Annotated in this window: 50 protein-coding genes (2 of these 50 running past the window's edge); 39 read left to right on the forward strand and 11 right to left on the reverse strand. The window is 71.8% G+C overall.

The annotated features are described in order from the left end of the window. The 7 genes from AB0D94_RS02970 to AB0D94_RS03000 all read left to right on the forward strand — a co-directional run. Positions 1-725: the 3' portion of a LysR family transcriptional regulator gene (locus tag AB0D94_RS02970; RefSeq protein ID WP_362044674.1), read on the forward strand. 163 nt of this gene lie to the left of the window's left edge; the window shows 725 of its 888 coding nt (coding positions 164-888); its start codon lies beyond the left edge, outside the window; the stop codon is at positions 723-725. Positions 726-1,166: 441 nt separating this feature from the next. Continuing rightward, entirely contained in the window at positions 1,167-2,075 is a 909-nt protein-coding gene (locus AB0D94_RS02975; RefSeq protein WP_362044676.1) for a LysR family transcriptional regulator, read from the forward strand. A gap of 454 nt (positions 2,076-2,529) precedes the next feature. Next, positions 2,530-2,886 carry a hypothetical protein gene (locus tag AB0D94_RS02980; protein ID WP_362044678.1) on the forward strand — a complete coding sequence of 119 codons (357 nt, stop codon included), beginning with the start codon at positions 2,530-2,532 and terminating at the stop codon, positions 2,884-2,886. After that, the gene (locus tag AB0D94_RS02985) at positions 2,883-3,314 is read left to right on the forward strand and encodes a hypothetical protein (protein WP_362044680.1); all 432 of its coding nucleotides are present in this window, start codon (positions 2,883-2,885) and stop codon (positions 3,312-3,314) included. Before AB0D94_RS02980 ends, AB0D94_RS02985 begins: the two co-directional genes overlap by 4 nt. Positions 3,315-3,531: 217 nt before the next feature. Continuing rightward, positions 3,532-4,944, forward strand: coding sequence for a family 2B encapsulin nanocompartment shell protein (locus AB0D94_RS02990; protein WP_362044682.1), 1,413 nt, complete (start codon positions 3,532-3,534; stop codon positions 4,942-4,944). 265 nt (positions 4,945-5,209) lie between these two features. Then, positions 5,210-6,568 (forward strand): family 2 encapsulin nanocompartment cargo protein terpene cyclase, encoded by a 1,359-nt coding sequence (locus tag AB0D94_RS02995; RefSeq protein ID WP_362044684.1) that lies wholly within the window; start codon positions 5,210-5,212, stop codon positions 6,566-6,568. Between the two features lie 15 nt (positions 6,569-6,583). After that, positions 6,584-7,486, forward strand: a complete 903-nt coding sequence (locus AB0D94_RS03000; RefSeq protein WP_362044686.1) for a geranyl diphosphate 2-C-methyltransferase — start codon at positions 6,584-6,586, stop codon at positions 7,484-7,486. A gap of 98 nt (positions 7,487-7,584) precedes the next feature. Here AB0D94_RS03000 and AB0D94_RS03005 read toward each other — a convergent pair whose 3' ends face one another. The 3 genes from AB0D94_RS03005 to AB0D94_RS03015 all read right to left on the reverse strand — a co-directional run bounded on the left by AB0D94_RS03005 (position 7,585) and on the right by AB0D94_RS03015 (position 12,761). After that, positions 7,585-9,120 carry a fused MFS/spermidine synthase gene (locus tag AB0D94_RS03005; RefSeq protein ID WP_362044688.1) on the reverse strand — a complete coding sequence of 512 codons (1,536 nt, stop codon included), beginning with the start codon at positions 9,118-9,120 and terminating at the stop codon, positions 7,585-7,587. A gap of 75 nt (positions 9,121-9,195) precedes the next feature. Beyond that, positions 9,196-10,932 (reverse strand): ABC transporter ATP-binding protein, encoded by a 1,737-nt coding sequence (locus tag AB0D94_RS03010; protein WP_362044690.1) that lies wholly within the window; start codon positions 10,930-10,932, stop codon positions 9,196-9,198. Next, positions 10,929-12,761, reverse strand: coding sequence for an ABC transporter ATP-binding protein (locus AB0D94_RS03015; RefSeq protein WP_362044692.1), 1,833 nt, complete (start codon positions 12,759-12,761; stop codon positions 10,929-10,931). The genes AB0D94_RS03010 and AB0D94_RS03015 overlap by 4 nt, the downstream gene beginning before the upstream one ends. Positions 12,762-12,857: 96 nt before the next feature. Here AB0D94_RS03015 and AB0D94_RS03020 point away from each other — a divergent pair, with 96 nt between their 5' ends. From AB0D94_RS03020 to AB0D94_RS03065, 10 genes are all read left to right on the forward strand, one after another. After that, positions 12,858-13,538 carry a TetR/AcrR family transcriptional regulator gene (locus tag AB0D94_RS03020; RefSeq protein WP_362044694.1) on the forward strand — a complete coding sequence of 227 codons (681 nt, stop codon included), beginning with the start codon at positions 12,858-12,860 and terminating at the stop codon, positions 13,536-13,538. Between the two features lie 473 nt (positions 13,539-14,011). Beyond that, positions 14,012-15,469, forward strand: coding sequence for a cytochrome P450 (locus AB0D94_RS03025; protein ID WP_362044696.1), 1,458 nt, complete (start codon positions 14,012-14,014; stop codon positions 15,467-15,469). Positions 15,470-15,549: 80 nt separating this feature from the next. After that, positions 15,550-16,050, forward strand: a complete 501-nt coding sequence (locus AB0D94_RS03030) for a quercetin 2,3-dioxygenase (RefSeq protein WP_362044698.1) — start codon at positions 15,550-15,552, stop codon at positions 16,048-16,050. Then, positions 16,047-17,267 carry a 4-nitrotryptophan synthase gene (gene txtE, locus AB0D94_RS03035; protein ID WP_362044700.1) on the forward strand — a complete coding sequence of 407 codons (1,221 nt, stop codon included), beginning with the start codon at positions 16,047-16,049 and terminating at the stop codon, positions 17,265-17,267. Before AB0D94_RS03030 ends, txtE begins: the two co-directional genes overlap by 4 nt. A 38-nt stretch (positions 17,268-17,305) precedes the next feature. Continuing rightward, the gene (locus AB0D94_RS03040; RefSeq protein ID WP_362044702.1) at positions 17,306-18,532 is read left to right on the forward strand and encodes a nitric oxide synthase oxygenase; all 1,227 of its coding nucleotides are present in this window, start codon (positions 17,306-17,308) and stop codon (positions 18,530-18,532) included. A 153-nt stretch (positions 18,533-18,685) separates the two neighbouring features. Beyond that, positions 18,686-20,188 carry a cellulase family glycosylhydrolase gene (locus tag AB0D94_RS03045; RefSeq protein WP_362044704.1) on the forward strand — a complete coding sequence of 501 codons (1,503 nt, stop codon included), beginning with the start codon at positions 18,686-18,688 and terminating at the stop codon, positions 20,186-20,188. 94 nt (positions 20,189-20,282) lie between these two features. Next, entirely contained in the window at positions 20,283-21,860 is a 1,578-nt protein-coding gene (locus AB0D94_RS03050) for a phospholipase D family protein (RefSeq protein WP_362044706.1), read from the forward strand. 243 nt (positions 21,861-22,103) lie between these two features. After that, positions 22,104-22,904 carry a peptidoglycan recognition family protein gene (locus AB0D94_RS03055; RefSeq protein ID WP_362044708.1) on the forward strand — a complete coding sequence of 267 codons (801 nt, stop codon included), beginning with the start codon at positions 22,104-22,106 and terminating at the stop codon, positions 22,902-22,904. Positions 22,905-23,092: 188 nt separating this feature from the next. Continuing rightward, the gene (locus tag AB0D94_RS03060; protein ID WP_362044710.1) at positions 23,093-23,470 is read left to right on the forward strand and encodes an STAS domain-containing protein; all 378 of its coding nucleotides are present in this window, start codon (positions 23,093-23,095) and stop codon (positions 23,468-23,470) included. Positions 23,471-23,572: 102 nt separating this feature from the next. Then, positions 23,573-24,031 carry an ATP-binding protein gene (locus AB0D94_RS03065; protein WP_362044712.1) on the forward strand — a complete coding sequence of 153 codons (459 nt, stop codon included), beginning with the start codon at positions 23,573-23,575 and terminating at the stop codon, positions 24,029-24,031. A 46-nt stretch (positions 24,032-24,077) separates the two neighbouring features. On the opposite strand, the gene AB0D94_RS03070 is transcribed toward AB0D94_RS03065, so the two are convergent. Then, complete coding sequence (locus AB0D94_RS03070) at positions 24,078-24,638, reverse strand: dihydrofolate reductase family protein (RefSeq protein WP_362044714.1); 561 nt, start codon at positions 24,636-24,638, stop codon at positions 24,078-24,080. Between the two features lie 36 nt (positions 24,639-24,674). Here AB0D94_RS03070 and AB0D94_RS03075 point away from each other — a divergent pair, with 36 nt between their 5' ends. Continuing rightward, the gene (locus tag AB0D94_RS03075; protein WP_362044716.1) at positions 24,675-25,751 is read left to right on the forward strand and encodes an enoyl-CoA hydratase/isomerase family protein; all 1,077 of its coding nucleotides are present in this window, start codon (positions 24,675-24,677) and stop codon (positions 25,749-25,751) included. 113 nt (positions 25,752-25,864) lie between these two features. Here AB0D94_RS03075 and AB0D94_RS03080 read toward each other — a convergent pair whose 3' ends face one another. Further along, on the reverse strand, positions 25,865-28,132 hold the full coding sequence (locus tag AB0D94_RS03080) for an excinuclease ABC subunit UvrA (protein ID WP_362044718.1): 2,268 nt from the start codon (positions 28,130-28,132) through the stop codon (positions 25,865-25,867). Beyond that, positions 28,129-28,557, reverse strand: coding sequence for a VOC family protein (locus AB0D94_RS03085; RefSeq protein WP_362044720.1), 429 nt, complete (start codon positions 28,555-28,557; stop codon positions 28,129-28,131). The genes AB0D94_RS03080 and AB0D94_RS03085 overlap by 4 nt, the downstream gene beginning before the upstream one ends. Positions 28,558-28,651: 94 nt before the next feature. Between AB0D94_RS03085 and AB0D94_RS03090 the strand changes: the two genes are divergently transcribed. Together AB0D94_RS03090 and AB0D94_RS03095 are read left to right on the forward strand one after the other, a co-directional pair. Continuing rightward, positions 28,652-29,422, forward strand: coding sequence for a TetR/AcrR family transcriptional regulator (locus tag AB0D94_RS03090; protein ID WP_362044722.1), 771 nt, complete (start codon positions 28,652-28,654; stop codon positions 29,420-29,422). 222 nt (positions 29,423-29,644) lie between these two features. Beyond that, a complete protein-coding gene (locus tag AB0D94_RS03095; RefSeq protein WP_362044724.1) occupies positions 29,645-30,388 on the forward strand; it encodes a class I SAM-dependent methyltransferase in 744 nt (247 codons plus the stop codon). Here the strand turns inward: AB0D94_RS03095 and AB0D94_RS03100 are convergent. From AB0D94_RS03100 to AB0D94_RS03110, 3 genes are all read right to left on the reverse strand, one after another. Next, positions 30,379-31,302 carry an SDR family oxidoreductase gene (locus tag AB0D94_RS03100; RefSeq protein ID WP_362044727.1) on the reverse strand — a complete coding sequence of 308 codons (924 nt, stop codon included), beginning with the start codon at positions 31,300-31,302 and terminating at the stop codon, positions 30,379-30,381. The genes AB0D94_RS03095 and AB0D94_RS03100 overlap by 10 nt on opposite strands. Before the next feature lie 184 nt (positions 31,303-31,486). Continuing rightward, positions 31,487-31,993 carry an SRPBCC family protein gene (locus AB0D94_RS03105; RefSeq protein WP_362044729.1) on the reverse strand — a complete coding sequence of 169 codons (507 nt, stop codon included), beginning with the start codon at positions 31,991-31,993 and terminating at the stop codon, positions 31,487-31,489. After that, positions 31,990-32,556 carry a sigma-70 family RNA polymerase sigma factor gene (locus tag AB0D94_RS03110; RefSeq protein ID WP_362044731.1) on the reverse strand — a complete coding sequence of 189 codons (567 nt, stop codon included), beginning with the start codon at positions 32,554-32,556 and terminating at the stop codon, positions 31,990-31,992. Before AB0D94_RS03110 ends, AB0D94_RS03105 begins: the two co-directional genes overlap by 4 nt. A 220-nt stretch (positions 32,557-32,776) precedes the next feature. Between AB0D94_RS03110 and AB0D94_RS03115 the strand changes: the two genes are divergently transcribed. Both AB0D94_RS03115 and AB0D94_RS03120 read left to right on the forward strand, forming a co-directional pair. Further along, entirely contained in the window at positions 32,777-34,288 is a 1,512-nt protein-coding gene (locus AB0D94_RS03115; RefSeq protein ID WP_362044733.1) for a carboxylesterase family protein, read from the forward strand. Positions 34,289-34,622: 334 nt separating this feature from the next. Continuing rightward, positions 34,623-35,159, forward strand: coding sequence for an RNA polymerase sigma factor (locus tag AB0D94_RS03120; RefSeq protein ID WP_362044735.1), 537 nt, complete (start codon positions 34,623-34,625; stop codon positions 35,157-35,159). On the opposite strand, the gene AB0D94_RS03125 is transcribed toward AB0D94_RS03120, so the two are convergent. Beyond that, positions 35,136-35,639 (reverse strand): hypothetical protein, encoded by a 504-nt coding sequence (locus tag AB0D94_RS03125; RefSeq protein ID WP_362044737.1) that lies wholly within the window; start codon positions 35,637-35,639, stop codon positions 35,136-35,138. The two genes, AB0D94_RS03120 and AB0D94_RS03125, sit on opposite strands and share 24 nt — an antisense overlap. A 208-nt stretch (positions 35,640-35,847) precedes the next feature. Between AB0D94_RS03125 and AB0D94_RS03130 the strand changes: the two genes are divergently transcribed. The 17 genes from AB0D94_RS03130 to AB0D94_RS03210 all read left to right on the forward strand — a co-directional run bounded on the left by AB0D94_RS03130 (position 35,848) and on the right by AB0D94_RS03210 (position 57,278). Next, positions 35,848-37,347 carry an AMP-binding protein gene (locus tag AB0D94_RS03130; RefSeq protein WP_362044739.1) on the forward strand — a complete coding sequence of 500 codons (1,500 nt, stop codon included), beginning with the start codon at positions 35,848-35,850 and terminating at the stop codon, positions 37,345-37,347. A gap of 215 nt (positions 37,348-37,562) precedes the next feature. After that, positions 37,563-38,219: a 4'-phosphopantetheinyl transferase superfamily protein gene (locus AB0D94_RS03135; RefSeq protein ID WP_362044741.1), complete on the forward strand. Its 657-nt coding sequence runs from the start codon at positions 37,563-37,565 to the stop codon at positions 38,217-38,219. A gap of 65 nt (positions 38,220-38,284) precedes the next feature. Further along, positions 38,285-39,535, forward strand: a complete 1,251-nt coding sequence (locus tag AB0D94_RS03140) for a 3-deoxy-7-phosphoheptulonate synthase (RefSeq protein ID WP_362044743.1) — start codon at positions 38,285-38,287, stop codon at positions 39,533-39,535. 122 nt (positions 39,536-39,657) lie between these two features. Continuing rightward, positions 39,658-40,545 (forward strand): alpha/beta hydrolase, encoded by an 888-nt coding sequence (locus tag AB0D94_RS03145; protein WP_362044745.1) that lies wholly within the window; start codon positions 39,658-39,660, stop codon positions 40,543-40,545. A gap of 314 nt (positions 40,546-40,859) precedes the next feature. Continuing rightward, positions 40,860-42,464, forward strand: coding sequence for a class I adenylate-forming enzyme family protein (locus tag AB0D94_RS03150; protein ID WP_362044747.1), 1,605 nt, complete (start codon positions 40,860-40,862; stop codon positions 42,462-42,464). Between the two features lie 5 nt (positions 42,465-42,469). After that, on the forward strand, positions 42,470-44,143 hold the full coding sequence (locus tag AB0D94_RS03155; protein WP_362044750.1) for an AMP-binding protein: 1,674 nt from the start codon (positions 42,470-42,472) through the stop codon (positions 44,141-44,143). Further along, entirely contained in the window at positions 44,140-44,397 is a 258-nt protein-coding gene (locus AB0D94_RS03160; RefSeq protein WP_362044752.1) for an acyl carrier protein, read from the forward strand. Before AB0D94_RS03155 ends, AB0D94_RS03160 begins: the two co-directional genes overlap by 4 nt. Next, positions 44,394-45,416, forward strand: coding sequence for a hypothetical protein (locus AB0D94_RS03165; protein ID WP_362044754.1), 1,023 nt, complete (start codon positions 44,394-44,396; stop codon positions 45,414-45,416). Before AB0D94_RS03160 ends, AB0D94_RS03165 begins: the two co-directional genes overlap by 4 nt. Beyond that, the gene (locus AB0D94_RS03170) at positions 45,413-45,640 is read left to right on the forward strand and encodes a phosphopantetheine-binding protein (protein WP_362044756.1); all 228 of its coding nucleotides are present in this window, start codon (positions 45,413-45,415) and stop codon (positions 45,638-45,640) included. Before AB0D94_RS03165 ends, AB0D94_RS03170 begins: the two co-directional genes overlap by 4 nt. Before the next feature lies 1 nt (position 45,641). Continuing rightward, positions 45,642-47,156, forward strand: a complete 1,515-nt coding sequence (locus AB0D94_RS03175; protein ID WP_362044758.1) for an AMP-binding protein — start codon at positions 45,642-45,644, stop codon at positions 47,154-47,156. Then, complete coding sequence (locus tag AB0D94_RS03180) at positions 47,153-48,280, forward strand: ferritin-like domain-containing protein (protein ID WP_362044760.1); 1,128 nt, start codon at positions 47,153-47,155, stop codon at positions 48,278-48,280. The genes AB0D94_RS03175 and AB0D94_RS03180 overlap by 4 nt, the downstream gene beginning before the upstream one ends. 197 nt (positions 48,281-48,477) lie before the next feature. Further along, entirely contained in the window at positions 48,478-48,978 is a 501-nt protein-coding gene (locus AB0D94_RS03185; protein WP_362044762.1) for a PaaI family thioesterase, read from the forward strand. Beyond that, the gene (locus tag AB0D94_RS03190; RefSeq protein ID WP_362044764.1) at positions 48,971-50,113 is read left to right on the forward strand and encodes an acyl-CoA dehydrogenase family protein; all 1,143 of its coding nucleotides are present in this window, start codon (positions 48,971-48,973) and stop codon (positions 50,111-50,113) included. Before AB0D94_RS03185 ends, AB0D94_RS03190 begins: the two co-directional genes overlap by 8 nt. Before the next feature lie 69 nt (positions 50,114-50,182). Then, complete coding sequence (locus AB0D94_RS03195; protein WP_362044768.1) at positions 50,183-52,174, forward strand: FAD/NAD(P)-binding protein; 1,992 nt, start codon at positions 50,183-50,185, stop codon at positions 52,172-52,174. Further along, positions 52,171-53,625, forward strand: coding sequence for a 3-carboxy-cis,cis-muconate cycloisomerase (gene pcaB / locus AB0D94_RS03200; RefSeq protein ID WP_362044770.1), 1,455 nt, complete (start codon positions 52,171-52,173; stop codon positions 53,623-53,625). The genes AB0D94_RS03195 and pcaB overlap by 4 nt, the downstream gene beginning before the upstream one ends. Positions 53,626-53,661: 36 nt before the next feature. Next, on the forward strand, positions 53,662-55,905 hold the full coding sequence (locus AB0D94_RS03205) for an anthranilate synthase component I (RefSeq protein ID WP_362044773.1): 2,244 nt from the start codon (positions 53,662-53,664) through the stop codon (positions 55,903-55,905). Next, entirely contained in the window at positions 55,905-57,278 is a 1,374-nt protein-coding gene (locus tag AB0D94_RS03210) for an AarF/ABC1/UbiB kinase family protein (protein ID WP_362044775.1), read from the forward strand. The genes AB0D94_RS03205 and AB0D94_RS03210 overlap by 1 nt, the downstream gene beginning before the upstream one ends. A gap of 17 nt (positions 57,279-57,295) precedes the next feature. On the opposite strand, the gene AB0D94_RS03215 is transcribed toward AB0D94_RS03210, so the two are convergent. Continuing rightward, positions 57,296-57,671: the final stretch of a molybdopterin-dependent oxidoreductase gene (locus tag AB0D94_RS03215; RefSeq protein ID WP_362044777.1), read on the reverse strand. It continues 1,289 nt past the right edge of the window; the window shows 376 of its 1,665 coding nt (coding positions 1,290-1,665); its start codon lies beyond the right edge, outside the window — the gene reads right to left on this strand; it ends in the stop codon at positions 57,296-57,298.

The raw sequence follows: 57,671 nt of genomic DNA on the forward strand, positions 1-57,671 counted from the left end.
TGCGCCTGACCGAGGTCGGCCGGCAGTTCCGCGACGACCTGCAGCCGGTCTACGCCGGACTGCATGAATCCCTGGAGCGGGCCCAACTGGCGGCGCGCGGTATCACCGCACGGCTCCGTGTCAGCCTGATGCCCTTCAACATGGTTGACCTGCACCCCTACTGGAAGGCGTTCCGTGCGCGGCACCCGCACTGGGGACTCCAGATCCGCCAGGCAACCTTCACCGACCTGTTCGGCCAGCTCCGCAGTGGTGCCATGGATGTCGCTGTCCTCTGGCTGCCTGTGGAAGAGCCAGACCTCACCGTCGGACCGATCCTGTGCACCGACTCCCGGGTCCTTGCGGTGGCCGACGACCACCGGCTCGCGGCACGGGACTCCGTCCCACTGGAGCTGCTCGCCGAGTTCCCGCACAGCACCGCCCTCGACCTGCCGGACTACTGGGAGGACGGCTACCTGCCTTTCTACACCCCACGGGGCCGGCAGATTGAGCGCACCGTGCTCGCGGACAACTCTGATGAGCTGATCAGCCTGGTCGGTATGGGCGACATCATCAATACCTTTCCCGGTCATGTCACCAGGTACTGGGGCATGTCGAACATCCGATTTCTTCCCGTCCCGGACATCGCCACCTTGAACTTCGCCTTGGTCTGGCGGACCGACGCCGAGAACGACCTCATCCGCGCACTGGCCGACACGGTGCGCGACCTGGGTGTATTCCGCTTCTGACGCAACCTGCTGGCTCCATCGCGTCGAGGCGCCGCAGCCTTGTGGATCGTTCACCAGGCCCGCGACCTCTTTACCGAGGGCGAGCCGGACTGCGGCGTCCGTATCAGACCCCGCAGCATCGTTGCGTGGAGCTCGGCGGTACCAGTCTGTGTGTCGGCCGAGGTTGCCGCGCGCATGCTGGTGCACCTGCCCGTGCCTGCGCCGGCCCGGAGCATGCCACAGCCGGAAGCCGGAAGCCGGAAGCCGACAGCAGGTAAGCGCGTCAGCTCTTCGGGGACCTCCCACTCCCGGTCGCTCCGGTCGCTGGCCAAAGCCCAGCTGTGCGAATGCGGCGTTCCTCACGGTTCTTCATGCGTGCGCGCACGCCTCAACAGGTTTTGGATCCATGCATATGATCAAGCCATAGTTTCACGCGGCTCCACAGCCGCTGGGTTATCGAGCATGGGGGCGTGGCCAGTGGAGCTGCGGGACATCGAGATCTTCCTCGTACTTGCGGAAGAGCTGCATTTCGGCCGGGCCGCAGAGCGGCTGCACGTCTCCCAGGCCCGCGTCAGCCAGGCCATCAAGAAGCAGGAGCGGCGCATCGGGGCGGAGCTGTTCGCCCGCACCAGCCGTACGGTGCGCCTGACCGAGGTCGGCCGGCAGTTCCGCGACGACCTGCAACCGGTCTACGCGGGCCTGCACGAATCCCTGGAGCGCGCCCAGCTGGCCGCCCGCGGCATCACCGCACAGCTCCGCGTCAGCCTGATGCCCTTCAACGTCGCCGATCTCCACCCCTACTGGAAAGCGTTCCGCGCACGCCACACGCGCTGGGGACTCCAGATCCGCCAAGCAACCTTCACCGATCCGTTCGGCCAGCTCCGCAGTGGTGCCATGGACGTCCTGGTCGCCTGGCTGCCCGTGGAAGAGCCCGACTTCACCGTAGGGCCGGCCCTGTGCACCGACCCGCGAGTCCTTGCCGTGGCTGCCGACCACCGGCTCGCGGTACGGGACTCCGTCCCTCTGGAACTGCTCGCCGAATTCCCGCACGCCACCGCCCTCGGCCTGCCGGACTACTGGGAGGACAGCTACCTGCCCTTCTCCACCCCACGCGGCCGGACTCTCGAACGCATCACGGCCGCAGCCTCGGACAACGCCGATCAGCTGATCAGCCACGTCGGCATGGGCGACATCATCCACACCTTCCCCGGACATGTCGCCAGATACTGGGGCATGTCGAACATACGATTCCTCCCCGTCCCCGAGATGGCCACCCTGACCTTCGCCCTGGTCTGGCGGACCGAAGCCGAGAACGACCTCATCCGCGCCCTGGCCGACACAGTGCGCGACCTGGGGGTAGTCCGCTTCTGACGCAGCTTGCCGACCCCGCCACGTCGTCCGCGCTGCAGGTTGGGCGCATCGTTCACCAAGCCCGCGATCTCTATACCGAGGGCGAGCGGGACTGCGGCGTCCGTGGCAGGCCACGGCGACGCGGGGGCGGTCGACACGCCTGACGAGGCCCGCTACGGCCCCCTCCGAGACGGCGCGTCCGTCCATGCGCGCCTCCTACCCGCCGGTGACGGTGATCAGCTCTGTCGTTGATTGGCACGGTCCTTTCTTCTCGGGCGGCCCAGGTAGGACTTGGCGGGGTGGAGAGGAACAACGTTCTTGAGCAGCGCCAGACGCACGGGTGGCAAGGCTCGTTCCTTCCCGGTCCGCGATGTCCTGCAGGGACAGATGGTCCTGTTCGTACCAGGTCCGCCACCGATCGAGACGGGTGGCGATGTGCTGGGTACGTCGGTTCAGGGTGCGTGCGAGGCGGGCGATGGGAGAAGTCGCCGCCGGGCACGGCCTGATGGAGCTGGGCGACGGTGATGCTGCTCGGGTCAGGCCCGGGAAGACCCAGGTCGCGCAGTGCGCCGTCAGGGAGCCCGGGCGTCCACTGGAGTGGCTCGTCGACGCCGTGCTCGTCGAGGATGGCTCGCGCGGTGTGGGTGAGCAGGTCTGCTTCGGCGGGCAGGATCCGCCAGCGGAAGCGCTGGTACTGCTGACGTTGTGCTCCGGCACCCGGTGCGAGGTCCGGGTGCGCGAGGTGCGGCGGCGAGCCGGTCAGCTCGGCCCCGCGAAGACGGCGGCGCGCGTAGTCGATGGGGGCGCCGTGGCTGGGTGCCGGCGTCCGTGACGGCGCCGCAACGGGACGGGGCGCGGCGCTGCTGGCCCGCCAGGCCGGCTCCCGGCCGGTTCGGCACAGCCGATCTCCAGGGCCGCCTCTCCACCTTCAGCCGCATCGTCTACACCATCGGCCAGGAGGCCGACTACCCCGGCGGCGCAGCCGCCTTGCTGGACCCCGGCATCCGGCTGGTCGCGGTGCTCGTACCGGACGGCACGGAGGTCAACGGCCTCAGCGACGCGCCGGGCACGCTGCGGGTTTTGGGCGCGGCCAGTGTCACTCGCGGCGTTCTGCGGCTTACCGTCGCGGACCAGCCCGTACTGACCGACAAGATCAAGGCACAGGCGGACGCCCTGCCGCCGGACGCCCGCACCATCGACCCCAGCATCCGCTACCACGCCGGGCGGATCGCGGAGATGGACCGGACTTTCCGGCGATGAGGGACAGGGATGCCCGTCGGCCTCCCCGGTCAACCCCGTGCGGGGCAAGATCGCTGCATCGAGGTAATACGGCGGCTCATCAGAGGCAGTTGGTCACATCGGCCGATACTGTTCCACCGGATCTGGACGGATTCCCGGATATTCGCCCTCTTTTTATCTGTTTTCCGGTGATGTGCATGTACGCGGATCGCCGCCCTTGCGAAGGAGAGCTCGCCCGATGACCGTTGACACCAGCCCGGAAGCGCAGCTGGAGCCGCCCCAGCAGTCCAGCCTGAGCACGGCAGCCGCCCGCAACCTTGCCAGCACGACCAAGTCCGCCCCGCAGATGCAGGAGATCACCTCCCGGTGGCTGCTGCGGATGCTCCCGTGGGTGGAGACGAAGGGCGGCACGTACCGGGTCAACCGCCGGCTCAGCTACGCCGTCGGCGACGGGCGCATCGACTTCGTCCAGGACGGTGCCACCGTCCGGGTGATCCCCCGCGAGCTCGGCGAACTGGCCCTGCTGCGCGGCTTCGACGACGAGGAAGTGCTGACCGCGCTCGCCGGCCGGTGCGTCCAGCGAGACTTCCGTCCCGGCGAGGTGCTGGTCGAGCGCGGTACCCCGTCCGAGCACATCCACCTGATCGCGCACGGCCGGATCAGCCAGACTTCCGCCGGCAAGTACGGTGACGAAGTCGCCATCGCCGTGCTCGCCGGCGGCGACCGGTTCGGTGAGAACGCCCTGCTGGACGGGGCCGCCGGGTGGGACTACACCGCCACCGCCGAGACCGCCGGCACCCTGCTCACCCTGTCCCGCGCCGACTTCGCCGCCGTGCTTTCCTCGGCGCCGAGCCTCCAGGCCCACGTCCGGGAGTTCAGCGCGCTGCCCCACCAGCGGCAGAACAAGCACGGCGAGGCCGAGATCGCGATGTCGGCCGGCCACACCGGCGAGGCCGAACTGCCCGGAGCCTTCGTCGACTACGAACTCAAGCCCCGCGAGTACGAACTCTCCATCGCGCAGACCGTGCTGCGGATCCACACGAGGGTCGCCGACCTCTACAACGGGCCGCACAACCAGACCGAGGAGCAGCTCAGGCTCACCATCGAGGCGCTGCGCGAGCGGCAGGAGCACGAACTCGTCAACAACCGGGAGTTCGGTCTGCTCCACAACGCCGACTTCAAGCAGCGGCTCCAGACCCACTCCGGCCCGCCCACCCCGGACGACCTCGACGAGCTGCTCTGCCGCCGCCGTGGCACCAAGTTCTTCTTCGCCCACCCCAAGGCGATCGCGGCGATCGGACGTGAGTTCAACGCCCGCGGGCTCTACCCGGACCACGTCGACGTCGGCGGGCAGTCGGTTCCGGCCTGGCGCGGGGTCCCGATCCTGCCCTGCAACAAGATCCCCATCAGCAAGGAGAACACCAGCTCGATCCTCGCGATGCGAACCGGCGAGGACAACCAGGGCGTCATCGGTCTGCGCCAGACCGGTCTGCCGGAGGAGTACGAGCCCGGCCTGTCGGTGCGCTTCATGGGTATCGACGAACGGTCGATCATCTCCTACCTGGTTTCCACCTATTACTCCGCCGCAGTCCTGGTGCCCGACGCGCTCGGCGTGCTGGAGAACGTGCAGATCGCCCGCAGGCGCGACTAGGCCCTGTCCGGGCGATCTCCGCGGGCCCGCGCTGCCTGGTACGGCGCCTCGCCGCGTTGTCGGACCGCGCGAGTACGGCCGAGTGCGAGCTGCGCTCCTCCGCCTTGCGATGCACCGCACCAGACGACGCGGGCTGATCCACGAAGATCACCCGGACATTACCTGGAGGACCTGACCCCCCGGTCACGACAGCCCGGACCCTCCCGGGCCGACCGGGCATGCCCGGGATCCGGGACAGCCCACCCACCTCACCAAGGAGCTACGGATGCCCGATCCTGGGCTTTCCCCTCTGCAGTCGAGCCTGCCTGCCACCGCCGCCCGCTTCGGGGCCCATGTCCTCGCCCACGCGCACGCCTCCGGAACGGAGGCCACCGTCGGTGACGCCCGGCCCGCCCTGCCTTCCGGGCCCGCCCTGCCCTTCGTTCCCGTCGTCGCCGCAGGGGCCGTGCCCGCGACGGTGCCCGCATCCGACGACCTGGTCGCCCCGGTCGCTGAGCACGTGGGGGAGGGCGCGGCGGCGGTGAGGCGGCAGAGCTCTGCCCTGGAACGGATCCTGCGCGGTCCCAGTGGTCTGGGCACGGCGAGCCTGCACCCGGCCCGGCGCGCGGAGCCGTCGGAGACCCCGGCGTCCGAGGCGCCGGTGGCGGGCCGTCCGATCCCGGGCCTCTACTACCACCCGATCCCGGAGCCCGATCCCGCGAGGGTGGAGGAGGTCAGCCGCAGGATCAAGGCATGGGCGCTGGACGAGGTCGAGCTCTACCCCGAGGACTGGGAGGACCAGTTCGACGGTTTCTCCGTCGGGCGCTACATGGTCGCCTGCCATCCGGACGCTCCGACCATCGAGCACCTGATGCTCGCCACGCGGCTGATGGTCGCGGAGAACGCGGTCGACGACTGCTACTGCGAGGACCACGGCGGCTCGCCCATCGGCCTCGGCGGACGCCTGCTGCTGGCGCACACCGCTCTCGACTCCCTGCACACGACGAAGGAGTACCAGCCGCAGTGGGCGCTGTCGCTCCATGCGGACGCCCCGCGGCGCGCCTACCGCTCCGCCATGGAGTACTTCGTCCAGCAGTCCACCCCCTCCCAGGCCGACCGGTACCGGCACGACATGGCCCGTCTGCACATGGGGTACCTCGCCGAGGCCGCCTGGGCCCAGACGGAGTACGTCCCCGAGGTGTGGGAGTACCTGGCGATGCGGCAGTTCAACAACTTCCGCCCCTGCCCCACCCTCACCGACTCCGTCGGCGGCTACGAACTGCCGGCGGACCTCCATGCACAGCCCGCCATGCAGCGGGTCATCGCGCTCGCCGGCAACGCCACCACCATCGTCAACGACCTGTACTCGTACACCAAAGAACTCGCCAGCCCCGGCCGGCACCTGAACCTGCCCGTGGTGATCGCGGAACGTGAGGGCCTCTCCGACCGGGAGGCCTACCTGAAGGCGGTCGGGGTCCACAACGACCTCATGCGCGACTTCGAGGCAGCGGCCACCGACCTGGCCGTCACCTGCCCCGTCCCGAGCGTGCTGCGCTTCCTGCGGGGAGTGGCCGTGTGGGTCGACGGCAACCACTACTGGCACCAGACCAACACCTATCGCTACAGCCTGCCCGATTTCTGGTAAAGATGGGATGTATCCATGACTAGCACCGATCTCAACACCTCCTCTGCCACCGCCACTTCGGCCGGTACCTCTGCGATCATCCCCGCCCCGGCGACGCCCTATCAGGGCGACATCGCCCGTTACTGGAACAACGAGGCCAGGCCCGTCAACCTGCGTCTCGGCGACGTGGACGGCCTTTACCACCACCACTACGGCATCGGCGACGTGGACCACGCCGCCCTCGGTGACGCCGAGGACGGCGCATACGAGAAGAACCTGATCGCCGAGCTGCACCGCCTGGAGTCGGCGCAGGCCGAACTCCTCTTGGAGCACCTCGGCCCCATCGGGCGGGACGACACGCTCGTGGACGCCGGCTGCGGCCGCGGCGGCTCGATGGTCATGGCCCACCAGCGCTTCGGGTGCAAGGTCGAGGGCGTCACCCTGTCGGCCAAGCAGGCCGACTTCGCCAACCAGCGCGCCCGCGAACTCGGCATCGAGGACCACGTCCACGCCCGCGTCTGCAACATGCTCAGCACGCCCTTCGAGACCGGGCAGGCCGCGGCCTCGTGGAACAACGAGTCGAGCATGTACGTCGACCTGCACGACCTCTTCGCCGAGCACTCCCGCATCCTCGCGGTCGGCGGCCGCTACGTGACCATCACCGGCTGCTGGAACCCGCGTTACGGCCAGCCCTCGAAGTGGGTCTCCCAGATCAACGCGCACTTCGAGTGCAACATCCACTCCCGCCGGGAGTACATGCGCGCCATGGCCGACAACCGTCTCGTACCGCAGGCCGTCATCGACCTCACGCCCGCGACCCTGCCCTACTGGGAGCTGCGGGCCACGTCCCGCCTGGTCACCGGCATCGAAGAGGCGTTCACCAACTCCTACCGGGACGGCTCCTTCCAGTACCTCCTGATCGCCGCCGACCGCATCTGACCGACCGCCCACCGCAAGGGGCCGGACCCGTCACCCGACGGACCCGGCCCATTCGGGTCGAGAACAAGTGCAACCGGCGCCGTACCGCCCTGGGCATGTCACTGGCTGCTCCGTGGGCCGTAGGGCTGGAGGAGCTGGTCGACGGGTGCGTAGTCGTCGGTGAGCAGTCGGGCATCGCTGATCCAGGACGTGAGGTCGTCGCCGGTGACGATCTTCCAGCCGGGTTGCCGGGCGTCCAGTGCTTCCTGGGTCGCGCGGACGTCGACCGGCCGGTTCGAGGCGAGCACCACCAGATTGCCGCCCTCGGGGGTGGCGGTCGGGTCGAGGCCGATTTCGGTGGGTTCGCCGACGAGGGCGACGTGCTCGAAGGTTCCGCTGAGGGTGGCCACTTCGGCACGTGCGAAGGCCAGATCACCGTGATCGATGAGGTTGGCAACGTACAGGCCGTCTTCGTCGAGCACCCGCCGTACGTCGGTCATCGCTTCCACCGTAGTGAGGTGCCACGGCACGCTCACGCCCCCGAAGGCGTCGCCGACGACGAGGTCACGACTGCCGGCGTCCAGTCGCCGCAGGCCGATCCTGCCGTCCTCGACGCGTACGTCGATACCCCCTTCTGCTCCCAGACCCAGTTGGTCGCGGTCGATGCGGACGACCCCGGCGTCGATCTCGGACACCAGGCTGCGCGTCCCGGGCCGCGTGGCCGCGAGGTATCGGGGGAAGGTGAGCCCGCCGCCGCCCAGGTGGTGGGCGGCAAGTGGCTCACCTGCGGGAAAGGCGGTATCGACCACCGACGCGATGGCGCGCACGTACGCGAACTTGAGGGAGGCCGGGTCGTCGATGTCGACGTAGGAGTGCCGCACGCCGTCCAGAACGAGCGTGCGGCCGCTGTCCCGGTCGGGGTCTGCGACGACCCGTGCGCAGTGGTACCTGGTCTCCGTGTCGCAGGCACCGGGCGCGACCATGGTGGCGAGGCCGCCGGCGACGACTACGAGTGTGAGGGCAGATGTGCTTCTCCACCCGCGCGTTCGCCACTCGATCAGCGCGGAGCCGACCACCAGCAGCGTTCCGAGGCCGATCAGGATGCCGCTGACCGGCAACCGCGCGATGAGGACGAAGCCGGTGAGGACAGTGCCGACGATGGCGCCGACGGTGCCGACGCCGGACAGTCGGCCGACGACCGTTCCGGTCTCGGCGAGGCTGGTGAGACGCAACTTGGTCACGATCGGCGTCACCGCGGAGAGCAGCGCGCCCGGCACGAGGATGGTCAGCGACGCGATCAACAGGAGCATCGCCGGTGCCCACTCCGCGGTGGTGCGCAGCACGGCAGGGGTGAGCGCCACGACGGCTCCCGACACCCCGAGCGAGGGGCCCAGGAGCCGGCGTGGGCTGACCTGGTCGGCGATGCGCCCACCCAGCCAGGATCCGACGGCGATCGCGGTGAGGGCGATGCCGATCACCATGGTGCTGGTCTCGAGGGTGAGGCCGAGGTAGGGAGCCAGCAGCCGCAGAGCGACGATCTCCACCACCAGGACCGCGGCCGACGACCCGAACACAAGCATGGCTGCGGTACGGGGACCCAGGCCGTTGTTGCGAGGCGTGTCCTCGGCGACAGGCGAGGAGGACGATCTGGTCACGGGCGACATCCTTGCATGCGACTCATCGGCAGCATGGCGAAAGTCCTCATTCCTCCAGCTGCCTGCCCAGGTGAGTCACCGCGCAGCAGGTCCACGCCCAGCCGCTGCTGCCGGAGTCAGGGAAAGATTCCAGAAATCGGCGTAGCGGCCGCCGAGGCGCAGCAGTGCATCGTGGCTGCCTTCCTCCACGATCCGGCCGCCGTCCAGGAAGAGGACGCGATCGGCGCGTCGGACGGTCCGCATCCGGTGCGTGACCATCACCACCGTGCGGCCGGCCATCAGGCGCTCGATGCCCTCGTGGACGGCTGCCTCGTTCACCGGGTCCAGTGCGGAGGTCACCTCGTCCAGCAGCACGACGGGCGCGTTCTTCAGCAGTGCGCGCGCGATCGAGACGCGCTGGCGTTCACCTCCCGACAGCAGTGCGCCGCCCTCGCCGACATTGGCCGTCCATCCGCCGGGCAGCCGCTCGATCACCTCGTCCAGCCGCGCCGCGGTGGCTGCCGCCCGCACCTCCGCTTCGTCGGCGTCGGGACGGCCGAGGCGTACGTTCTCCTCGATCGTGCCGTCGAAGAGATGGACGTCCTGGAAGACGATGGCGATCTGCGCCATCAACACCTCCGTGTCGATCGCCCGCACGTCCACCCCTCCTACGCGCACCGCGCCCGCGTCCACGTCGTAGAACCGCGCGAGCAACTGCAGCAGCGTGCTCTTGCCGGAACCCGACGGTCCGACAACGGCGAGCCGTTGCCCTTGCGGCAGGGACAGCGACAGGTCGTCGATCACCGTGCGGTCGCCGTGCCGGAAGGCGACGGACTCGAACTCCAGGTCGTGGCGCACCGGCTGGACCGGTTCGGCCGGTTCCGGCAGCGGCTCGGTGCGCAACACCGTGTCGAGCCGCGCCAGTTCGTAACGTGCGCCGCGGAGTTGGCCGCTGATGTCCGACAGCGACAGCAGTGGATCCGCGCAGCGGGCGGCCAGCACCAGGATCGCCAGGACCTCCGCCGCACCGATGTTCCCGCCGAGCGCGAGGTGGGCGCCCAGGGCCAGCACGACGGTGAACATCGTCTGCACCGCGAGTGCCAGACCCACCACGCCGGGCAGCGCCGACAGCGCGGTCCGGCGGGAGGCGCGCTGGACTTCCTGCAACGAGTCGTCGAGCATCCGGAAGCGTTCGACGGTCCGGCCCCCGGCGCGCAGCACCGGCTGGGCCTGGAGGTATTCGATGACTCGCCCGGTGGCGTCGTGGTCGCGTGCGTGGCGCTCCGTGTCCGTGGCGGCCATCGAGCGTCCCGTCCGGATCTGGATCGCCGCCACGATCGGTACGGCGGCCAACGCGGCCAGACCCATCTGCCAGTTGAAGGCCAGCATGACGGCGACGATCGTCAGGGGGGTCACGCAGGCGGAGATGAACGGTGCCAGCAGATGCGCGATCACGCCCATCGCCTGGAGGACGCCGCGGCTGGCCAGCACGGACACCTCCCCGAGGCGTCCTGCGTCGTACCAGCCGATGGGCAGTCGGGCCAGATGGTCGCCGAGACGGTGGTAGGTGCCGCGCAACAGCGTGGTCCCGGCCAGGAAACCGGACCGATCGCTGACATACCGCAGCACCGCGTAGACGGCGACCGCGGCCCCGAACGCGATCAGCCAGGGCCAGGCGTCTTCGGGTGTGCTCCCGAACACTGCCCGCAGCACGGGAATCAGCAGTGCGTAGGACAGACCCTCGACGAGTGCGGTCGTCGTCATCAGGGCCACGGTGCGACGCACCGGCCGGGCGTACTCGTGCCCCAGCACGCGCAGCAGCATTCGAATCATCGGGGCTCGCCTCCTCCTTGCAGTGCGCCACCTCGGGCTTCGGTCCGGTCGGCGACCGCCGACCGCTGGGCTTGCCAGAACGCGGCGAACTCTCCGTTGCGTGCCAGCAGTTCGGCGGGCCTGCCGCGCTCGACGATCGACCCGTTGGCCAGCATCACGACGGTGTCGGCGTCGGCGATCGTCTCCAGGCGATGGGCGATGACCATGATCGTCCGGGTACCCTCCAGCGTCGCCAGTGCGTGGCGCACCGCCTGTTCGGTCTGCGGGTCGGCGAAGGCGGTCGCCTCGTCCAGCACGAGAACGGGCGCGTCGGCGAGCAGTGCGCGTGCGAGGGAGATCCGCTGTGCCTCGCCACCCGACAGTCCGGCATCCTCACCTATCACCGACTCGTATCCGCGGGGCAGCTTGAGGATCCGATCGTGAATGTGCGCCAGCCGGGCGGCGCGCACCACGTCGTCGAGGCCGGCGTGCGGTACCGCCAGCGCGATGTTGTCCGCGACCGACGCGCGCAGGAGCCGGACGTCCTGGAAGACGAAGGAGACCTTCCGGTAGAGCTCCCGGCTGCCGAGCTCGCGCAGATCGACGCCGCCGAGGGTGACCGAACCGTGGGTCGGGTCGAAGAACCGCGGCAACAGCTGCACCAGCGTGGACTTCCCGCTTCCCGAGGGCCCGACGATCGCGGTGACCGTCCCCGGTTCGAGCACCAGGTCGATCCCGCGCAGCACCTCGTGACCGGCCTCGTAGCCGAACCGGACGCCACGCAGTTCCACCCGGTGCCCCTGGGGCGTGGCCGGACGCGTGGGCTCCGGCAGCGGCTGCACCGCAAGCACATCCCGGATCCGGCCGACGGCGCGCCGGGCGGCCTGCATGTCGTCGAAGCCGTGGCCCAGGGCCGCCACGGGAGCGGTCAGGCCCCACCCGAGCAGCAGGAAGGGCAGCAGGTCGGCCGCGGCCATGCCACCGGTGGTGATGAGAGCCGTACCGCCGATCAGCACGATCAGCAGTACGAACGGCGGCGACAGCGCCACCTGCATCCCGGCGGCGATCCCGGCGAGCCCGCGCACCATCCGGAAGAAGCTGCCGACGAAATCGTCGACGGCCGTGAGGAACGTACGGTGGGCGCGCTCGCTTCCGCCGAACGCCTTGACCACCGAGATGCCCTGGACGAACTCGACGACGGAACTCGCGATCCGCCCCATGCCGGCATCGAAGTCCTCCTGTTCGCGCAGCCGGGTCGGGGTCATCATCAGGGGGACCAGCGCCACGGCCAGCGCGACCGGTATCAGCGTGATCAGTGTGAGCCGCCAGTCGACGGTGAACAGGTAGACCAGCGACACCAGCGGCACCACGAAGGCGGAGACGAGCTCACCGGGGGTGTGGGCGATGAACGGGTGCACGGCGCTGACGTCGTCCCCCACCACCTTCGCCAGCTCGCCGGTCCCTCGCCGGGAGAACCAGCCGATCGGTACGCGCCCCAGCTGCGCGGCCAGTTGCCGGCGGAACGTCAGTTGCACCTGACCGTCGACGACGTGCCCGATTCCTGACGACGCGGCCGTGAACAGCAGCCGGATGAACAAGCCGGCCGCACCCGCGACCACGACGATCCAGACATGACCGTGATCGATCGGGCCGGGCGCCAGCAGAGTGCGCCCCAGTTCGACGACCGCCAGCAGCGGCATCAGACCCGCGAGGGCACCTATGACCTGCAGGGTCACAAGGGCCGCGAAGCTCAAGTAGTAGGGGCGCAGCAGTCCCGCCATGCTCCGTGCCGCCGTGGAACCGGCATCGGGTGGTGGCGTCCCAGTGATGTCCTTTGAGTTTTCGAACATGTTCCGAAAGTAACATGAGGCAGGGCGCCCGTGAACACGAAAGCTGGAACCGCACCCGTTTCGAGGCGGAGGACGGCAGGGCGGCATGATGGGACGATGTCCCGAGCGCCCGCACCGCACGGCCGCACCGGCCGGCCACCCGTGACCTCCCGCGCGCAGATCCTGGTGGCCGCCCGTCGGCTCATCGACCAGGACGGCTGGGAGAAGCTGACCGTCCGTCGCCTGGCCGCCGAGATCGGCATCGGGGCGACGACCCTGTACCACCACATCCGGAACAAGGACGACCTGCTGCTCCTGCTGGTCAATCACCACATCGAACAGATCGAACGTCCCCAACTGCCCAGTGACCCACGGGAGCGCATCGTCGCGGCCGCCACCGCGATGCGCGACGCCCTCACGGCCTGGCCATGGGCCGCGGAGGTCCTCTCGGCCGACGGTTTCGTCGGACTGCTCGACGAATCGGCGATGTGGATGGTCGAGGCCATCGTGGCCGGAGCCGCCGACCACGGATGCACACCCGAGCAGAGCGTCGACGTCTTCCGCAGCATCTGGTACTTCACCGTCGGCGAGGTCCTGGTCCGCGCCCACTCCGCCCGCCGACGGGACGAAGGCCGGCCCTTCGCCTACCGAGACGACCTGGACCCGTCCCAGGTGCCCCACCTGGCCGCCATCGGCGTCCGATGGGCCGCGCTGGCCGCACGGGACATCTACCCCCAGGGACTCCGCACGTTCGTCGACGGGCTGCTCGCACGAGCCACCGCCCCTGGCGTCGCCTGAGCACGTCGTCGCCACGCGAAGTCCGTCACGGGGCGACGTCACGTGCTGTGGTCCGTGAAGAACCCGGCGGGCGCGCGTCGGTGGCGTGTTCGGCTGCGAAGACCCCTACCCGTGGAATGAGCCATCTCCGACTGCGCCAGTTCGTTCGGTTGCGCGGCGGGGCCGCGCCGGTGGAACGCTGGCCTGGTACGCCACGGACTTCCTCACACGCCATTCACATTCCATGACCTCGGTGGGAACCGGCCATCCCTTCGGCCACTATTGCAGGGCCCGGAATCGGCTCCGTAGCCTGACTGCGCATCGAGATTCCCTTAAGTCACACCCCGAACGGACCGGAAGGTCCTCGGGAAGGCTCGCGTCAGTCGTCGAGGGGAATGGCTATGAGCATGCACAGGGCACGTCGATTACACGCACTGTACCGGGCAATTTACACGGCGGGCATCGCTGTTCCCTTCCTGCTGGCAGGCCTCGCATTGTGGTCAGGCATCAGCCGGCAGGCCTGGCCGCTCCTGCTCGCCGCACCGGTGATCGCCGCTCTCCCGCTCCTCCTCGTACGGCGGCGGCTTGCGGAGTTCCGCTCGCTGCGCCACCTGCCGGGCCCGAAACCCTCGCTGTTCCTGGGGAACATGGAGGAGCTGCTGGCCTACGGGCACGGCGGCCGGCACGAAGCGCTGCAAGCCCTGCACGAGGAGTACGGGCCCCTCGTACGCATCCATCTGGCCTGGGGGAGCGCGGCGTTCGTGTCGCTGTCGTACGTGTCGCCCAACCTGCACAAGAAGGACCTCGACTCGCACCGCCGGGCCGACCGCACGGTGCTGGCCCGAAGCCTCATGGGCGTGGAGGGAGGTGACCTCCACCGGACCCACCGTCAGGTCCTCTCGCCGCCCCTGACGAGCCGCGGGGTCGCGGAGCGGTCGTACGTGCTGACGGACGTCGCCGGCCGGTACGTGGACAGGTGGAAGCACGCCGACGAGGGCTACGACGGCCTCCAGGCGGACCTGCGCGACTGGAGCGTCAACTGTCTCAGCGCCTTCCTCTTCGGCGAGGACTGGGATCTCGGGGCGGATCTGCACGCCTACCACCACGCCCTCGGCGCCATCGAGGAAGAGGTCAGCTTCCGCGCCTTCCACCCCTTCTTCGTCCGGTGGATCTTCCCCCGGCGGCGGCTGCGCGTCCGGGCCGCGTACCGCCAGGTCGCCGGCGTCCTCGGCGCCGTACTGCGCGGCCGCGAGCAGCGCGCCCCCGCCGAGTGCCCCGCGCACCGGCCGTCCGGCGACCTGCTCGGTCAGGTGGCGGGGGCCCCGTGGTCCCACGAGGACCGGGTCGAGGAGATGATGTCCCTCGTCCTCGGCGGCGCCGACCCCATGTCCTACGTCCTCTCCCAGGCGCTGGTCATGCTCTCCCAGGACGAGCACGTCCAGGAGAAGGCGCGCAAGTCGATCGAGGCGACCGCCCCGTACGGAACGGACAGCGCGGACGGCACCGAGGTCGATCCGAGCCCCGACCCGTACGTCAGGAGCATCGTCTACGAGACGCTGCGCCTCTTTCCGCCCGTCCCCTTCAGTGCGAAATTCACCGACGAACGCGCGGTGGAGGAAAGGGGAATGAGCATCCCGCCGGGCACGGTCATCATGTGGATGAAGAGCGCCGTCGGGAAGAACCCGGACCTTTTCCGTGACGCGGAACGATTCAATCCGGACCGGTTCTCGACCGACGACGAGGAACACGCCACCATCAACACTTTCCTGCCGTTCGGTGCCGGCCCGCGGCACTGCGTCGGAAACCGGCTGGCGGAACAGCAGTGCGTCGTCATGCTGACCGAAATCCTGAAGAATTTCATCGTCGTTCCCGTCGATGACATCGAAGTGACATTCCATTCGACTATTTCCGTCGTGCCGTCGGCCGTGCCGGTCAGGCTGGTCTCGCGATGAAGGGATCCGATGTGCCGGAGGCTCCAAGGACCGCACCGACAGCGCCGACCGCACCGACAGCGCCGACCGCACCGATCGCGTTGCGCGAGGGGGAGGGCGAGGCGCTGTGGTTCCTCGACTTCCTCGCGACGGTCAAGGGTTCCTCGGCGGAGATGAACGGGGCGGCCTCGGTCATCGAGCACCTCGGCCGGCGCGGTACCGGCTCACCGCTGCACGTGCACCACCGCGACGACGAATGGTGGTACGTCCTCGACGGCGAGGTCACCTTCTGGGTGGCCGGCCAGGTCATCGCCGCGCCCGCCGGATCGTTCGTCTACGGCCCGCGCCACGTCCCCCACACCTTCCTCGTCACCTCGGACGAGGCGCGCTTCCTCCACGTCACCGAGCCCGGTGGGTTCGACGGCTTCACCCGCTCCCTGGGGAAGCCCGCACCCTCCCTGGAGATCCCGCCGCACGGCATCGTCCTGCCCGATCTGGAACAGGTGCGCGCCATCGCCGCCGAGTTCGGGATCGAAGTGCTCGGACCCCCCGGAATCCCGGCCGCGGCCTCGGATGCCGGCCACCGGAAGGAGAGCCAGTGAGTCAGCCGTCGCCCCTCTCGGATCCCGCCATCGTGCCCGACCCGTACCCCGTCTACGCGGACCTGGCCCGGCGCGAGCCGGTCCACTGGGCGGAGGGGCTGAACGCCTGGGCGGTCATGAGGTACGGGGACTGCGCCGCCGCCCTGAAGGACCGCCGGCTCAAGGCCGAGCGGATGGAAGAGGTGCTGGCGGTCAAGTTCCCGGGCCGGCCGCTGCCGCCCGACAGCATCTACCACCGGTTCACCAAGAACGTGATGATGTACACGGACCCGCCGCGCCACGACGCGCTGCGCCGCTCCACCCAGGCCGGCTTCAGCGGGGCGGCGCACGAGCACTACAGCCAGGTGATCGAACGCGTCGCCGCCGACCTGGTCGCCTCGGTCCCTTCCCGTACGCGGGAGATCGACGCCGTCTCCGTCCTGGCCGCCGAACTCCCCGTCCGTTCGGCCGTGCACGCCTTCGGGGTGCCGGAGGACGACCTGGACTTCGTCATCCCGTGCGTCGAGACGCTCATGACGTACTGGTCCGGGCCGCAGAGCCAGCCGGTGGAGCTCGACCGTCTCCTGGAACTCCTCACGGACCTGCACACCTACGCCGTCGAGCTCCTCCGGGGCAAGCGCGGCAAGGTGCTCCCGGACACCGTCATCGCCCGCCTCGCCGCCGCCCAGGACGGTCTGACGGAGACCACGCCGGAGCAGACGGTCCACCAGCTCGTCCTGCTGTTCATCGCCCTGTTCGCCCCCACCACACCCGGCTCGCTCAGCAGCGGCATGCTCTCCTTCGCGCGCAACCCCGGCCAGATCGAGCGGTTCCGCACCGACCGGGCGTGCACGGACAACGCGGCGAACGAGGTGATCCGCTACAACGCCTCGAACCAGTTCACCTGGCGGGCCGCCGCGACGGACCTCGACATGGGCGGCGTACGCATCCGCGCCGGGCAGAGCGTCGCCCTCTTCCTGGGCGCCGCCAACCGGGACCCCGGCGTGTTCGAGCGGCCGGACGCCTTCGACCTGGACCGGAGCAACAGCGCCAAGCACCTGTCCTTCGGGCTGGGAGTCCACTCCTGCCTGGGCAGGCAGATCGCCAACCTCCAGCTGAAGTGGTTCTACGTGGCCCTCTTCGCCCGCTTCCCGGGCATCCGGCTCGCCGGCGAGCCCACCTGGAACCCCAACCTCGAATTCCGGTCCCTGGAAACGCTGCCGCTCAGGCTCGCCTGACCGGGCAGCCCTCCGGTCCCGCCTCCTGCGAGGAACCAGTGAACTCCGAAGCCCCGTCCTTCCCGACACCCGTCCACCATGCCGCCGCCCCCGGCCCGCACACCGGTGCTGCCGCCGACCGGGACGAGGCAGAGGAGTTCCTGCGCCTGTTCCACGCCGAGCATCCCGCCCAGCCCGTCCCACTCGGCCGGCGCCTGGTCGAGGTCGGCGCCGCCATCGACGCCACGGGCACCTACCGCCACACGCCCGCCGAGCTCACCTTCGGTGCCCGGGTCGCGTGGCGCAACTCCCGGCGGTGCATCGGCCGCCTGTACTGGAACAGCCTGCGCGTCCTGGACCGCCGCGACGCCGCCACCCCCGAGGAGATCCACCGCCACCTGTGCGAGCACCTGCGCCAGGCCACCAACCTCGGCCGGATCAGGCCCGTGATCTCCGTGTTCGCCCCCGACACCCCGGCCCGCCCCGGTCCCCGGGTGTGGAACGACCAGCTCATCCGCTACGCCGGCAGCCGCCGGGACGACGGCACGGTGGTCGGTGACGGGGCGTACGCGGCCTTCACCGAGCAGGTGCGGCGGCTGGGCTGGCAGGGCCTCGACGGTCCCTTCGACATCCTGCCCCTGGTCATCGACACACCGGACGACAAGCCCCAGCTCTTCGAGGTGCCGCGGGACCTGGTCCTGGAGGTGCCCATCAGCCATCCGGACGTTCCGCGGATCGCCGACCTGGGGCTGCGCTGGCACGCCGTGCCGGCCATCAGCAACATGCGGCTGCGGGTCGGCGGCATCGACTATCCCCTCGCCCCGTTCAACGGCTGGTACATGGGCACCGAGATAGGAGCCCGCAACCTCGTCGACGAAGGCCGCTACAACCTGCTGCCCGCCGTGGCCGCCTGCCTCGGCCTGGACACCAGCAGCGACGGCACCCTGTGGCGCGACCGCGCCCTGGTCGAGCTCAACGTCGCCGTCCTGCACTCCTTCCGCACCGCGGGGGCCCGGATCAGCGACCACCACACGGAATCCCGCCGCTTCCTCGCCCACCTGGCCAGGGAGGAGCGCCAGGGGCGCACCGTGCCCGCGGACTGGAGCTGGATCGTCCCTCCGGTGTCGGGCGGCATCACCCCCGTCTTCCACCGCTACTACGACGACGTCGACCAGCGCCCCAACTTCTACCCCGGTGACCCCGGTGCCCCCGATGACCCCGGTGAACCCGGCCGCGACCACGGCGAGAGCGGGCCGGAGCAGGGCGGATGCCCCGACCGGCAATGACGTGACCGGCCCGGGTGCCGGAACCGACCAGCGGTCCGCATATGCGGATCGAGTGCGGGGTCTTGTGGCGGATCCCCGGAGGCTGCTATTCCCTTCCTATCGTTAGGAAAGTTTCCTTACGGTCCCAGGTCCGTCACACGGGATGGAGATGCCTTGAGACCCCCACGCCTCCGGCTGCACGCCCTCGCCGCCGCCGGAATCCTCACCGGAAGTCTGCTCGTCGGCCTGGCCGGCGCCCCCGGCATAGCGGCCCCCGCCCCCACCGGCACCGCAGCCCCCCGGTCCGCCGCCGCGGCGGCCGCTCCGGCCGCCGCCGTCACCCACGAGGCCGAGAACGCCTTCGTGTCCAAGGGGCTGGTCGAGTCCAACCACGCCGGCCACACCGGCAGCGGCTTCGTCAACTACGACAACGCCACCGGAAGTTACGTCGAGTGGACGGTGAACGCCGCGCAGGCGGGCAGCGCCACCGTGAACCTGCGCTACGCCAACGGCACCACCACCAACCGCCCCATGACCATCACGGTCAACGGCACGGCCGTCGCCTCGAACAAGGCCTTCAACGGCACCGGGGCGTGGACCACCTGGTCCACCACCGGCCTGACCGCCGGCCTCAAGGCCGGTGCCAACACCATCCGGGCCACCGCCACCACCGCCAACGGCGGCCCCAACGTCGACCACCTGACGGTCGACGCCGGCTCCACCCCCGTGCCGGGCACCACCCCGGTCGGGATCAACGGCCAGCTCACGGTGTGCGGCACCAAGCTCTGCAACCAGTACGGCAAGCCCGTCCAGCTCCGCGGCATGAGCACCCACGGCACCCAGTGGTACGCCCAGTGCCTCACCGGCGGCTCGCTCGACGCCCTCGCCAAGGACTGGAACGCCGACGTCCTGCGCGTCTCCACGTACGTCCAGGAAGGCGGCTACGAGACCGACCCGCAGAAGTTCACCGACCTCGCCCACTCGCTGATCGAGCAGGCCACCGCCCGCGGCATGTACGTGATCGTGGACTGGCACATGCTCGACCCGGGGGACCCGAACGCCAACCTGTCGAAGGCCAAGACCTTCTTCACGGCGATCGCGAACCGGCACAAGGACAAGAACAACGTCTTCTACGAGATCGCCAACGAGCCCAGCGGCGTCACCTGGTCCAAGGTCAAGAGCTACGCCGAGCAGATCATCCCGGTGATCCGCGGCATCGACGCCGACGCCCCGGTCCTGGTCGGCACCCGCGCCTGGTCCTCGCTGGGGGTCTCGGACGGCGCCGACGAGTCGGAGACCGTCAACAACCAGGTCAGCGCCTCCAACATCATGTACACCTTCCACTTCTACGCCGCGTCGCACGGCGACGAGTACCTGAACGCCCTCTCCCGGGCGGCCGACAGGATCCCGGTCTTCGTCACCGAGTTCGGCACCCAGAACTACGCCGGTGAGGGTGCCAACGACTTCGCCACGTCACAGAAGTACCTGGACCTGATGGCCGCCAAGAAGATCAGCTGGGTCAACTGGAACTTCTCCGACGACTTCCGTTCCGGCGCCGTCTTCAAGGACGGCACCTGCAACAGCAACGGCCCCTGGACGGGAACCGGCTCCCTGAAGCCGGCCGGCGTCTGGGTCCGCGACCGGATCCGCACCGCCGACACCTTCCCGACCGGCTGACCCCCTGCCGGACCCGCACCACCCCGCCCGCCGCTCCGGCGGGCGGGGATTGCGGGCGCCCCGGCGGGTAGGAGCACACCGGAGGGCCGATCCCGTGACGCAGGCCGAGTGGCTGCTGGTACCCGGTGAACGCGGCAACACCGCGACGCGCCTCGACCAGCGACGCCCGGACGAAAAGGCATGGTCGGAGGGGAACCACGTACGGCCCCTGGTGCACGGCGCCCGCTACTTCGCGGAGCTGCTGGCATCGGTCCGCGCCCTGCGCGCCGGCGACCTGCTCCTGTTCACCGACTGGCGCGGCGATCCCGACGAGCGGCTCGACGGGGACGGCACCGAGATCGGCTCGGTCCTGTGCCGGGCGGCCGAGCGCGGCGTCGTCGTCAAGGGGCTCCTGTGGCGCTCCCACCTGGACAGCCTGCACTTCAGCGAGGAGGAGAACCGCCACCTCGGCGAGGAGATCGAGGAAGCGGGCGGCGAATGCCTGCTCGACATGCGCGTACGCCCCGGCGGCTCGCACCACCAGAAACTCGTGGTCCTGCGCCACGCCGGGCACCCGGACCGGGACGTCGCCTACGTCGGCGGCATCGACCTCTGCCACAACCGCAACGACGACTCCACCCACCGCGGCGACCGCCAGTCGATGCCCATGGCCGCCGCCTACGGACCCCACCCGCCCTGGCACGACGTACAGCTCGCCCTGCGCGGGCCCGTCGTCGGCGACATCGAGGCCGTCTTCCGCGAGCGCTGGCAGGACCCGTCCCCGCTCAGCCGCAGCCCACTCGTCCGGCTGCGGGAGCTGGCCCACCGGGAGGACACCCGCGCGGACCGGCTGCCGCCGCAGACGGCAGATCCGCCACCCTGCGGCACGCACACCGTGCAGGTGCTGCGGACCTACCCCAACCGCCTGCTGAGCGGCTACCCCTTCGCCCCCGACGGGGAGCGCAGCATTGCCCGGGCCTACCTCAAGGCGCTGGCCCGGGCCCGGACCCTGGTCTACCTGGAGGACCAGTACCTGTGGTCCCCCCGGGTGGTCGACTGCTTCGCCCGGGCGCTGCGCCGCAGTCCCCGGCTCCGGCTGATCGCCGTCATCCCCTCGGTCCCGGAACAGGACGGCCGCCTCACCCTGCCCATGAACCTCATCGGGCGGATCACCGCCCTCGACGCCCTGCGCCGCGCCGGCGGCGACCGGGTCGCCGTGTACGGCCTGGAGAACCATGCCGGCACCCCCGTCTACGTCCACGCCAAGGTGTGCGTGATCGACGACGTGTGGACCTCCGTCGGCTCCGACAACATCAACCTCCGCTCCTGGACCCACGACTCCGAGCTGAGCTGCGCCGTGGTGGACGGCACGGGCGCCTTCGCCCGGGAGCTGCGCCTGGAGCTCATGCGCGAGCACCTGGACGCCGGGGACCCGGCGGGGCGGCAGGCGCAGGCAGGGCAGGAGGCGCTGTCGGACCCCGTGGCCGCCTTCGACGCCTTCGAGCAGGCCGCCGACAGGCTGGACGCCTGGTACGGGAACGGCTGCCGCGGCCCCCGGCCGCCGGGCCGGCTGCGCCGGTACGTCCCGCCGGACCTGACCGGCGCGCAGCGGCTGATCGCGGCTCCCCTGCACCGGGTGCTGGTCGACCCGGACGGCCGCCCCCTGAGGCTGCGGCGGCGCAACGCGTTCTGAACGCGTTCTGACGCGACACCTCCTGGCCCGGCGCGGCGCGGCGGTGCCGGTGCCAGGGCCGTACGGCGGGGTGCGGTGCGGTCCGCCGGCGCCGCCCGGCCGCCTGTCCCGGCGGGTGCGGCCGTTCGGCCTACGGGCTCCCCCGGCCGGCGGTGCAGGGACGTTGCTTCTTGATCGTGCGGTCGTTGTGCGGTGTGCGCGGCGGCCGCCGCGCACGCCCCCGCCGGTGAGAGGGAGTTCCCCATGCGCGCCGAGATCCCCCCGTCCCAGCTGCGGCGCGTCACCCGCCGCATGATCCTCTCCGGTGCGCTGGGGCTCGGTACGGCGGCGGTGTGGCCGCGGACCGCCGCCCACGCGTCGGCCGCCACGGGCCCGGAGATCTTCGACTGCGCGGCATGGGGCGCCCGGCCGCCCGCCGAGCCCGTGGTGATCCTCTCCACGCCCCCGGAACGGATCGTCGTCCACCACACGGCGACCGCGAACGTGGAGGACTACTCCCGCCAGCGTGCGTTCGCCCTCGCGCGGGCGATCCAGAACTACCACATGGACAGCCAGGGCTGGATCGACACCGGCCAGCACTTCACCGTCAGCCGCGGCGCGTTCGTCACCGAAGGACGCCACCACAGCCTCGACGAACTGACCGCGGGTGCCCGGCAGGTCCGCTCCGCCCACTGCGTCGGCCAGAACAACGTGTCGGTGGGGATCGAGAACGAGGGCACCTACACCAGCGTGGAGCCGCCCGCCAAGCAGTACGGGGCCCTGGTCGCGCTCTGCGCGCACGTCTGCCGCCAGTACGGGCTGCCCCCGTCGGAGATCTACGGCCACCGGGACTTCAACGACACGGCCTGCCCCGGCGACCGGCTGTACGCCCTCCTGCCCCGGCTGCGCGAGGACGTCGCCGTCCAGGTGGGCGCAGACCTGGGCGAAGACCTGTGGGACACCATCGAGTTCGAGGATGGCATGCGCTGGTCCGGCCCCTCGGAGTACCTCCCGGCGGACGTCCTGGAGCGGGCGCTCAGGCGCCCCCGGCCCCGCCGTCCCTAGGGACCGCTCGGCCCGGGGCCGGGCGGACGACCGCCCCCGGGCGGTCGTCGTCCGGGGACGCCTCCGCAGGTGCGGTCCGGCGGGCTTCTGTGACGGCCTCTGCCCGACGTGGCGCAGATCATGCTTCCCGGATGCGTATCCCCGCCGCTACCGGGAAGGTGCGGGACAGAACGGAAGGGTGATGCCGGATGGTTCCGGGAGCGGACAGCGAGCGCTTCACCGTAGCGGTGCGGACCGTGGACGGAGCCGTCGTCGTCGAACTGGCGGGGGAGCTGGACCACGACACGGCGCAGCCGCTGCGCGATGCGCTGGATGCGGCGGTCACCCCTGGTGGCCGGCTGCTGGTGGACCTCACCGGCCTTGGATTCTGCGATTCCACGGGGCTGAACGTGCTGTTGCACAGCCGGCTCACGGCGCAGGAGGCAGGTGCCGGTCTGGAACTGATCGGCCTGCGCGGTCCGGTCGCCCGGATGTTCCGCATCACCGGCGCGGACGGGGTGTTCCCCGTGCACGCCGATGTGGCGGAGGCCCTGGGCGAGGCGGGCGGTCCGCCGGACACGGCCTAGCGCCCGGTCCGCGGGGAGCGCATCCCGCAGACAACGCGGACAGCGCGCACAACGGGGACACGCGGACATGACTCCGCGCCGACACGGAGGAGCCTGAGCGTCATGGAGCAGCGGGGGTCACCCGACCGGACCTGGTACCTGGTGCTGGACGGGACCACCGACGTCGTGACGCGCAGCCGCGAGTTCGCCCGCAGGGCGCTCACCGCCTGGCAGTGGCTCCCCGGCGCGGCGGACGAGGACCGGGAGGCCGCCGAGGACGTGCTCCTGCTGGTGTCGGAGCTGGTGGCCAACGCCTGCCTGCACGGCGGCGGGCCGGGCGCCCTGCTGCTGGACTGCACCGAGGAGCGGCTGCGGATCGAGGTGACCGACGGGAACCCGGCGCCGCCCGTGCCCCTGCGGCCGGGCTCGCTCCTGCGGCCGGGGCAGCCGGGCGGCCACGGCCTGCTGATAGTGGAACGGCTGTCGCGCGGCTGGGGGTCGCAGCCCGGGCCCGACGGCAAGTGCGTCTGGGTGGAGGTGGCCTGCCCGTCCCCGGTGCGGGAGGCGTGGGCCCGGCCGTGACCTGGCCGCCCCGGGCCCGGCGTGATCGGCGGGGCGCCCCACAGCACTAGGCCCGCTCGTACCGCAGCTGGACGACCCCGTTGCCGAAGGTGCGCGTCCCTTCGAGGCGTAGCGGCGTGCGGGTGGCGGACGGCGGGAAGAGCGGTCTGCCGCGGCCGATGAGGACGGGGTGGATGTAGATCCGGTACGCGTCCACCAGGTCGTGGCGCAGGAACGAGGCGGCGAGATCCGCCCCTCCCAGGCACAGGTCACCGCCCGGGGCCGCCTTCAGGGCCGCGACCTCCGCCGGTACGACTTCGCGGACGATCACGCTGTTCGGGCCGGACCGTTCCAGGGTGCGCGAGTACACGTATTTGGGCGTGTCACGCCAGATGCCGGCGAACTCGGCCGTCGGCCCGGCGTTCGCGGGGTCCGCGTCGGCGGTCGGCCAGAAGTCCTCCATGAGCTCGTACGTCACGCGGCCTTCCAGGAAGCCGCCCATCGTCCGGAGCTCGTCGTTGAAGTGCTGGTGCAGCTCGTCGTCGACCAGGTGCCAGTCGATCTGCCGCTCGGGACCCTCGATGAAGCCGTCGAGGGACACCCCCATCATGAGAATGATCTTCCGCATACCGGATCACGCTACTCCGCGGACATACTGATCGGCGTGAAGACCGATGACGGCAGCGCCGAGAACACCGTCCTGTTCGAGATCCAGGGCCGCACGGGGGTGGTCACCCTCAACCGCCCCAAGGCCCTCAACGCCCTCACCCACCCCATGGTGCGGCGGATCGACGAGGCCCTCACGGCCTGGGAGCACGACCCGGCCGTCCACCAGGTCATGATCCGCGGGGCCGGGGAGCGCGGTCTGTGCGCGGGCGGGGACATCCGGGCCATCCACGACGACGCGAAGGCCGGGGCCACCGCCTCCCCCGCCTTCTGGCGCGACGAGTACCGGCTCAACGCGCACATCGCCCGCTACCCCAAGCCGTACGTCGCCCTCATGGACGGCATCGTGATGGGCGGCGGGGTCGGGGTCTCGGCCCACGGCGGCGTCCGCGTCGTCACCGAACGCTCCCGGGTCGCCATGCCCGAGACCGGGATCGGCTTCGTCCCCGACATCGGCGGCACCTACCTGCTCGCCCGTGCCCCGGGTGAGCTCGGCACCCACCTGGCCCTCACGGGCGCCGCCGTGGGCGCCGCCGACGCGCTGCTGTGCGGACTCGCCGACCACTTCGTCCCCGCCCGCCGGCTCGACGAGCTCACCGCCGGGCTCGCCGCGGCGCCCGCGCACGAGGTGCTGCCGCGGTACGCCGACACGCCCGCGCCCGGTGACCTCGCCGGCCGGCGGCCCTGGATCGACCACTGCTACGCGGCGGACACCGTCGAGGAGATCGTGGACCGGCTGCTCGGCCACGGCGACCCGGCCGCGAAGGAGGCCGCGGAGACGATCCTGGCCAAGTCCCCGACGGCGCTCAAGGTCACCCTCGCCGCCCTGCGCCGGGCCGCCGGGACGCAGACGCTGGAGCGGGTACTGGTACAGGAGTTCCGGGTGTCCTGCCGTGCGCTGGCCCTGCCGGACCTGGTGGAGGGGATCCGGGCCCAGGTCGTCGACAAGGACCGCAGCCCACGCTGGTCGCCCGCGGCCCTGGAGGCCGTGACCGACGCCGAGGTCGAGCGGTTCTTCACCCCGCTCGGCGCCGGGTACGAACTGGAGTTCCCGGAGGCCGGCGCGCCCCGCTGACCTGGGGGCCGAGGGGGACCGGCCCGCGCTCCCTCACCCCCGTCCCGCACGCCGCCCGGCTCGCGCAACGCCGTACGTGTCCGCGTACGGCGTTGCGCGTGCCGGCGTAGGGGCTACGAGGCGACGTACTCCCGCAGGTGGCGGGCGGTCAGCGTGTCGGCCTCGGCCACCAGGGCCGCCGGAGTGCCCTCGAAGACGACCTCGCCCCCGGCGTGTCCGCCGGCCGGGCCGATGTCGATCAGCCAGTCGGCATGCGCCATCACGGCCTGGTGGTGCTCGATGACGATCACCGAGTTCCCGTCGTCCACCAGCCGGTCCAGCAGGGCGAGGAGCTTGTCCACATCAGCCATGTGCAGCCCGGTCGTCGGCTCGTCCAGGATGTAGGTGGAGGACTTCTCCGCCATGCTGATGGCCAGCTTGAGGCGCTGGCGCTCGCCGCCCGACAGGGTGCTGAGCGGCTGTCCGAGGCGCAGGTAGCCCAGCCCCACATCGGCGAGCCGGCCCAGGATCGCCCGGGCCTGGCCGGTGGTGAAGAAGGCGTGGGCCTCCGACACCGGCATGTCCAGCACCTCGCTGATGTTCTTGCCGTGCAGCCGGTACGCGAGCACCTCGGGCGTGAAGCGCTTGCCCTCGCACTGCTCGCAGACCGAGGCCACCCCGGCCATCATCGCCAGGTCCGTGTAGACCAGCCCGAGACCGGTGCACTTCGGGCACGCGCCCTCGGAGTTGGCGCTGAACAGCGCGGCCTTGACCCCGTTGGCCTTGGCGAAGGCGGTCCGGATCGGGTTCAGCAGCCCGGTGTACGTCGCCGGGTTGGAGCGGCGCGAGCCGCGGATCGGGGACTGGTCGGCCACCACCACCCCTTCCCGCCCGGCCAGGTACCCGTGGATCAGGGAGCTCTTCCCGGAGCCCGCGACCCCGGTCACCACCGCCAGCACCCCCAGCGGCACCTCCACGCTGACGTCCTTCAGGTTGTGCAGGTCGGCGCCCTTCACCGACAGGTGGCCGCGCGGGGTGCGCACCGGCTCCCGCAGCCGCGCCCGGTGTTCGAGGTGGCGGCCGGTGAGGGTGCCGGAGGCGCGCAGCCCGGCCACGTCCCCGCTGTAGCAGAGCTGACCGCCGGCCGTGCCCGCGCCCGGACCGAGGTCCACGACGTGGTCGGCGATCGCGATGACCTCGGGCTTGTGCTCGACGACGAGCACGGTGTTGCCCTTGTCGCGCAGCCGCAGCAGGAGGTCGTTCATCCGCTGGATGTCGTGCGGGTGCAGTCCGGTGGTCGGCTCGTCGAAGACGTACGTGATGTCCGTGAGCGAGGAGCCGAGGTGGCGGACCATCTTGACCCGCTGGGCCTCGCCGCCGGAGAGGGTGCCGGAGGGGCGGTCCAGGCTGAGGTAGCCGAGGCCGATCTCGACGAGGGAGTCGAGCAGGTCCCGCAGGTTCGCGAGCAGCGGGGCCACGCCGGGGTCGTCGATCCGGCGGACGAAGGCGGCCAGGTCGCTGATCTGCATCGCCGAGCACTCGGCGATGTTCACCCCGTCGATGCGGGAGGAGAGCGCGGCGGCGGACAGGCGGGTGCCCGCGCAGTCCGGACAGTCGGCGAAGACCACGGCCCGGTCCACGAAGGCCTTGATGTGGGCCTGCATGGACTCTCGGTCCTTGGACAGGTACGAGCGGCTGATCTTGGTGATCAGGCCCTCGTACGTGAAGTTGTTCGAGCCGACCTTCACCTTCACCTGGCTCTTGTGCAGGAAGTCGGCCCACTCCTGCTCGGTGAAGTCCTTGAGCTTCGTGTCGGGGGAGTAGAAGCCGGAGTTCGCCATGATCTGCCAGTACCAGGAGTCCACGGCGAAGCCCGGGACCGTGATTGCGCCCTCGTTGAGGGAGAGTTCGCGGTCCACGAGCTGGTCCACGTCGATGTCGGAGACCTGGCCGATGCCCTCGCAGCGTGCGCACATGCCCTCGGGCGCGTTGAAGCTGAAGGCGCTGGAGGTGCCGATGTGGGGGGTGCCCAGCCGGGAGAAGATGATCCGCAGCATGGTGTAGGCGTCGGTGGCGGTGCCCACGGTGGAGCGGGAGTTGGCGCCCATCCGTTCCTGGTCGACCACGATGGCGGCGCTCAGGTTGTGCAGGCCGTCCACGTCCGGCCGGCCGAGGCTGGGCATGAAGGACTGGATGAACGCCGTGTACGTCTCGTTGATCATGCGCTGGGACTCGGCGGCGATGGTGCCGAACACGAGGGAGGACTTCCCGGAGCCGGAGACGCCGGTGAAGACGGTGAGGCGGCGCTTGGGGATGTCCAGGGAGATGTCCGCGAGGTTGTTCTCCCGCGCTCCGCGGACCTGGATGACCTGGTGGCCGTCGGCGAGGGGGGCCTGATTCACGCCTGACCCTCCTGGCCGTGCTGGTCGTCGCCGGACTGCTCGTCGCCGGTCCCGGTGGCCCATTCGACGAGCTGGATGATCACGCCGTTCGGGTCGGCGACCTGGAAGAGCCGCTCGCCCCAGGGCTCCTCGCGCGGCTCCAGGGCGATGGTGACGCCGGCGGCGCGCAGCCGCTCGTACTCCGCCGCGAGGCCGGTGACGGTGAAGGCCAGGATCACGCCGCCGGCGTGCTGGTCCCGGAAGCCCTCGGGGAGGACCTCCAGTCCGCGCTTGAGGAAGATCACCTCGGGCCCGCCGGGGCGGGTGAGGGCGGCGAAGCCCTCGGCCGCGTTGGCCTCCTCGTAGCCGAAGTGGCCGGACAGGAAGGCTGCCGAGGCGGGGACGTCGTCTACGTTCAGGGATATGGCGGTACTGGTGATCTGCACGGGAACTCCTCGCGAGGGCGACTGTCTCGGGCTTACTCTATACACTGTACTCTATACATCGTAGATAATTATTGGGGCGCGGAAGGGGCCGGAGATGGCGAAGGACCGGAGCTCGGCGGGCGACCCCGTCCGCACACTGGAACTGCTGTGGCGCGAGCCGGGCCAGGAGGTCAGGCAGTCGGGGCGGCGCGGACCGCGCCAGGGGCTCAGCGTGGACGCCGTGGTCGCCGCCGCGACCGCCCTCGCCGACGAGGAGGGGCTCGCCGCGCTGACCATGCGGGCGCTGGCCCAGCGCCTCGGCGTCACCCCGATGACCCTCTACACGTACGTCCCGGGCAAGGCCGAGCTGCTCGACCTCATGCTGGACGACGCGTACCTGCACATGGACCGCCGGCCGGCCGCCGCCGGGGAGCCGTGGCGGCTGCGGGTCACGCGCGTCGCCGACGACAACCTCGACCTGCTCGAGCGCCACCCCTGGCTCGCGGACCTGTCCGTCACCCGCCCGCCCCTGGGCCCCGGGGTGATCGAGAAGTACGAGTACGAACTCGCGGCCTTCGACGGCATCGGCCTCACCGACGTCGAGATGGACGCCGCCCTCACCCACCTCCTGGGCTTCGTCCATGCCAACGCGGTGGCCGCCGCCGACGCCGCCGACCACAACAGCCGGCAGAGCGACGAGGAGTGGTGGGCCGTCAGCGCCCCGCTGCTGGAGCGGGCCATGGACCCCGAGCGCTATCCGCTCGGCGGCCGGGTCGGCAGCGCGGTCGGCGCGTACGACCCGCGGACGGTGTGGGCCTTCGGCCTCCAGTGCGTCCTGGACGGGCTGGCCCGCCTGATCGAGACCCGCACCGGCCGGGAATCCTGAGCCTGCGAAAAGCCGCCCCGGCGCGCCCCGGAAAGCCCTCCTGGCGGCCCTCGGCGGGCGTACGGGGGCTCGCGCGCGGCCTCCTGGAGGGGCGGGGTCCGGCGCGGGCGCAAGGGGCCCCAGCGGTCCGTCCAGGGGTCGCCCGAGGGATGTCGTACGGCCTCTGACCTGGGCTTATGTGCTTCCGCTGGTTATGATCGTGCCCTCGGGAAAGGGGAGTTCATGGACCGGAACATACGCTCGGTGGACGACGTGCTCAGCCTGCTGGACGGCCTGTTCGCCGCGGAGGCCGACCGCTGGACGACCGGCGGCGCGACCTGGTGGGACGGGTTCTACGCGGACCGTTCCAGGGAGATGCCGTTCTTCGTGGCGAAGCCGGACGAGAACCTCGTCTCCTACCTCGAACGCGGCCTGATCACCCCGGGCCGAGCCCTCGACCTGGGCTGCGGCCCCGGCCGCAACGCCCTCCACCTCGCCTCGCTGGGCTTCGAGGTGGACGCCGTCGACCTGTCGCCCGCGGCCGTAGCCTGGGCCGAGGAGCGCGCCCGCGACGCCGGCGCCGACATCCGCTTCCACTGCGGCGACGCCTTCGCGCTCACCGCGGCCGAGCTGGGCGGACCGTACGACCTGATCTACGACTCGGGCTGCTTCCACCACCTGCCGCCCCACCGCCGCATCAGCTACCGCGCCCTCCTCGACCGCGCCCTCGCCCCCGGCGGCCACCTCGCCCTCACCTGCTTCGCCGCCGGAGCCATGGGCTCCGAGCTGCCCGACGCGGACTTCTACCGGCAGGCCGGTCTCGGCGGCGGGCTCGCCTACACGCCCGAGTCGTTGCGCTGGATCTTCTCCGACCTGGCCGAGGTCGAACTGCGGCGCATGCGCGACGAACCGGCCGCGTCCCCGGTCTTCGGCGAGCCCTTCCTCTGGACGGCGCTCTTCCGCCGCGCGTCGCCCGCTCAGCGGTAGCGGTCGGGGTCCGCCGGCAGGCCCGGGTCCTGGACCTCGACCAGGTACCGCCAGGCGTCCGGCCTGCTGCCGTCGAGATCCGTGAAGCCGTAGACCCGGGCCAGCTGCCCGCTGGACAGGGACTGCCCGTTCCACCGGGACACCTCCGGGTCCGCGGCGAGCGCGGCGACCGCCCGGCCCACGTACGAGGGGGTCTCGGAGATGCCGAAGTGCGGAACCTTCTCCAGGGCGTCCCGCCAGTTCCCCTCCGTCACCCCGAAGTTGTCGAGCATCATCTCCGAGCGCAGCCAACCCGGGGTCAGCGCCACCGCGGTGGCCCCGCGCGGCCCCAGCTCGTGGCCCAGGGCGAACGCCATGCGCAGGACCGAGGACTTGGCGATGTCGTAGAAGAACGAGACCCGGTAGCGGCTCGTGTTGTAGTCGCTGGTGCCGTCCGTCATCTCCACCACCAGCCCGCCCGGCTCGCGCAGCAGCAGCGGCACCGCGAAATGGCTGGTGATGGCATGGGTCTCCACCGCCAGCCGCATCAGCCGCAGCCCCTTGTCCAGGTCGTGCTCCCAGACCGTGCTGTCCCACTCGAAGAGGTTCTCGCCGCCCCAGATGTCGTTGACCAGGACGTCCAGCCGCCCCTGTTCGGCGTCGATCCGGCCGACCAGGGCCTCGACCTGCTCCGGCACCAGATGGTCGGCGACCACCGCGACGCCCCGCCCGCCCGCCGCGGTGACCAGCTCCGCCGTCTCCTCGATGGTCTCGGGCCGGTCGTACTCCGAACGCCTGCCCCGGGTGCTGCGCCCCGATACGTAGACGGTCGCGCCCCGCGCTCCCAGCTGGACCGCGATGCCCCGGCCCGCGCCCCGCGTCGCCCCGGCCACGAGGGCGACCTTGCCTTGAAGAGTCCGCTGTGATTCCGGCATGACCAGACCCTACGACGCCCGCGCCGCCCAGGCCCGCTGAACACGGCCGGCCCGGGCCGGGCAGGCCCGTACGGCCCGCGGGCCGGTACAACCCCTCCTCCGGGCCGCACCGTTGAGCGGAGGCCGTGGTGCGGGGAGTGGCGCCGGAGAGTGGCGCCGGGGAGCGCTGATCCGCCGCCCGGGATCAGGACGCGCCAGGCCGGACCGTGCCGCGGGCCGACGCGCGGCGCCGGGTACGGGCGATCATGCGGCGGCCCCGGTCGGTGCCCAGGGCGCGCAGCGCGTTCAGCGCCTTGGCCTCGCGGCTGCCGCGGACGCCGCCGAGGACCGCGAAGCGCGTACCGTCGCCCTCGGGCACCGCTGCCATCCCGCCGACCACGTGCCGGCTCTGCATCAGGCAGTACCCGGGCTGGAGCAGCACCTCGAACCTGGCCCGGTAGCCGAGCGGGCCGTAGGCCCAGCCCTGGCCGCGCTCCGGGGCGCCGGGACGGAAGCCCGGGACCATGCGGAAGGACTGCAGGGTCGGCACCAGGTGCGGCAGTTCGCCCTCCAGGTCGCTCGCCACGTCCCACACCTCGTCGAAGGGAGCGTCGATGTACTCCTCCGCGTACATGACGGCGCCCAGCCCGGCGGCCATCACGCGCAGCCGCTGGACGGGGTCGAGTGCGGCCGTAGGCCAGCCGGTGGTCATCGCGTCCACGCCTTCCGAAAGCTGTTGCGGGCCCGGTGCAGCCTCGACTTCACCGTGCCACAGGGGATGTTCAGGATCTCGCTCGCCGACCGTTCGTCCAGGCCCTCGAGTTCGCGCAGGGTCAGCACCGCGCGGTGCTCGGAGGACATCCGGCGCAGTACGTCGTGCACGTCGGAGGCCAGTTCCGAGCTGCGCGACCCGGGTACGTCGTCGAACTCGCCCCACGGGGTCTCCCGCTGGGCGCGCCGCGCGACCCGGACGGCCTCGCGTACGGTGATGGTGCGCACCCACGCGTAGAGGGCGGTCGGATCCTTCAGCCGGGGAAGACCCTGGAAGACGGCGATCAGGGACTCCTGCACCGCGTCCGCGCTGTCGGTCAGGGCGATCGGGCGGCACAGCCTGCTGACGTACGGGGTCAGCAGGTTGAGCAGGTCGTTGACGGCCAAGGCATCGCCGGACTGGGCGGCCCTCACCAGCCTGGCCGCGGCTTCCCAGGGATCCGGCTCCAGGGGCCGCGGGGTGTCCAGCTCGTGGCGCCGGACACCGGGGTCGGCTGTTTTCACGTGCCGTTCTCCTCCCTCGCGTGGCATCGCTCCACCCGTGCGCCGGACGGCGCTCGGTGCACGGTGCTTCATAGGACAGAGGGGCCAAACGGAGCGGATACTCCCGCGCGGCTGCATATTTGCGCGGAAGACTCGGGGACCGGCGGGAGTGTCCGGGGCCCGGAACGCCTCTCTCATGGTGTCGACGATGCCTGCTGGAGCTGTGAAGGGGCCGAGGAAGTTGGAGAGAGAGCTTCATCCCGAGGTGCGTACCGGGCAGGGTGTGGTGAGGGGACGGGTCGAGGACGGGATCGCCGTGTTCCGCGGGATCCCCTACGCGCGCCCGCCCTTCGGCGAGCTGCGCTTCGGCGCGCCGCGGCCCGCGAGGCCGTGGGACGGCGTACGGCCCGCGCTGGAGTTCGGGCCTCCGCCGCCGCAGTACGACCGGATGAGCCCGCAGGCGGCCACGGGCCGCCAGGAGCAGGCTCCGGACTGCCTCACGGTCAACGTGTGGTCCCCGGCGCTCGGCGCCGTCGGGCTGCCCGTGATGGTGTGGTTCCACGGGGGCGCCTACGTGTTCGGCCGCTCGGCGGACCCGGTGTACGACGGGGCCCGGCTGGCCCGCCGGGACGTCGTGGTGGTCAGTTTCAACTACCGGGTGGGAATGGAGGGTTTCGGGCAGCTGGCCGGGAGCCCGGCCAACCGGGGCCTGCTGGACCAGATCGCCGCCCTGCGCTGGGTGCGGGAGAACATCGCGGCCTTCGGCGGCGAGCCCGATGACGTGACGGTCTTCGGCGAGTCGGCCGGAGCCGGGTCCATCGCGGCCCTGCTGGCGATGCCCGCGGCGGCGGGGCTGTTCCACCAGGCGGTGGCGCAGAGCGTGCCCGGCTCGTACTTCACCCCGGAGCTGGCCTCCGGCATCGCGCAGGCCGTCGGTGCGCGTGTGGGTTCCGCCGCGACCGCCGAGGCCCTGCGGGGCGGCGATCCCCACCTGCTGGTGCGGGCCGCGGATGCGGTGTTCGCCGAGCGGGCGCGGTACCCGGACCGGTGGGGCACCGTCGCCCATACGGAGACCATGTTCTCCCCCGTGGTCGACGGGGAGTCGCTGCCGTGCACCCCGTGGGAGGCGGTCGCGAAGGGCGCGGCCCGCGACCTGGCCCTGATGCTGGGTCACAACCGGGAGGAGTTCCGGCTGTTCATGGCCAAGCGGGGCGAGTTCGGCGCCGTGACGCGGGAGCGGGCCGCCGAAGCCCTGCGGGTCTTCGGGCCCGGCCCGGACGGCGAGCGGGCCTACCGCGAGGCCTACCCGGGGGCGGGCGCGGAGGAGTTGTACGAGTCGGTGATGTCGGACTGGCTGTGCCGGGTGCCGACGCTGCAACTGCTGGAGGCCCAGGTGGCCGCGGGCGGGGTGGCGTACGCCTATGAACTGCGCTGGCCCGCCCCGGTGTCCGGCGGGAGGCTGGGCTCCTGCCACGGTCTGGACGTGCCGCTGGTGCTCGGGACCCTGGACGCCCCGCTGGCGCGGCAGCTGCTCGGGGACACCGTGCCGGAGGAGGCCGGCGCGCTGTCGGAGCGGATGCAGTCGGCCTGGGTGCGGTTCGCCGGGTCCGGGGATCCGGGCTGGCCCGGATACCGTTCCGCGGGGCGGCTGTCCAAGGTGTTCGACTGCGAAGACGGGCTGCTCGGGGATTTGGTGGCAGCATCCCGCCGGGTATGGGAGGAGCACCCCTTCCGGGCGCTGGGGCCGCGTTAGCCGGCGGCCGCACCGGGCGGCCGGCATTCCGCCCGAGTGGCCCCTTTGGAACGCTATGGGCGATACGCATCTCGCATTGCGGAAGTGATTTGGATCCGTCCAACTATCGCCGCCTGATGCTAGGGTGACCGGTGTTGTACAGAGTCAGAGTTCAGGCGCGACGGGGGTTGATCGCCTGTACTTCGACTGCCTGTGGATTGCTACTCACGGGTTAAGTACGAATGTGCAACGCGTCAGCAAAGTTCATTCAATAAGCAACTTTGTGTTGGCGTGCGCAATCGAATGGTGTGACGCCGCCCCCGTCCGGCGAACGGGATCCAACAATGGGGGCGCAGTGGCTGAAACCGATGTCGCGCGGACGGCTGGCTGGGATATGGAGGAGTTGGCCCGGCTCGTGGAAGGCGCGCAACGGGGCGACGCCTTGGCCATGGACGAGCTGCTCGGCGTCGTCGCGCCGTACGTCGGCCGAATCTGCGGGCCGGTGGCATTGCAGGACGGGGCGGACGCGGCGCAGGAGGCGCTGATCGCGGTATTCCGCAACATTCATCAGCTGAAAACGCCCGCGGCGTTCCTGGGCTGGGTGCGCGCCATCGCCGCCCGGGAGGCCCTCAAGTACGCGAAGCAGCGCCAGCGGCAGGGCTCTTTACCGCCGGACTGGGACGAGAAGCCGGTGCCCGAGGACCTCCAGCTCGCCTCGGACATCGCCGACGTCATGGGCAGGCTGGCACCCGAACACCGGGTCGTGCTGACCCTGCGCCACATCGACGGCCTGAACGAACAGGAGGTCGCGGGGGTTCTCGCGGTGCCGGTGGGGACGGTCAGGTCCCGGCTGTTCCGGGCGCGGCGCTCATTCCGTTCCGCCTGGGAGTGAGCGCGCGTCCAGCCGGAGCTGGAGGCGGTCGAAGAGCATGCCGGTACGGCGCTCCGCCCGCAGCACGCGCACGCGGTCGACGACCTGGCCGCCGGGGAAACGCAGGCTGCTGAAGAAGGCGAAGCGCGTTCCGGCGCCCTCGGCCACGGCGGCCATTCCGCCGACGATCGCCTTGCTCTGCATCAGGCACCAGCCCGGCCTCAGCACCACGTCGAAATGCTCGCGGTGTCCGATAGAACTCACGGCCTGTCCGGTCAGCCGGTCCTTCTCGGTTCCGGTAATGGTGAAGGAACGCAGGCCCGGGACAATATGCGGAAGTTCCTTTTCCAGATCCGTCGCGACGGCCCACAGCCGCTCGATCGGCACGTCGAAAAGACGCTCGCCGAAACTCGGGTACTTGGAGGCGGAGGCGATGACCTTCAGGCGCCGCAGCGGATCGAGTTCAACCGCCGGCCAGTCGTTGTGCAGCGGACCAGTCACTGGCTACCGCCCCCTCTGTCTCGGTATGCGGGAGAGACTCTCAGCATCCCCCTGCCTGGTCAAGCTATTCGGAATACCCGCCCCGGGGCCGCCGCACGCGACGGCCTTCGAGAGAAATTGGATCCGGGCGGGAGTGCATCTCCGCCGTAGGGCCTCTTTCCCCTTGAAGGAGCAGGATACGTGTGCATCGTACAAGGGGAGCGGCGGTATGTGGCTTACTCAGTTGCTGGAGCGCAATCGGCAGGGCTTCGGCGGGCGGGTGGCCCTGGCCGACGCACGGCGCTCGCTGACCTGGGAGCAGCTGGCCGGACGCGTCGAGACGCTGGCGGGACGGCTGAACGCGCGCGGAGTGCAGCGGGGGGACCGGGTGGCGGTCCTGTCGGCGGACCGTAGCGAAGTGATCGAGACCTACTTCGCGTTGGGACACCTCGGGGCGGTCTTCGTACCCCTGGACCCGAGCCTGGTCCCCGGGGAGGTCGAGGAGATCGTCGACCACGCCAAGGTCGTCGGTGTCATCGGCGAGGGAGCGCTGCTGGAGCGCGCGGACCGGGGCTCGACCGCGAGCAGTTGGCGGCTGGCCTTCGAGGACCCGCTGTTCCAGGACGGGCCGGGCGCCGAAGGCGGTGGGCAGCAGGCCTTCGAACCGCACGTCCGGGCCGACGACCCCGTGGCCATCCTCTACACCTCCGCCACCGGCGGCCGCCCCAAGGGCGTGGTCGTGGACCACCGTTCGGTCAAGGACATCTCGCTCGGCTGGCTCGCGGCCACGGCCCCGCCCTCCGACGGCGTACTGGTCACCAGCGGGCCGCTGTTCCACGGGACGGTCGTACTGGCCTTCGCCCATCTCGCCGCGGGGGCCGCCCTGGTGGTGGCCGGACCGCGGCCGCAGGACATCGTCGAGGCGGCCCGTACCCACAAGGCGACGCACCTGTGGCTGGTGCCGGAGACGCTGCGCGCGGTGCTGGACCACCTCGGCGGACACCCGGACGAGGCCCTGCCCGCTTCGCTGGCCGAGGTCCTCTACGGAGCCGCCCCGCTCCCCGTCGAGCTGTACGCGCGGGCCGCCCGCACCCTCGGCTGCGGCTTCCGCCAGGTGTACGGGCTCACGGAGGCGGGCGGCCCGATCGTCACCCTCGGGCCCGGCGAACACCCGGACCCGCTCGGGGAACTGCCCGAGACGCTGCCCACCGGCCAGGTCATCCCCGGGATGTCGCTGCGCATCGCGGACGAGAACGGCCGGCCGCTGCCCGCCGGGCACACCGGCGAGATCCTGGTCCGCGGAGACGGCCGGATGCGCGGCTACTGGCGCGACCCCGCGGCCACGGCGGCGGCCACCGTCACGGGCTGGCTGCGCACCGGGGACCTCGGCCGCCTCGACGGCGAGGGCCGGCTGCACCTCGTGGACCGGCTCACCGACCTCATCATCAGGAACGGCCGCAACGTCTACCCGGCCGAGATCGAGCGCGTGCTGCGCAGGCACCCCGCCGTCGCCGACGCGGCCGTGGTCCCGGTCGCCGACGGCGACGAGGGCGAGGTGCCGCTGGCGCTGGTCGTCCTGGTCCCCGGTGCCGCCGCGGACCGGACGGAGATCCTGGGCCACCTCTTCGAGCGGATGGCCGAGTACAAGGTCCCTAAGGACGTCCAGATCATCGAGGAGCTCCCGCGCAACTCCACCGGGAAGGTGCAGAAGAAGCTGCTCACCGCCTGAGCCGCCGCCGGCCGGGCACACGCCGGTCCAGGCACACGCACGTCCAGGCACACGCACGTCCAGGCACATGCAAGTCCGAGCACACGCAAGTCCGAGCACATGTACGTCCGAGCACATGTACGTCCGGGCACACACGTCCGGGCACACGTACGTCCGAGCACGTGAACGTCCGAAGACGCGAACAACCGGGAACGGGGAAGAAAGCCGTGCGATCCATGGGGACCCTGCTGACACTGCCACGCGCGCTGACACACTTCCGGCCGCAGATACCGGGGCTCGGCTTCGGCGTCTCCTCCGTCCACGAAGGACCGCCGGTCGCCGTGCGCGAGGCCGAGCGCCGGATGGCCAGCGGCATGCCGCCCCGGCGCAGGGCCGACTTCCTGATCGGCCGCAGCGCGCTGCACCGCGCGCTGCGTTCGGCGGGGCTCACCGCGGACGCGGTGCTGTTCGAGGGGCCGCGCCCGCTGCTGCCGCCCGGGATCTCGGCGTCCATCAGCCATTCCGACGGCGTCGCCGTCGCCGTGGCCGGTCCCTCGGACCGGTTCCGCGCGCTGGGCGTCGACCTCGAACTGACCGGCCTGCCCCTGGAAGCGGCCCACCTGGTGCTGCGCGGAGCCGAGACCACCCTGCTCCAGCAGGCCGGTGACGCGGCCCAGCAGCGGCTGCTCGCGATGTACTCCGCCAAGGAAGCCGCCTTCAAGGCACTCAGCCCGCTCCTCGGCCCCGGCCTGACCGGCCTGCGCGACCTGCGCCTCACGGCCGACGCCGACGGATACCTGGCCCATGCCACGAGCCGTCCCGAGCTGCGGATGCGCGTGAGCGTACGGCGGCTCCCGCAGGGCGTCCTGTGCTGGGCCGTACCACAGCACTAAAGCCTTCCCCGTGCGCGATCTGCCCCGTACCCCACCCGCACCACCCTCATGGAGGTCATGCCGTCATGCACGCACCCACCCTGCTCGCTCCGCCGCGGCCGGCGGACTGGACGCCGTCCGACTGGCGTCTGCATCCGGCCGCCCAGCAGCCCGAATGGCCCGACCACGCCCTGCTGCGCCGGGTCCGGGCCCGCCTCGCCGGCACCGCACCGCTCGTCCAGCCCAGCGAGGTCCTGGACCTGCGCCAGGCGCTCGCCCGGGCCGCGCACGCCGAAGCCTTCGTGGTGCAGCTGGGCGACTGCGCGGAAACCTTCGAGACGCCCACCTTCGCCGGTACCGCCGCCCGCGTGGACCTGCTGCACAGCACCGCCCGGACCGTCGGCCGCGCCCTGCACCGGCCGGTGATCCCGATCGGCCGGATCGCCGGCCAGTACGCCAAGCCGCGCTCCTCGCCGACCGAACGGGTCGGTGACCTCGTACTGCCCTCCTTCCGCGGGCACCTGGTCAACGATCCGGCGCCCGATCCGGCCGCCCGCGTCCCCGACGCGATGCGGCTGCTGCGCGGCCACGCGCACGCCCGCGACGTACTCGCCCTGCTGCGCGAGCTCGCCGAGTCGGGGATGGCCATGCAGGACTCGGCGGCCGGCGGCGCCCCCGCCGTGTGGACCAGCCACGAGGCGCTGCTGCTCGACTACGAGGAGCCGCTGGTGCGCCGCGATCCGGTGACCGGCAGCTGGTGCCTGACCTCCACCCACCTGCCGTGGATCGGTGCGCGCACCTGCGAGCCGGACGGCGCGCACGTACGGTTCCTGGCGGGCGTGGCCAACCCGGTCGGGGTGAAGGTCGGCCCGGGCACCGATCCGGAGCGGCTGGCCGAGCTGTGCGAGCGGCTCGACCCGGACCACCAGCCCGGACGGCTGGTCCTCATCTCCCGGATGGGCGCGGACGCGGTGCGCTCCGTACTGCCTCCACTGGTGGAGACGGTCGCCCGGCTCGGCCACCCCGTGGTCTGGCTGTGCGACCCGGTCCACGGCAACACGTACACCAGCGGTACGGGCCACAAGACCCGGCACGTGGACGTGGTGGGCGAGGAGATCCGCGGTTTCTTCGCCGCGGTGCGCACGGCCCGCGGCTGGCCCGGCGGGATCCACCTGGAGGCCACTCCGGCCGATGTCACCGAATGCGTGGGCGGCGCACCGGGAGTCGCGGAAGGCGACCTTCCGCTGCGCTACGAGACGGCGTGCGATCCGCGCCTGAACGGCGCGCAGACCGCCCTCGTGGCCCAGCTGGTCGCGGAGCTCTGCGCCCCCCGCTGACCGTGGGCGCGGCGCGGCGAAAGGTTCCGATGAGTTCTCCCACATTTCCCGGCGGAACGTCCGGCGCGGTCGCCGACTCCTGACGAGCGACCCGACCGACCACCCGATCCTGGGGAGTTGCCATGCAGGACCGCACACCGCCGATGCCCGAACTCGAAGGCGTCCGCCATCACTACGCCGAGGTCCGGGGTGTGCGGCTGCACATCGCGGAGGCGGGCGAGGGGAAGCCCGTGGTCCTGCTCCACGGGTTCCCGCAGCACTGGTACGGATGGCGGCGGCTGATCCCGCTGCTGTCCGGCGACCACCGGCTGATCTGTGTGGACCTGCGGGGCTTCGGCTGGTCCGACGCGCCGGCCCGGGGCTACGACACCGACAGCCGGGTGGCCGACGTACTCGCCGTGATGGACGCCCTCGGGCTGGAGCGGGCCGCGCTCATCGGACACGACTGGGGCGCGTGGACCGGCTTCCACCTCTGCCTGCGGGCCCCGGAGCGGTTCAGCCACTTCCTCGCGCTGAACATGCTGCACCCCTGGCCGCTGCACCGCCGCCTGATGCCGCAGTCCTGGCGGTTCTGGTACACGGCGGTGCTGGAACAGCCGCTGCTGGGCCGCTGGATGCTGCGCAACCGGCCGGGATTCACCCGGTACCTGATGCGCAAGGGGGTCGCCGACGCGGCGGTCTGGCAGCCCGAGGTGATGGACGAGTTCGTCCGCTCCAGCCAGGAGCCGGACCGGGCGCGGGCCGGCGAGGCGCTGCACCGGGCCTTCGCACTGCGGGACATCGCGAAACTGCTCCTCGGCAGCTTCAAGAAGCACCGGCTGACCACGCCGACGGTGATCATGGCGGGAACCCGGGACTTCATGCTGCCGCCGAGCGTGCTCTCGGGCGGCGGGCGGCACGCCGACGACCTGCGGCTCGAGGTGGTCGCCGACTGCGGGCACTACCTGCACGAGGAGCGCCCCGACCTGGTGGCCAAGACCGCCCGGCAGCTGTTCTCCGAAGGCCTCTGAGCACCGCGTCCGGCCCGGTCAGCAGCCCCTTCCCCGGGGCCGCTGCCCGGGCCGGACGCGTTCCCGGGCGCCTCGCGCGGACCCGTCAGGACCGGTCAGGAACGGGCGTAGAGGGCGTCCCGCGGCCGGAGTTGGACGCTCCGGAAAAATACTCGAATTCCGGTGGAGTGTGACGGCCGGATCCCGGCTCTTATCTGGTGTCGGCTGCTTCCAGTCGCTTCAGGAAAACCACGAAACCCAGCGCGATGCGCCCGTGGCAGGGCGGTGTTCGCGCTGCCCGAAAGCAATAGCCAGGCCGAGCAGAGGGATGACGAATGCCCGACATATCCGCACTCAACCTCGACGTGATACCCCAGCCCACCGCGTCCCTCGGAGTGCTCCCCGCCGTCGCCGCCGAGAAGAACCCGGACACGCCCTTCCTCTCCGACACCGCGTGGCGGACCTACGACGGTCCGGTGCGCAACTTCGCCGAGTTCGCGCAGGCCGTGGACGACTACGCCGACCGCCTGTGGGCGGCGGGCGTCCGCAAGGGCGACGTGGTCGCCGTGGTCCAGCGCAACCACATCGAGGTCGAGGGCGTGATGTGCGCCCTCGGCAAGATCGGCGCGCTGCCCGCGCTGCTGTCCTCCGGCATGGAGGTCGGTGAGCTGCTGGAGTGCTTCGCCCGCCTGCAGAACCCGTACCTCCTCGTCGACTCCCTCGGGCTGTCCCGGCTGACCGAGTCCCGGCACGCGCTGCGGCTGCTGGTGCGCAACGTGCTGTGTCTGGAGCCGACCGAGGAGAACTGGGTCGTTCCGGTGCAGGACCGGCTGCCGCACGTGGCCAACCCGCGCGACGAGGACGAGTGGTTCGTCATCACCCACTCCTCGGGCACCACCGGCGCCCCGAAGATGGCCGCGCACTCGACCCGTTCGCTGTTCGGCATGGTCGCCCCGATGATCATGATCTTCCGGGACCAGTACTCGACCGACGACCTGAACGCCAAGCACCTGTCGTTCGTCCACGCCCGCACCTGCGCCGGCACCTTGGCCTCCCTGGAGACCGCGATGCCCGCCCTGGCCATCGCCGACCCGGACCCGGCCAACGTCAAGCGCCTGATGCTCGAACACCGCCCGACCTCCCTGGAGACGCACCCGAACGTCTACATCCAGTGGGAGTCGCTGGCCGACGACCCGGACCGGCCCTTCCAGCACGTCGAGCGGTTCATCAGCACCTTCGACGCGATGCACCCGCGCACCGTACGGGCCCTGCTGGGCGCCTCGGAGCACCCGAACGCCCACTACTTCCAGGCGTACGGCCAGACCGAGTCCGGCCCCATCTGCCTGCGCATCGTGACCCGTGAGGAGTCTGCGGACTACTCGCCGCGCAACGTCGGCCACCCCGGCGGCGGCATGGAGATCCGCATCGTCGACGAGAACGGCCACCCGCAGCCGGCGAACACCCCCGGCGTCATCGAGACCCGCTCGCCCGGCCGCATGCGCGGCTACGTCGGCGGCGACCCGATGCCGCCGGAGGACTCCTGGTGGCCGATGGGCGACATCGGGCGCCAGCTCGACGACGGCTCCCTCGAACTGCTCGACCGCATCGTCGAGCACGTCGACGGAGTCGGCAGCCTCCTGGAGAAGGAGGACCACCTCCTGGAGGCCATGCCCGAGCTGGTCGAGCTCGTCCTGGTGAAGGCCGAGGACACCGAGGACAGCACCGTCTTCGCCGTCGCCTGCCCCCGCCCCGGCACCGTGCCCGACCCCGAACGGTTCCGCGCCGTCGCCGCCGAGGCCGGACTCCCCGACCTCCAGGTGCGCTTCTGGGAGTGGGAGGCCATGCCCGTCACCGGTTCGTACAAGGTCCGCCGGTCGGTGCTGCGCCGCAAGCTCGCCGGCCGCATCCAGCGCACCACCACGCCCGAGAAGGAGGCCTGACCGCCATGGTCCAGCTGTGGAACCTGCTCTCCGAGTCCGTCCACGACGCCACGATGCTCCACACCCCCTCCCGCCAGGAGGAGCCCGTATCCGGACCCGCCCTGTTCGCCCGTGCGGAGCGCACCGCGGGCACCATCCTGGACGCCTGCGACGGCCGCCTCCCACGCCGCGCCGGCCTGCTGATGGCCAACGGCGAGCCCTGGGTGCGCGGCCTGCTGGCCCTGCTCCGGCTCGACGCCGCGGCGGTGCCGCTCGCGCTGCCGGTGGCCTTCGGCGGGGCGGACGCCTACGCCGCGCACATCCAGCGGATCGCGGCCGACGCCTCCCTCGACGCCCTGCTCGTCGACGGCAGCCTCGGCGGCCGGATCGTGTCCCGCGTCGCGGCCGCCGTACCGCACCTGCCGGTCATCGACATCGCCGAACCGCCGCCCACGGGCAGGGAACTGCCCCCGGTGCGCGGCGGCGGCGACGCCCCGGCGGTCATCCAGTACACCTCGGGCAGCACCTCGGCGCCCAAGGGCGTCGTGGTCACCCACGACAACGTCGACGCCGGGCTCGACTCCATCGGGGACGGCACCCGGTGGGGTCCCGGGGACGCGCTCGGCCAGTGGCTTCCGCTCTTCCACGACATGGGCCTGTTCACCATGCTCGCCTCGCTGCGGTACGGCACGAAGACCTCGCTGTGGCAGCCGGGCGACTTCGTCCGCCGCCCCATGCAGTGGCTCAGCGAGTTCGCGGCGTCCCGGTCCACCATCCTGCCCGCCCCGAACTTCTTCTACGACTACCTCGTCGCGGCCGCCGCCAAGGGCATCCCCGACGACCTGGACCTCTCCGCCTGGCGCTACGGCGGCAACGGCTCCGAGCCGGTACGCCTGAGCAGCCTGGAGGCCTTCCAGGAGACCTTCGCCCCCTACGGGCTGCGGCCGCAGGTCGTGCAGCCCAACTACGGGCTCGCCGAGGCCACCCTCATCGTCAGCAGCGGCATCCCGCTGACCGGCTACCGCAGCCTGCTGGTGGACCGCTCGAACCTGTCGGTCGGCGACCGGGTCACCGAGAGCGTTGAGGACGGGCCGACCGTCCGCTCCGTCGTCTCCTGCGGCCCCGCCGTCGCCGGCATCGAGGTCCGCATCGGCGACGCCGAGGGCACCGCGCTGGACGAGGGGACCGTCGGCGAGGTGCAGATCGGCGGCGCGCCCGTCACCTCCGGATACCTCGGACTGCCCGCCGAACAGCAGCCGTTCACCCCCGACGGGATGCTCCGCACCGGAGACATCGGATTCCTGCACGACAGCGAGCTCTACGTCATCGGCCGGATGAAGGCGATGGCCGTCGTCCGCGGCCAGAACTACTACGCCGAGGACGTCGAGGAGATCGTCAAGGCCACCCCCGGAGTCGACCGCCGGCACTGCGCCGCCTTCGCCTGGGACGACGACGGTGAGGAGCGGATGATCGTGATCTGGGAGACCAAGCTCGACATGGACACCGCAGCCGCCGTCGGCGAGGCCATCCGCGCCCGGCTCATCGAACACCTGGGCCTGGGCGCCGTGGAGACCGTCGCCGTCTCCCCGCAGAGCCTGCCCTTCACCAGCTCCGGCAAGGTCAAGCGCTCCGGCGCGGCCGACCTCTACCGCCAGCAGACCAAGCCCCTCACCACCGCATCGGAAGGACGCCACCAGTGAGCGCCGACCAGACCCTCGACATCGTCGTACGCGCCCTGGCCGCCCAGGCCAACGTTCCCGCGGCCGGCATCGACACCGACAAGCCCCTCTCCGCCGTCCCCGGCATCGAGTCGGTCAAGGCGCTGCGCGCCATCACCGACATCGAGGACGAGTGCGACGTCGTCATCCCCGACGACTTCCTCTTCGAGACGGCGACCGTGCGCGAGCTCGCCGCGTTCGTCTCCTCCCTGATCCCGGAGGGCAGCTCCATATGACGGTGGAGACGGCGGCGCCCGACGCGCTGCTCGGCGCCCTCGGCCGGTTCACGGCCGTACCCCGGGACATCGGGCGCTACGACACGGACGCCCGGACCGCGGCGCAAGCCCTGCGCGCCGCGCCGGAGCAGGTGGCCCAGCTCGCGGCCGAAGGACTGCCGCACGTGACCGACTCCGAGCGCGGCCCCCTGTTCGACTACGACGACCTGATGAACGTCGGCATGTTCTGCGGCACCGGACAGACGGTCCCGGAGCTCGGCCTGCGCTTCCTCATGCGGTTCGCCGCCTCCTCCCGCAACAGCTGGTACACGCCCCGGCAATGGGAGATCGGCGTCCACCCCTCGCGGACCGCAGGGGGCGAGCGGGCCGGGGCCGCCGCGGCCCCGGGCGTACGGCTGCCCGAGGTCACCGTACGGGTCCCCGACCTGTCGGCCCCCGGAGTGGAGCTGCTGTCGGAGCAGCCCTTCGCCGACCCGGTGCGGGTCGGCGGCTACGAGGCCACCGTCCGCCTGACCGGCGCCGACCAGACCGTGCGCGACCCGCGGATCCACGAGGCGTGGAACGAGGTCGTCGAGGGCCTGGCCTCGCGCCGGGTCACCTACCAGACGGTGCCCGAGCCGCTGCGCGCCGACCACCACCGGGCCTGGGAGCTCGGCATCGCCGACTGCGTGGTGGCCTCGCGGCTGCTCGCGGACCGGCTGCGGGCGGCCGGCCTGGAGGCCACGGCCCGCCGCGGCTACCTGCTCGGCCTCTTCGGCAGCGACCACGCGTGGTGCGACGTCGTCGAGGACGGGGTGCACAAGTCCCTGGACCCGGTGTTCGCCTTCGTGGCGACCGTCGGGGACGAGCGGGGTGTCGCCGAGTCCCCGGAATTCGCCGCGGCCTGCTTCGGAAGCCGCTTCAACCGGCTGCTGCCGTGCCGCACGGACAGCGCGGAACCCCTTGTCTACTTCGACGGCGAACCCGCCCCGTACTGGGCGATGGTCGGCGTCAGCGCCCGCCCGCGGAGGAGCTCATGACCCTGGCACGCACCCTCGTACGCAACAGCCTGGACCACCCCGCCCTCCTCGACCGGGTCACCGACGAGGCCAGCCTCGCCGGCGCCGGAGTCAACTCCGGTGAACTGATCCGGCTCGCACTGCACATCGAGGAACACCTCGGCCGGGCGCTGGAGGACGAGGAGCTCCTGGAGCTGACGTCCATCCGCGCCGTCGCCGAACTGGTAGGGAACGAGGCGGCCTGACATGTGGCTCAAGCACGTGGTGCGCCGCGGCCTGGACCGCGCCCCCGAGGCCCTCGCGCTGCGCGACAGCCGCCGGGACGTCAGCTGGCGCCGGCTGCACCGGGACGTGGAGGCGCTGGCCGCCCTGCTGCGCCGGGACGTCCCGCGCGGCAGCCGCGTCCTGGTGCTCAGCGGCAACCGGGTCGAGGTGATCGAGACCTACCTGGCCTGCGCGGCCGCCGGAGTGGTGGCCGTACCGGTCAACCCGGCGCTCACCGACCGGGAGATCGGCGCGATCGTCGAGTCCGTGGAGCCGGCCGCCGCGGTGGCCGAGGCCGAGAGCCTGACCCGCCTCGGCGGCCTGTGCCCCGGGCTGCCGCTGACGGACATCGCCGAGGTCGGCGAACTCCCGGACGCCGGAGCGGAGTCCCTCGGCCGGGAGGGCAGCTCACTCACCGACCCGGTGATGATCCTGCACACCTCCGCGACGACCGGCACCGCGAAGGGCGTCGTCGTCGACCAGCGCTCCCTCCAGCTGAACGCGCTGTCCTGGCTGGCCGACGTAGGGCCGCGGCCCGGCACCGTCTTCCTCAACGCGGGCCCGCTCTTCCACGGCAGCGTGGTGATCGCACTCGACCACCTCGCGGCGGGCGGCACGGTCTGCGTCCTGGACCGGTTCACCCCGCAGGGCTGCCTGGCCGCGCTGGAACGCTGGGAGGTCGAGCACGCCTTCCTGGTGCCTTCCATGGTGCGGCTGGTCCTCGACGCGAGGGCCCTGGCGACCACCCGCCTCGACGCGCTGCGGCTGCTCCTGCACGGCGCCGCGCCGATGCCCGCGGAGCTGGCGGCCGAGGCTCGGACACGCCTCGGCGTGGAACTGCAGACGGTGTTCGGCATCACCGAGGGCGGCGGACCGGTCATCTCCCTCGCCCCGCACGCAGCGGCCGGCGAGCCGCCCGTACCCGGTGCGGTGTGCGTCGGGCGGCCCATGCTCGGCACCGAGCTGCGGATCGCCGACAGTGACGGCCGGGAGGTTCCGGACGGCACCATCGGCGAGCTCCAGGTGACCGGCGACGGCCTGATGCAGGGCTACTGGAAGCGCCCCGAGGCCACCGCCGAAGTGCTGCGCGACGGCTGGCTCAACACCCACGACCTCGGCTGCGTGGACGACAGCGGCCTGGTCTGGGTGGTCGACCGCCGCAACGACCTGATCCTGCGCGGCGGACAGAACGTCTACCCGGCCGAGATCGAGCACGTCCTGCGGCAGTCGCCCTCCGTCGCCGACGTGGTCGTCGTGCCGGTGGCCTCGCCGATCTGGGGACAGGTCCCGGTGGCCTTCGTCGCCCCCGTCACCCCGGACGCCTTCGACGCCGCCGAACTGCTCGGGCTGTGCGTCGACGGGCTGGCCGCCTACAAGCGGCCCAGCCACTTCCTTCCGGTGGAGACCATCCCGCGCAACCCGGCCGGCAAGGCACTGCGGCCCAAGCTCCGGGAACTGGCCCACCGGATCGTCATCGAAAGTGAGGACACCCCATGACCACAGCCGACTACACGAAGCCGGAGATCCTGACGGCGCTCGCCGGCGAATGGGCTGTCCCGGTGCACGGCGACGCCGTGATCCAGTGGGACTACGACCAGCGCAACGACAAGATGGTCCGCCTGTACAAACAGGGCAAGCAGCGCCAGTGGGACATGGACGAACGGCTCGACTGGGACCATCAGGTGGACCCGGACGACCCACTCGGCCTGCCGGACGACTTCATCTCCATCTCGGGATCGAAGCTGTGGGACCGGCTGCCCGAGAGCGAGCGGAGCATCGTCCGCAAGCACACCAGCGGCTGGCTGTACTCGCAGTTCCTGCACTCGGAGCAGGCGGCCCTGATCGCCGTGGGCAAGATCCTGCTCACCGTGAACGACCTGGACTCCAAGCTGTACGCGGCCACCCAGCTGATGGACGAGGCACGGCACGTCGAGGGGTTCAACCGTTTCCTGCACACCAAGATCGGCCTGCGCTACGGACTCTCCCCGTCCATCGCCGCGATGTTCGAGCACGCGATGCGCGAACCGCGCTGGGACTTCGGCGTGCTGGCGGCGCACATCCTCGTGGAGAACATGGGCCTGGCCACCTTCGGGGTGCACCGCGAGCGGCTGAAGGACCCGCTGGCCCGGGCGTTCAGCGCCTACGTGGCCCGCGACGAGGCCCGCCACGTGGCCTTCGGCCGGCTGCTGCTGCGCGAGTACTACCCGCAGCTCAGCGACGCGGAACTGAAGGAGCGCGAGGACTTCGTCGTCGAGGGCTGCTGGGCGCTGCGCGACCGGTACGTCGACGACGACATCTGGAACACCCTCGGCTACGGCGAGGAGGCCATCAAGGCCTCCCGCCGCTCGCCCGCCAAGCGGGAGTTCCGCCGCCTGGTGTTCATGCGGATCGTGCCGGGCCTCAAGGAGATCGGCATGTTCGGCCCGCGGGTGCAGGAGGCGCTGCAGAAGATGGGCGTGCTCGGCTTCCAGTCCGTGGACGAGGCCGCGCTGCGCGAGCTGGACGACAAGGCGGCCGTGGACGAACTGACGCGGCGCGAGATGGACTTCCGCCGCCGCGACATCGCCTCCGTCGTCGACCTCGGCTCGGCCACCCCGGACGGCGCTCCCGCCGTCTCCTGAACCGGTCCGCCGCGGCGCCGGGACCGCGGGTCCCCCGTCCCGTCCCCGGCGCCGCGGCGGACCCGCCCACCCGGGCCCGTACCGCCCGTCCCGTACCGCCCACGTCGGCCCGGCCTGCCCGGCCCGTCCCGCCACCTGCAGGCCGCCCTGCTGCCCTGCCGCCCTGTTCCCGCCTCTGGACCAGCGGAGAAACCGTCATGCTCGAAGCCACCCTGCCCCCTGCCCGGTCCGGCCGTATGCGCGGACTCGCGGCTCCCGATGCCGACACCAGCGGACGGAGGACGCTGACCGGCCTGGCCGACGGAAGCGTGTCCGACCCGCCGGCCGCGCACACCCTCGCCCTCCCGCCGGCGACCTCCTGGCTGCCCGGCCTGATCACCTGCGAGACGGAGTTCGACGAGAACCTGACGCTGACCCCCGGGGTCGTCTTCGGCGGCTGGATCGCCTGCCTCGTCGACCACTTCGCGGGCCTGGTGATGCTGTCGGCGATCCCCGACGGGTCGGGCTTCCTGACCGCCGGCCTGTCCGTCGCCTACCACGCGCCGCTGGTACCGGGACCGGTGACCGTCGAGACCGTGCTGACCAGCTGCTCGACCCGTCGTGCCGTCGCCGAGGTGCGCTTCGTACAAGGCGGCGAGCTCGCCTGCACCGGGACCGTCGAGCAGATCATCCACCGTAGCGGGAGCAGCCGTGCGTGAGACCGAACTGACCTCGGAGCACCTGGACTTCAGGGACATGGTGCGCGAGTTCGTGGAACGCGAGATCGTCCCCTTCCACGCCGACTGGGAGCGGGCCGGACTGGTCGACCGCGAGGTCTGGCGCTCCGCCGGGAAGCTCGGGCTGCTCGGCATCGACGTGCCCGAGGAGTACGGGGGCGGGGGAGTGCGCGACTTCCGCTACCAGGCGATCATCAGCGAGGAGATCATGCGGGTCGGCGCCACCGGCGTCGGGTTCGCCCTCCACAACGACGTCGTCGCCCCGTACCTGCTGGACCTCGCCACCGAGGAGCAGAAGCGGCGCTGGCTGCCCGGCTTCTGCTCGGGCGAGCTGATCACGGCCATCGCGATGACCGAACCGGAGGCCGGCAGCGATCTGCAGGCCGTCCGCACCACGGCACGCCGGGACGGCGACCACTACGTGCTCAGCGGCGCGAAGACCTTCATCACCAACGGCATCCACGCCGACCTGGTGATCGTGGTGGCCAGGACCGAGCCCGGCACCGGCTCGCGGGGCCTGAGCCTGCTGGTGGTCGAGCGCGGCATGGCCGGATTCGAGCGCGGCCGCAAACTGGAGAAGATCGGCATGGCCGCGCAGGACACGGCCGAGCTGTTCTTCGACGAGGTACGGGTACCGGTGGCGAACCTGCTGGGCCGGGCCGGACGCGGCTTCCTCTACCTGGCCAACAACCTGCCCCAGGAACGGCTCGGCATCGCCGCCTACGCCGTGGCCGCCGCCGAGACCGCCTTCGCGCAGACCCTCGACTACTGCAAGACGCGCCGCCAGTTCGGCCGAGCGATCGGCTCCTTCCAGCACATCCGCTTCGAACTCGCCGAAATGGCGACCGAGTTGGACGTGGCCCGCACGTACGTGGACCGGGCGATCGCGGAGCACAACGCGGGCCGCCTCGACGCGGTGGCCGCCGCGAAGGCCAAGTGGTGGTGCACCGACGTCCAGCGCCGCGTCCTGGACCGCTGCGTGCAACTGCACGGCGGCTACGGCTTCATGCGCGAGACCCCCGTGGCCAGGGCCTTCGTCGACAACCGCGTGCACCCGATCTACGGCGGCACCAACGAGGTCATGAAGGAAATCATCGGCCGCGACCTCGGCGTCTAGGACAGGGCCCAGCCCGGGCGGCCCGCCACCGCCGCACACCCAACTTGCCCGCCGGAACGGAGAATTTACGTGAGCGACAGACAGCTGGAGGTCTGCATCATAGGCGCCGGCCCCCGAGGCCTCTCGGTGCTGGAGCGGCTCTGCGCCGACGCGCGGGAGCGGGCCGCGGGCACCGCCGTCGCGGTCCACGTCGTGGACCCGGCCCGCCCCGGCGCGGGCAGCGTCTGGCGCACCCGGCAGTCGCACCACCTGCTGATGAATACGGTCGCCTCCCAGGTGACCCTGTTCACCGACCCGAGCGTGGAGATGGCCGGCGCACCCTCCCCGGGCCCCAGCCTCTACGAGTGGGCGCGCGGCCTCACCGGCGAAGGCGCCGGCGAGGGCGCGGCGCACGCGGCCGACCCGGCCTACGACGACCAGGTGCTCGCCGAGGCCAGGGACCTGACGCCCGACTCCTACCCGACGCGCGCCTTCTACGGCCACTACCTGGAGTGGGTGTTCCGCCGTGTGGTGCGCACCGCCCCGCCGCTGTTCACGGTCACCGTGCACCCCCTGCGCGCGGTCCGCCTGCACGACGAGGAGGACGGCCGGCAGTGCGTCACCCTCGCCAACGGCACCCGCATCCGCGGACTCGACGCCGTGGTCATGGCGCAGGGACACCTGCCCGTCACCCCGGACGCCGGCGAACTGCGGCTGGCGGAGTTCGCCCGCGCGCACGGGCTGCGCCACGTCCGTCCGGCCAACCCGGCCGACACCGAGCTGTCGGCGGTCGCCCCGGGAGAGCCGGTCGCCCTGCGCGGCCTCGGCCTCAACTTCTTCGACCACATGGCGCTGTTCACCCTCGGCCGGGGCGGCACCTTCGACCGCCGCGACGGGGCCCTGGTGTACCGCCCGTCGGGCCGCGAACCCCGGTTGTACGCGGCTTCGCGGCGCGGAGTCCCGTACCACTCGCGGGGCCGAAACCAGAAGGGGGCGCACGGCCGCCACCACTCGTGGCTGCTGACCCCCGCCAAGCTGGCGGATCTGCGCAGCGCCGCGGACCGCGGCGGGCTCGACTTCTCCCGCGACCTGTGGCCGCTGATCGCCAAGGAGGTCGAGACCGTCTTCTACGCGGCGCTGCTGGCGCGGCGGACGGACCCGGAGACGGTGCTGCGGTTCCAGCGGCGCACCCTCGCGCGGCCGTGGGGCTCCGCCGAAGAGGCCGACGTACTGGACGAGTTCGGCATCGGCCCCGAGGACCGCTGGGACTGGAAGCACATCGCCCGCCCGTACGGCGACCGGTCCTTCCGCGACGCCGACGACTACCGGACGTGGCTGCTGGAGACCCTGCGCCGGGACCTCGCCGAATCCGAGGCGGGCAACGTCGACGGCCCGCTGAAGGCGGCCCTGGACGTGCTGCGCGACCTGCGCAACGAGATCCGGCTGGCCGTGGACCACGGCGGGCTCGCCGGCCGCTCCCACCGCGAGGACCTGGACGGCTGGTACACCCCGCTCAACGCCTTCCTGTCCATCGGGCCGCCGCCCCGCCGCATCGAGGAGATGATCGCCCTCATCGAGGCCGGCGTGCTGACGGTCCTCGGACCCGGCATGCGGGTCGAAACCGACGAGCGGGCCGGGGTGTTCGCCGTCGAATCGCCCGAGGTCCCCGGATCGCGCACCGAGGTCACCACCCTGGTCGAGGCCCGGCTGCCGGAGCCCGACCTGCGGCGCACCGCCGACCCGCTGCTGCGGTACCTGGCCGCCACCGGGGCCTGCCGCCCGTACGAGATCCGCGACCCGCGCCACGGCGCCCACCGGACGGGCGGCGTGGCCGTCACCGAGCGCCCGTACCGGCTGATCGACGCCGACGGGCGGGTACACCCGCGGCGCTTCGCCTACGGGGTGCCCACCGAGTCCGTCCACTGGGTGACGGCCGCGGGCATCCGCCCCGGCGTCAACTCGGTGACCCTCGGCGACTCCGACGCCATCGCCCTGGCCCTGCTCGAACTCGCCGCCCCCGTACCCGCACACGCCACGGCGACGGCACCGGCCGCCTCCGCCCCGCGCTGGGAGGGGTCGTGACCACGCCCCGGCCGGGCTGGGACCCGGCACTGGACACCGGCCTGCTGTCGCCCGTACGGGCGGGCAGCGCGGCGGAGGCGGCGACCACCGACGCCGCCTTCCTCCAGGCCATGCTCGACGCGGAGGCCGCGCTGGCCCGGGCCCAGGTCCGGCTCGGGACGGTGCCCGCGGCGGCGGCCGAGGCCGTCACGGCCGCCGCCCGGGCGGAGCTCTTCGACCTCCGCGAGGTCGCGGTGCGCGCCCGCGAGGCCGCCAATCCGGTGGTCGCGCTGGTGCGGATGCTCGCGGAGGCGGTGGCCCGCAAGGATCCGGAGGCCGCGCACTACGTCCACCAGGGATCCACCAGCCAGGACGTCCTCGACACCGCGCTGATGCTGGTCGCGGCCCGTACTTCCGACCTGATCCTGGCCGACCTGGACCGTACGGCCACGGCCCTGGCCGCACTCGCCCGCCGCCACCGCGACACCCTGACGGCCGCGCGCACCCTGGGCCAGCACGCGGTGCCCACCACCTTCGGGCTCAAGGCGGCCGGCTGGCTCCAGGCCGTACTGGACGCGGAGGAACGGCTGCGCCGCGTCCGGGAGGACAGCCTGCCCGTCCAACTCGGCGGCGCGGCGGGCACGATGGCCGGATACCTCGAGTACGCCCGGCTGTACGCCCCGGGCAGCGCCGAGCAGGGCACGGCGCCCGGCCGGAGCGCCGCGTACGCCCAGCAGCTGCCGTCGGCCTTCGCCGCCGAACTGGGCCTCGCGGACCCGCTCGTGCCCTGGCACACGGTGCGCACCCCGCTCGCCGACCTGGCCGCCGCGCTGTCCCTGACGGCCGCGGGCCTCGGCACCCTCGCCGCCGACGTCCAGCTGCTGTCCCGGACCGAGACCGCCGAGGTCACCGAACCGGCCGCCGAGGGCCGGGGCTCCTCCTCCGCCATGCCGCACAAGCGCAACCCGGCGCTGGCGGCGCTCATCCGGTCCGCCGCCTACCAGGTGCCCGGACTGGTGGGCACCCTCGCCCAGGTCGCCGTCACCGACGACGAACGGCCCGCGGGAGCCTGGCACGCCGAGTGGGAGACGCTCCGCGCGCTCCTGCGGCTCACCGGAGGGGCCGCCGCCACCGCCGCGGAACTGGCCGAGGGACTCACCGTCCACCCCGAGCGGATGCGCGCCAACCTCGACCTCACCGGCGGCCTGGTGGTCTCCGAGCGGCTCGCCGCCGTGCTCTCCCCGGAACTGGGCCGGGCCGCCGCCAAGCAGCTGGTGGCCGCGGCGTCGGCGCGCGCCGCCGGAACCGGACGGCACCTGGCCGACGTACTCGCCGCGGCGCCGGAACTCGCCGGACGCCACAGCGCGCACTCGCTGCGCGAGCTGTGCGATCCCGCCCGGTACACCGGGGCCGCCGCAGTCCTCGTGGACCGGGTCCTGGCCCGCTTCCGCGCCACCCGCCGCTGCGGCTGACGCAGGACCTCCAACGATCAGAAGGACGAACACACGATGACGGCAATGACGCGGCGGACGCCCACGACCCGGCGATGGACCACCCCCATCGGGGTGGAGGTGACCCGGCGCTCGCACCACCTGGACCCGGCCGCGGCCGAGGCCGAACTCGCCGGCCTGGAGGAGGCCCTCGACGCGCGGCGCGGCCTGCTGATGTCGGGACGCTCCGAACAGCCCGGCCGGTACCGGCCCTACGACCTGGGCCACGTCGATCCGCCGGTGGAGGTGACCGCCGTCGGCGACCGGGTATACGCGCGCGCCCTCAACGAACGCGGCCGCGTCCTGCTCCCCGCCCTGGCCGACGCCCTGCTCCCGCACGGGGCGCGCTGGGACGCCGGGGAAGGCGTGGTGAGCGCGGACATCGGCGAGACCCGCAGCCTGGTCACAGAGGAGGACCGGACCCGCCGCCCCTCCGTCCTGAACCTCCTGCGCACGGTCGTCACCGGCCTCGCCAGCCCCGAGGATCCCGTCTGGGGCCTGTACGGGGCCTTCGGCTACGACCTCGTCCTGGGCTTCGACCCGGTCCCCCTGCACCAGGACCGCGACCCGCGGGACCGCACCATGGTCCTGCACCTGCCGGACACGGTCCTGGAGATCGACCGGCAGCGCGGCACCGCGACGCGCCACGACTACGAGTTCGCGTACGCGGGCCGGTCCACCGCCGGCCTCGCCCGGGCCACGCCCGCAGCCCCGTACGGACCCCCGGCCGAACCCGCCGCCTACCGCGACCACGCGCCGGGCGAGTACGCGCAGCTGGTGCGCCGCGCCCAGCAGCAGTTCCGCGACGGGGAGATGTTCGAGGCCGTCCCCGGCCAGAGCTTCCACCGCCCCAGCGCCTCGGCCCCCTCCGAGGTCTTCCGCCGGCTGCGCGCCCGCAATCCCGCGCCCTACGGGCTGCTGATGAACCTGGCCGCGGGGGAGCACCTGGTCGGGGCCTCGCCCGAGATGTTCGTCCGGGTCGACCCGCGGTCCCGGGCCGTCGAGTCCTGCCCGATCAGCGGCACCATCGCACGCGGCGCCGGCCCCCTGGAGGACGCCGAGCAGGTCCGCACCCTGCTCGACTCCCGCAAGGAGGAGTCGGAGCTGACCATGTGCACCGACGTGGACCGCAACGACAAGGCCCGGGTCTGCGAACCGGGCAGCGTGCAAGTGCTGGCCCGCCGCCAGATCGAGCTGTACTCCACGCTCATCCACACGGTCGACCACGTACGCGGCCGGCTGCGCGGCGACCGCGACGCCCTGGACGCCTTCCTCACCCACATGTGGGCCGTCACCGTCACCGGGGCCCCGAAGCGCGCCGCCATCGCCTTCATCGAGGAGAACGAGCGCAGCCCGCGCCGCTGGTACGGCGGCGCCGTCGGCCGCATCGGCTTCGACGGGGGCCTGGACACGGCCCTGACCCTGCGCACCATCCAGATCCGGGACGGCGTGGCCACCGTACGGGCGGGCGCCACCCTGCTGTTCGACTCCGACCCGGAGGCGGAGGAGAGCGAGACGGTCCTCAAGGCCTTCGCGCTGATCGACGCCGTGGAGAACCCGGCACCCGTGATCCCGGCCGCCTCCGCGCCGCACCGCCCGCACGGTACGGAGGCCGGCTCCGCCACGGGATCCGGCCGGCCCCGGCGGGTCCTGCTCGTCGACCACCAGGACTCCTTCGTCCACACCCTGGCCGACTACTTCCGCCAGACCGGCGCCGAGGTCGTCACCTACCGAGCGGGCTTCCCGCCGGAACTGCTCGACGGCCTCGCCCCCGACCTGCTGGTGCTCTCGCCCGGACCCGGCCGCCCCGCGGACTTCGGGATGTCGGCGCTCCTCGACGCCGCCCTGGTACGGGGACTTCCCGTGTTCGGGGTGTGCCTCGGCCTCCAGGGCCTGGTGGAGCACTTCGGCGGCACCCTCGGCGTGCTGCCGCTCCCGGTCCACGGCAAACCCTCGCCGGTCGACGTACTCGACGGCGGCGGCACCGTGTTCAAGAACCTGCCCGCGCGCATCCACGCGGGGCGCTACCACTCGCTGTACGCCGAACCGGGCACGCTGCCCGAGGTGTTCGACGTGACGGCCTGCACCCCGGACGGAACCGTGATGGCCATCGAACACCGTGAACTACCCATAGCCGCGGTCCAGTTCCACCCCGAATCCATCATGACCACGGGCAACGGAGCCGGCCACAGACTGATCGCCAACGCGGTCGCCGGCCTCACCCGCGCCACGGCGTCCCGAGTCGGCGCGGGGAGCCTGTGATGACGTACCGCAAGGACGAGGCCGCGGACGACGGCCGGCCCGTCCCCGCCCGGCGGCCGGCCCGCGACATCCCCCGGTCCCCCTTCACCCGCAACGCCCGACTGGCCTCCCTGCCCATCGGCTTCGCAGGCCGCAGCGCCCTGCGCATCGGCAAACGGCTGCTGGGACAGCCGGTCGAGCGCATCACCGGCGAGCTCCAGCGCCGCACCGGGGAGCACTTGTTCCGCGTCCTGGGTGAACTCAAGGGCGGCGCCATGAAGTTCGGGCAGATGCTGTCCGTGTTCGAGGCGGCCCTGCCCCCGGAGGTCATCGGCCCCTACCGGGCCGCCCTCACCATGCTCCAGGACGCCGCGCCCGCGCTGCCCGCCGCGCGCGTCCACGCCGTGCTCGCCGCCGAACTGGGCCCCGACTGGCGCGAGCGGTTCACCTCCTTCGACGACGAACCGGCAGCCGCCGCGTCCATCGGGCAGGTGCACCGGGCGGTGTGGCAGGACGGCCGCCCGGTGGCGGTCAAGGTCCAGTACCCGGGCGCGGGGGAGGCCCTGCTCGGCGACTACAACCAGCTCGGCCGCCTGATGAAGCTGTTCTCCGTCGTCACGCCCGGCCTCGACGTCGAACCGATGCTCGACGAACTGCGCGAACGGGTCGCCGAGGAGCTGGACTACCGCCTGGAGGCGGCGGCCCAGCAGGCGTTCGGCGAGGCCTACCGCGGCGACAAGGAGGTCCTCGTCCCCGAGGTGGTCGACTTCAGCGAACGGGTGCTCGTCACCGAATGGATGGACGGCACCCCGCTGTCGGCCGTCATCCGGGAGGGAACGCAGGACGAGCGCGACGACGCCGGGCTCAAGTACGCCCGGTTCCTGTTCTCCGGCCCCGAACGTGCCGGATACCTGCACGCCGACCCCCACCCGGGGAACTTCCGCATGCTGGCCGACGGCCGGCTCGGGGTCATCGACTTCGGCGCGGTCAAACACCTCCCGGACGGGTTCCCGTCCTCCCTGGGCACCCTGAGCCGGCTCGCCCAGACGGGCGACTGGGCCGGCGCCCACGAACTCCTCGTGGAGGAAGGGTTCCTGCGGCCGGGAGCCGAGCAGGACGACACCGCGCTCGCCTCCTTCCTGGTGCCCATCGCGACCCCGTCGCAGGACGAGACCTACCGCTTCACCCGCGAGTGGCTGCGCGAGGAAGTGGTGCAGGCCGTCGACCGGGGACCGGGCAGCCTGCTGCGCCGCTTCAACCTGCCGCCCTCGTACGTGCTGGTGAACCGGGTCGTCGGCGCGGCCACCGCCGTCCTGTGCCAGCTGGAGTGCGAGCTGCCCTTCCGTGCCGAGGCCGTCCGCTGGCTGCCCGGCTTCGCGGACCCGGAGGACTAGAGACCCTCGTGGTGGGCCTAGGCAGCCCGTAGGGGGCGGCCCGGGGCGGGAGCGGCGCCGGCGGGGCCCGGGCCGGGGGCGGAGGTGCGCCCCGGGCCCACGTTCACCGTGACCGCGTGCCATCCGGTCGCCCCGTCCGGGACGGTCCCGGTGCGCTCGCCCGTCTGCACGGCGCCGGTCCGGTCCGTGGCCCGGACCTCCAGGGTGTGCCTGCCGGGGGCCGCCTCCCACGGCCACACCCACTGGCGCCAGGTGTCGTCGCCGTCCGCGTCCCCGAGCCGGGCCTCCTGCCAGGGGCCGCCGTCCACCCGTACCTCGACCCGGGAGATCCCCCGGTGCTGAGCCCACGCCACGCCGGCCACCGCCACCCGGCCCGCCGGCAGGTCGGCGGAG

It is taken from the genome of Streptomyces sp. NPDC048255 (assembly GCF_040652415.1).
Taxonomy (GTDB): domain Bacteria; phylum Actinomycetota; class Actinomycetes; order Streptomycetales; family Streptomycetaceae; genus Streptomyces.

Excerpts from the sequence above, each read along its gene's own strand:
- AB0D94_RS03095 (WP_362044724.1), top strand. The coding sequence starts at position 29,645 with ATGGACCGGAACATACGCTCGGTGGACGACGTGCTCAGCCTGCTGGAC.
- AB0D94_RS03105 (WP_362044729.1), bottom strand. The coding sequence starts at position 31,993 with ATGACCACCGGCTGGCCTACGGCCGCACTCGACCCCGTCCAGCGGCTG.
- AB0D94_RS03165 (WP_362044754.1), top strand. The coding sequence starts at position 44,394 with ATGACGGTGGAGACGGCGGCGCCCGACGCGCTGCTCGGCGCCCTCGGC.
- AB0D94_RS03205 (WP_362044773.1), top strand. The coding sequence starts at position 53,662 with ATGACGGCAATGACGCGGCGGACGCCCACGACCCGGCGATGGACCACC.
- AB0D94_RS03210 (WP_362044775.1), top strand. The coding sequence starts at position 55,905 with ATGACGTACCGCAAGGACGAGGCCGCGGACGACGGCCGGCCCGTCCCC.
- AB0D94_RS03180 (WP_362044760.1), top strand. The coding sequence starts at position 47,153 with ATGACCACAGCCGACTACACGAAGCCGGAGATCCTGACGGCGCTCGCC.
- AB0D94_RS02975 (WP_362044676.1), top strand. The coding sequence starts at position 1,167 with ATGGGGGCGTGGCCAGTGGAGCTGCGGGACATCGAGATCTTCCTCGTA.
- AB0D94_RS03150 (WP_362044747.1), top strand. The coding sequence starts at position 40,860 with ATGCCCGACATATCCGCACTCAACCTCGACGTGATACCCCAGCCCACC.
- AB0D94_RS03090 (WP_362044722.1), top strand. The coding sequence starts at position 28,652 with ATGGCGAAGGACCGGAGCTCGGCGGGCGACCCCGTCCGCACACTGGAA.
- AB0D94_RS03015 (WP_362044692.1), bottom strand. The coding sequence starts at position 12,761 with ATGTTCGAAAACTCAAAGGACATCACTGGGACGCCACCACCCGATGCC.
- AB0D94_RS02995 (WP_362044684.1), top strand. The coding sequence starts at position 5,210 with ATGCCCGATCCTGGGCTTTCCCCTCTGCAGTCGAGCCTGCCTGCCACC.
- AB0D94_RS03010 (WP_362044690.1), bottom strand. The coding sequence starts at position 10,932 with ATGATTCGAATGCTGCTGCGCGTGCTGGGGCACGAGTACGCCCGGCCG.
- AB0D94_RS03140 (WP_362044743.1), top strand. The coding sequence starts at position 38,285 with ATGCACGCACCCACCCTGCTCGCTCCGCCGCGGCCGGCGGACTGGACG.
- AB0D94_RS03070 (WP_362044714.1), bottom strand. The coding sequence starts at position 24,638 with ATGCGGAAGATCATTCTCATGATGGGGGTGTCCCTCGACGGCTTCATC.
- AB0D94_RS03100 (WP_362044727.1), bottom strand. The coding sequence starts at position 31,302 with ATGCCGGAATCACAGCGGACTCTTCAAGGCAAGGTCGCCCTCGTGGCC.
- AB0D94_RS03155 (WP_362044750.1), top strand. The coding sequence starts at position 42,470 with ATGGTCCAGCTGTGGAACCTGCTCTCCGAGTCCGTCCACGACGCCACG.
- AB0D94_RS03175 (WP_362044758.1), top strand. The coding sequence starts at position 45,642 with ATGTGGCTCAAGCACGTGGTGCGCCGCGGCCTGGACCGCGCCCCCGAG.
- AB0D94_RS03145 (WP_362044745.1), top strand. The coding sequence starts at position 39,658 with ATGCAGGACCGCACACCGCCGATGCCCGAACTCGAAGGCGTCCGCCAT.
- AB0D94_RS03130 (WP_362044739.1), top strand. The coding sequence starts at position 35,848 with ATGTGGCTTACTCAGTTGCTGGAGCGCAATCGGCAGGGCTTCGGCGGG.
- AB0D94_RS02990 (WP_362044682.1), top strand. The coding sequence starts at position 3,532 with ATGACCGTTGACACCAGCCCGGAAGCGCAGCTGGAGCCGCCCCAGCAG.
- AB0D94_RS03060 (WP_362044710.1), top strand. The coding sequence starts at position 23,093 with ATGGTTCCGGGAGCGGACAGCGAGCGCTTCACCGTAGCGGTGCGGACC.
- AB0D94_RS03000 (WP_362044686.1), top strand. The coding sequence starts at position 6,584 with ATGACTAGCACCGATCTCAACACCTCCTCTGCCACCGCCACTTCGGCC.
- AB0D94_RS03065 (WP_362044712.1), top strand. The coding sequence starts at position 23,573 with ATGGAGCAGCGGGGGTCACCCGACCGGACCTGGTACCTGGTGCTGGAC.
- AB0D94_RS03185 (WP_362044762.1), top strand. The coding sequence starts at position 48,478 with ATGCTCGAAGCCACCCTGCCCCCTGCCCGGTCCGGCCGTATGCGCGGA.
- AB0D94_RS03055 (WP_362044708.1), top strand. The coding sequence starts at position 22,104 with ATGCGCGCCGAGATCCCCCCGTCCCAGCTGCGGCGCGTCACCCGCCGC.
- AB0D94_RS03020 (WP_362044694.1), top strand. The coding sequence starts at position 12,858 with ATGTCCCGAGCGCCCGCACCGCACGGCCGCACCGGCCGGCCACCCGTG.
- AB0D94_RS02980 (WP_362044678.1), top strand. The coding sequence starts at position 2,530 with ATGGGAGAAGTCGCCGCCGGGCACGGCCTGATGGAGCTGGGCGACGGT.
- AB0D94_RS03170 (WP_362044756.1), top strand. The coding sequence starts at position 45,413 with ATGACCCTGGCACGCACCCTCGTACGCAACAGCCTGGACCACCCCGCC.
- AB0D94_RS03135 (WP_362044741.1), top strand. The coding sequence starts at position 37,563 with ATGGGGACCCTGCTGACACTGCCACGCGCGCTGACACACTTCCGGCCG.